Source organism: Halorubrum sp. Hd13 (assembly GCF_002252755.1).
Lineage (GTDB): Archaea > Halobacteriota > Halobacteria > Halobacteriales > Haloferacaceae > Halorubrum.
This window is the reverse complement of the sequence record NZ_NHOY01000013.1, coordinates 1-56,725: the sequence shown is the minus strand read 5'-3', so window position 1 is coordinate 56,725 and position 56,725 is coordinate 1. Positions and strand designations below refer to the sequence as shown.

General features: G+C 69.6%; 51 protein-coding genes (1 of these 51 cut by a window edge). 16 read left to right on the top strand and 35 right to left on the bottom strand.

Translation table 11 applies throughout. The annotated features are described in order from the left end of the window. Window positions 1-765, bottom strand: partial view of a DegT/DnrJ/EryC1/StrS aminotransferase family protein gene (locus tag DJ81_RS01895; RefSeq protein WP_094557773.1) — the 5' portion only. It extends 345 nt beyond the left edge of the window; 765 of the gene's 1,110 nt are visible here — the first part of the coding sequence; the start codon lies at window positions 763-765; its stop codon lies off the left edge, out of view. Between the two features lie 725 nt (window positions 766-1,490). Here DJ81_RS01895 and DJ81_RS01890 point away from each other — a divergent pair. Then, window positions 1,491-2,153 (top strand): hypothetical protein, encoded by a 663-nt coding sequence (locus tag DJ81_RS01890; protein ID WP_094588170.1) that lies wholly within the window; start codon window positions 1,491-1,493, stop codon window positions 2,151-2,153. Window positions 2,154-2,318: 165 nt separating this feature from the next. On the opposite strand, the gene DJ81_RS01885 is transcribed toward DJ81_RS01890, so the two are convergent. Then, window positions 2,319-2,624, bottom strand: coding sequence for a GYD domain-containing protein (locus tag DJ81_RS01885; protein ID WP_094527395.1), 306 nt, complete (start codon window positions 2,622-2,624; stop codon window positions 2,319-2,321). 765 nt (window positions 2,625-3,389) lie between these two features. Between DJ81_RS01885 and DJ81_RS01880 the strand changes: the two genes are divergently transcribed. Together DJ81_RS01880 and DJ81_RS01875 are read left to right on the top strand one after the other, a co-directional pair. After that, window positions 3,390-4,556 (top strand): helix-turn-helix domain-containing protein, encoded by a 1,167-nt coding sequence (locus tag DJ81_RS01880; RefSeq protein WP_094588168.1) that lies wholly within the window; start codon window positions 3,390-3,392, stop codon window positions 4,554-4,556. Window positions 4,557-4,678: 122 nt separating this feature from the next. Continuing rightward, window positions 4,679-4,993 (top strand): helix-turn-helix transcriptional regulator, encoded by a 315-nt coding sequence (locus DJ81_RS01875; RefSeq protein ID WP_094525772.1) that lies wholly within the window; start codon window positions 4,679-4,681, stop codon window positions 4,991-4,993. 120 nt (window positions 4,994-5,113) lie between these two features. On the opposite strand, the gene DJ81_RS01870 is transcribed toward DJ81_RS01875, so the two are convergent. From DJ81_RS01870 to DJ81_RS01855, 4 genes are all read right to left on the bottom strand, one after another. Continuing rightward, window positions 5,114-6,673 carry an alkaline phosphatase family protein gene (locus tag DJ81_RS01870; RefSeq protein WP_094588166.1) on the bottom strand — a complete coding sequence of 520 codons (1,560 nt, stop codon included), beginning with the start codon at window positions 6,671-6,673 and terminating at the stop codon, window positions 5,114-5,116. Between the two features lie 190 nt (window positions 6,674-6,863). Then, window positions 6,864-7,052 (bottom strand): hypothetical protein, encoded by a 189-nt coding sequence (locus tag DJ81_RS01865; protein ID WP_094525774.1) that lies wholly within the window; start codon window positions 7,050-7,052, stop codon window positions 6,864-6,866. Window positions 7,053-7,192: 140 nt separating this feature from the next. Next, window positions 7,193-7,966: a hypothetical protein gene (locus DJ81_RS01860; protein ID WP_094588164.1), complete on the bottom strand. Its 774-nt coding sequence runs from the start codon at window positions 7,964-7,966 to the stop codon at window positions 7,193-7,195. Then, entirely contained in the window at window positions 7,963-8,796 is an 834-nt protein-coding gene (locus tag DJ81_RS01855) for an LpxD N-terminal domain-containing protein (RefSeq protein ID WP_094525776.1), read from the bottom strand. The genes DJ81_RS01860 and DJ81_RS01855 overlap by 4 nt, the downstream gene beginning before the upstream one ends. Window positions 8,797-9,136: 340 nt before the next feature. Between DJ81_RS01855 and DJ81_RS01850 the strand changes: the two genes are divergently transcribed. Both DJ81_RS01850 and DJ81_RS01845 read left to right on the top strand, forming a co-directional pair. Then, window positions 9,137-10,216 (top strand): glycosyltransferase family 2 protein, encoded by a 1,080-nt coding sequence (locus DJ81_RS01850; RefSeq protein WP_094527399.1) that lies wholly within the window; start codon window positions 9,137-9,139, stop codon window positions 10,214-10,216. 222 nt (window positions 10,217-10,438) lie between these two features. Then, window positions 10,439-11,317: a hypothetical protein gene (locus DJ81_RS01845; RefSeq protein ID WP_094525778.1), complete on the top strand. Its 879-nt coding sequence runs from the start codon at window positions 10,439-10,441 to the stop codon at window positions 11,315-11,317. A 453-nt stretch (window positions 11,318-11,770) separates the two neighbouring features. Here DJ81_RS01845 and DJ81_RS01840 read toward each other — a convergent pair whose 3' ends face one another. After that, window positions 11,771-11,956, bottom strand: coding sequence for a DUF1328 family protein (locus DJ81_RS01840; RefSeq protein WP_094588162.1), 186 nt, complete (start codon window positions 11,954-11,956; stop codon window positions 11,771-11,773). 396 nt (window positions 11,957-12,352) lie between these two features. Here DJ81_RS01840 and DJ81_RS01835 point away from each other — a divergent pair, with 396 nt between their 5' ends. Together DJ81_RS01835 and DJ81_RS01830 are read left to right on the top strand one after the other, a co-directional pair. Then, the gene (locus tag DJ81_RS01835; RefSeq protein ID WP_170938217.1) at window positions 12,353-14,221 is read left to right on the top strand and encodes a PAS domain-containing protein; all 1,869 of its coding nucleotides are present in this window, start codon (window positions 12,353-12,355) and stop codon (window positions 14,219-14,221) included. 59 nt (window positions 14,222-14,280) lie between these two features. Further along, window positions 14,281-15,237, top strand: a complete 957-nt coding sequence (locus DJ81_RS01830; RefSeq protein ID WP_094525781.1) for a phosphoadenosine phosphosulfate reductase family protein — start codon at window positions 14,281-14,283, stop codon at window positions 15,235-15,237. 139 nt (window positions 15,238-15,376) lie between these two features. On the opposite strand, the gene DJ81_RS01825 is transcribed toward DJ81_RS01830, so the two are convergent. From DJ81_RS01825 to DJ81_RS01800, 6 genes are all read right to left on the bottom strand, one after another. Continuing rightward, the gene (locus DJ81_RS01825; RefSeq protein WP_094588157.1) at window positions 15,377-16,648 is read right to left on the bottom strand and encodes a glycosyltransferase family 4 protein; all 1,272 of its coding nucleotides are present in this window, start codon (window positions 16,646-16,648) and stop codon (window positions 15,377-15,379) included. A gap of 171 nt (window positions 16,649-16,819) precedes the next feature. Next, window positions 16,820-17,995 carry an alpha-D-ribose 1-methylphosphonate 5-triphosphate diphosphatase gene (locus DJ81_RS01820; RefSeq protein ID WP_094588180.1) on the bottom strand — a complete coding sequence of 392 codons (1,176 nt, stop codon included), beginning with the start codon at window positions 17,993-17,995 and terminating at the stop codon, window positions 16,820-16,822. A 1,232-nt stretch (window positions 17,996-19,227) separates the two neighbouring features. Continuing rightward, complete coding sequence (locus DJ81_RS01815) at window positions 19,228-19,785, bottom strand: diadenylate cyclase (RefSeq protein WP_094527402.1); 558 nt, start codon at window positions 19,783-19,785, stop codon at window positions 19,228-19,230. A gap of 97 nt (window positions 19,786-19,882) precedes the next feature. Continuing rightward, the gene (cruF, locus tag DJ81_RS01810; RefSeq protein WP_094588155.1) at window positions 19,883-20,785 is read right to left on the bottom strand and encodes a bisanhydrobacterioruberin hydratase; all 903 of its coding nucleotides are present in this window, start codon (window positions 20,783-20,785) and stop codon (window positions 19,883-19,885) included. Further along, the gene (locus tag DJ81_RS01805) at window positions 20,782-21,669 is read right to left on the bottom strand and encodes a prenyltransferase (RefSeq protein ID WP_394338285.1); all 888 of its coding nucleotides are present in this window, start codon (window positions 21,667-21,669) and stop codon (window positions 20,782-20,784) included. Before DJ81_RS01805 ends, cruF begins: the two co-directional genes overlap by 4 nt. An 8-nt stretch (window positions 21,670-21,677) precedes the next feature. Beyond that, window positions 21,678-23,177 carry an NAD(P)/FAD-dependent oxidoreductase gene (locus DJ81_RS01800; protein WP_094588151.1) on the bottom strand — a complete coding sequence of 500 codons (1,500 nt, stop codon included), beginning with the start codon at window positions 23,175-23,177 and terminating at the stop codon, window positions 21,678-21,680. Between the two features lie 150 nt (window positions 23,178-23,327). On the opposite strand from DJ81_RS01800, the gene DJ81_RS01795 reads away from it, so the two are divergent. Together DJ81_RS01795 and DJ81_RS01790 are read left to right on the top strand one after the other, a co-directional pair. Beyond that, window positions 23,328-24,032 (top strand): SDR family oxidoreductase, encoded by a 705-nt coding sequence (locus DJ81_RS01795; RefSeq protein ID WP_094524687.1) that lies wholly within the window; start codon window positions 23,328-23,330, stop codon window positions 24,030-24,032. A gap of 501 nt (window positions 24,033-24,533) precedes the next feature. Continuing rightward, window positions 24,534-25,385, top strand: a complete 852-nt coding sequence (locus DJ81_RS01790) for an SDR family oxidoreductase (protein WP_094527405.1) — start codon at window positions 24,534-24,536, stop codon at window positions 25,383-25,385. A 69-nt stretch (window positions 25,386-25,454) separates the two neighbouring features. Here DJ81_RS01790 and thiE read toward each other — a convergent pair whose 3' ends face one another. Further along, window positions 25,455-26,087, bottom strand: a complete 633-nt coding sequence (thiE, locus tag DJ81_RS01785; RefSeq protein WP_094524689.1) for a thiamine phosphate synthase — start codon at window positions 26,085-26,087, stop codon at window positions 25,455-25,457. A gap of 127 nt (window positions 26,088-26,214) precedes the next feature. Here thiE and DJ81_RS01780 point away from each other — a divergent pair, with 127 nt between their 5' ends. After that, on the top strand, window positions 26,215-27,687 hold the full coding sequence (locus tag DJ81_RS01780; protein WP_094557474.1) for an MATE family efflux transporter: 1,473 nt from the start codon (window positions 26,215-26,217) through the stop codon (window positions 27,685-27,687). A gap of 27 nt (window positions 27,688-27,714) precedes the next feature. Here the strand turns inward: DJ81_RS01780 and DJ81_RS01775 are convergent, their stop codons facing one another. The 7 genes from DJ81_RS01775 to DJ81_RS01745 form a co-directional block, all read right to left on the bottom strand. Then, window positions 27,715-28,575 (bottom strand): mechanosensitive ion channel family protein, encoded by an 861-nt coding sequence (locus DJ81_RS01775; protein ID WP_094557475.1) that lies wholly within the window; start codon window positions 28,573-28,575, stop codon window positions 27,715-27,717. 109 nt (window positions 28,576-28,684) lie between these two features. After that, window positions 28,685-29,848: a 7,8-didemethyl-8-hydroxy-5-deazariboflavin synthase subunit CofG gene (gene cofG, locus DJ81_RS01770; protein WP_094588149.1), complete on the bottom strand. Its 1,164-nt coding sequence runs from the start codon at window positions 29,846-29,848 to the stop codon at window positions 28,685-28,687. 107 nt (window positions 29,849-29,955) lie between these two features. After that, window positions 29,956-30,651, bottom strand: coding sequence for a 2-phospho-L-lactate guanylyltransferase (cofC, locus tag DJ81_RS01765; protein ID WP_094588147.1), 696 nt, complete (start codon window positions 30,649-30,651; stop codon window positions 29,956-29,958). 13 nt (window positions 30,652-30,664) lie between these two features. After that, window positions 30,665-31,843, bottom strand: coding sequence for a tubulin/FtsZ family protein (locus DJ81_RS01760; RefSeq protein ID WP_170938216.1), 1,179 nt, complete (start codon window positions 31,841-31,843; stop codon window positions 30,665-30,667). 157 nt (window positions 31,844-32,000) lie between these two features. Continuing rightward, window positions 32,001-32,897 carry a complex I NDUFA9 subunit family protein gene (locus tag DJ81_RS01755; protein ID WP_094524695.1) on the bottom strand — a complete coding sequence of 299 codons (897 nt, stop codon included), beginning with the start codon at window positions 32,895-32,897 and terminating at the stop codon, window positions 32,001-32,003. A 147-nt stretch (window positions 32,898-33,044) separates the two neighbouring features. Then, window positions 33,045-33,911 (bottom strand): universal stress protein, encoded by an 867-nt coding sequence (locus DJ81_RS01750; protein ID WP_094557478.1) that lies wholly within the window; start codon window positions 33,909-33,911, stop codon window positions 33,045-33,047. 51 nt (window positions 33,912-33,962) lie between these two features. After that, window positions 33,963-35,327, bottom strand: coding sequence for a hemolysin family protein (locus tag DJ81_RS01745; RefSeq protein WP_094524697.1), 1,365 nt, complete (start codon window positions 35,325-35,327; stop codon window positions 33,963-33,965). Window positions 35,328-35,489: 162 nt separating this feature from the next. Here DJ81_RS01745 and tmk point away from each other — a divergent pair, with 162 nt between their 5' ends. Then, window positions 35,490-36,089, top strand: a complete 600-nt coding sequence (gene tmk, locus DJ81_RS01740) for a dTMP kinase (RefSeq protein ID WP_094524698.1) — start codon at window positions 35,490-35,492, stop codon at window positions 36,087-36,089. A gap of 35 nt (window positions 36,090-36,124) precedes the next feature. Here the strand turns inward: tmk and DJ81_RS01735 are convergent, their stop codons facing one another. Beyond that, window positions 36,125-36,448, bottom strand: a complete 324-nt coding sequence (locus DJ81_RS01735; protein WP_094524699.1) for a hypothetical protein — start codon at window positions 36,446-36,448, stop codon at window positions 36,125-36,127. 149 nt (window positions 36,449-36,597) lie between these two features. After that, window positions 36,598-37,104 (bottom strand): DUF5813 family protein, encoded by a 507-nt coding sequence (locus tag DJ81_RS01730; protein ID WP_094524700.1) that lies wholly within the window; start codon window positions 37,102-37,104, stop codon window positions 36,598-36,600. Window positions 37,105-37,208: 104 nt separating this feature from the next. Here DJ81_RS01730 and DJ81_RS01725 point away from each other — a divergent pair, with 104 nt between their 5' ends. Together DJ81_RS01725 and DJ81_RS01720 are read left to right on the top strand one after the other, a co-directional pair. Then, entirely contained in the window at window positions 37,209-38,537 is a 1,329-nt protein-coding gene (locus DJ81_RS01725) for a carboxylate--amine ligase (protein ID WP_094588145.1), read from the top strand. Between the two features lie 252 nt (window positions 38,538-38,789). Next, on the top strand, window positions 38,790-39,497 hold the full coding sequence (locus DJ81_RS01720) for a hypothetical protein (RefSeq protein WP_094588143.1): 708 nt from the start codon (window positions 38,790-38,792) through the stop codon (window positions 39,495-39,497). Window positions 39,498-39,553: 56 nt separating this feature from the next. Here DJ81_RS01720 and DJ81_RS01715 read toward each other — a convergent pair whose 3' ends face one another. The 4 genes from DJ81_RS01715 to DJ81_RS01700 all read right to left on the bottom strand — a co-directional run bounded on the left by DJ81_RS01715 (window position 39,554) and on the right by DJ81_RS01700 (window position 42,193). Beyond that, entirely contained in the window at window positions 39,554-40,462 is a 909-nt protein-coding gene (locus DJ81_RS01715; protein WP_094588141.1) for a DUF106 domain-containing protein, read from the bottom strand. Window positions 40,463-40,537: 75 nt separating this feature from the next. Beyond that, window positions 40,538-41,161 carry an adenylate kinase gene (locus tag DJ81_RS01710; protein WP_094527412.1) on the bottom strand — a complete coding sequence of 208 codons (624 nt, stop codon included), beginning with the start codon at window positions 41,159-41,161 and terminating at the stop codon, window positions 40,538-40,540. Window positions 41,162-41,255: 94 nt separating this feature from the next. Beyond that, window positions 41,256-41,828, bottom strand: coding sequence for a GNAT family N-acetyltransferase (locus tag DJ81_RS01705; RefSeq protein ID WP_094588139.1), 573 nt, complete (start codon window positions 41,826-41,828; stop codon window positions 41,256-41,258). After that, window positions 41,825-42,193, bottom strand: coding sequence for a universal stress protein (locus DJ81_RS01700; protein ID WP_094524176.1), 369 nt, complete (start codon window positions 42,191-42,193; stop codon window positions 41,825-41,827). Before DJ81_RS01700 ends, DJ81_RS01705 begins: the two co-directional genes overlap by 4 nt. A gap of 121 nt (window positions 42,194-42,314) precedes the next feature. Here DJ81_RS01700 and DJ81_RS01695 point away from each other — a divergent pair, with 121 nt between their 5' ends. Together DJ81_RS01695 and DJ81_RS01690 are read left to right on the top strand one after the other, a co-directional pair. After that, window positions 42,315-43,091 carry a DUF5806 family protein gene (locus tag DJ81_RS01695; RefSeq protein ID WP_094524175.1) on the top strand — a complete coding sequence of 259 codons (777 nt, stop codon included), beginning with the start codon at window positions 42,315-42,317 and terminating at the stop codon, window positions 43,089-43,091. Between the two features lie 11 nt (window positions 43,092-43,102). Then, entirely contained in the window at window positions 43,103-44,683 is a 1,581-nt protein-coding gene (locus DJ81_RS01690; protein ID WP_094588178.1) for an ATP-binding protein, read from the top strand. 17 nt (window positions 44,684-44,700) lie between these two features. Here DJ81_RS01690 and DJ81_RS01685 read toward each other — a convergent pair whose 3' ends face one another. Then, window positions 44,701-45,510, bottom strand: coding sequence for a hypothetical protein (locus DJ81_RS01685; protein WP_094527416.1), 810 nt, complete (start codon window positions 45,508-45,510; stop codon window positions 44,701-44,703). A gap of 111 nt (window positions 45,511-45,621) precedes the next feature. Next, window positions 45,622-46,203, bottom strand: a complete 582-nt coding sequence (locus DJ81_RS01680) for a YfcE family phosphodiesterase (RefSeq protein WP_094588137.1) — start codon at window positions 46,201-46,203, stop codon at window positions 45,622-45,624. Between the two features lie 153 nt (window positions 46,204-46,356). On the opposite strand from DJ81_RS01680, the gene DJ81_RS01675 reads away from it, so the two are divergent. Beyond that, the gene (locus tag DJ81_RS01675) at window positions 46,357-47,553 is read left to right on the top strand and encodes a multicopper oxidase domain-containing protein (protein WP_094588135.1); all 1,197 of its coding nucleotides are present in this window, start codon (window positions 46,357-46,359) and stop codon (window positions 47,551-47,553) included. Between the two features lie 59 nt (window positions 47,554-47,612). On the opposite strand, the gene DJ81_RS01670 is transcribed toward DJ81_RS01675, so the two are convergent. From DJ81_RS01670 to DJ81_RS01645, 6 genes are all read right to left on the bottom strand, one after another. After that, the gene (locus tag DJ81_RS01670) at window positions 47,613-50,465 is read right to left on the bottom strand and encodes a TRAP transporter permease (RefSeq protein WP_094588133.1); all 2,853 of its coding nucleotides are present in this window, start codon (window positions 50,463-50,465) and stop codon (window positions 47,613-47,615) included. Continuing rightward, on the bottom strand, window positions 50,462-50,959 hold the full coding sequence (locus DJ81_RS01665) for a DUF1850 domain-containing protein (protein ID WP_094527421.1): 498 nt from the start codon (window positions 50,957-50,959) through the stop codon (window positions 50,462-50,464). Before DJ81_RS01665 ends, DJ81_RS01670 begins: the two co-directional genes overlap by 4 nt. Before the next feature lie 187 nt (window positions 50,960-51,146). Next, window positions 51,147-52,211 carry a TAXI family TRAP transporter solute-binding subunit gene (locus DJ81_RS01660; RefSeq protein ID WP_094588131.1) on the bottom strand — a complete coding sequence of 355 codons (1,065 nt, stop codon included), beginning with the start codon at window positions 52,209-52,211 and terminating at the stop codon, window positions 51,147-51,149. Between the two features lie 180 nt (window positions 52,212-52,391). After that, window positions 52,392-53,159 (bottom strand): SIMPL domain-containing protein, encoded by a 768-nt coding sequence (locus DJ81_RS01655; protein WP_094527423.1) that lies wholly within the window; start codon window positions 53,157-53,159, stop codon window positions 52,392-52,394. Window positions 53,160-53,250: 91 nt separating this feature from the next. Next, window positions 53,251-55,398: a formate/nitrite transporter family protein gene (locus tag DJ81_RS01650; RefSeq protein WP_170938218.1), complete on the bottom strand. Its 2,148-nt coding sequence runs from the start codon at window positions 55,396-55,398 to the stop codon at window positions 53,251-53,253. Between the two features lie 194 nt (window positions 55,399-55,592). Continuing rightward, a partial coding sequence (locus DJ81_RS01645) for a TIGR00341 family protein (RefSeq protein ID WP_141212504.1) occupies window positions 55,593-56,725 on the bottom strand: 1,133 nt, incomplete at its 5' end.

The window sequence follows — 56,725 nt, the reverse complement described above, 5'->3', positions numbered from 1 at the left end:
GGCGTTCGCCCTGCGCCGTTCGACGAACTCGGGGAGCTTCTCGAGTTGCGCCCGGCCGATCGCCGCGGCGAGGTTCGTCATCCGGAAGTTGTGCCCCAGCGTCGCGTGTTCGTACGACCCGTCTCCCCTGCCGTGGTCGATGAAGCGGCGGACCCGGTCGGCGACGTCGGCGCTGTCCGTCGTCACCATGCCGCCCTCCCCGGTCGTCATGTTCTTCGTGGGGTAAAACGAGAAACACCCCGCGTCGCCGATCGCGCCGACGGGCCGCCCGTCGTACGTCGCCCCGTGCGCCTGCGCGGCGTCCTCCACCAACGCGGCGTCGTGGGCGTCGGCGATCTCGCGGAGCCGTCCGAGGTCGGCGGGCAACCCGTACAGGTGGACGGCGAGGATCGCGTCGACGTCGCCGCCTTCCGACCGGATCGCCGCCTCGACCGCGTCGGGGTCGAGGTTGTACGTCTCCGGGTCGACGTCCGCGAACACCGGCGTCGCTCCCGTGAACCGGATCGCGTTCGCCGTCGCCACGAAGGAGAGCGGCGTCGTCACGACGGCCGACCCGTCGCCGACGCCGACGGCTCTGAGGGCGGCGTGAAGCGCGGCCGTCCCGTTCGCGGTGGCCACCGCCCGGTCGACGTCACAGTGCTCCGCGAACGCCGATTCGAACGCGCGGACCTCGTTGCCGTCCGCCAGTTGGCCCGAGGCGAGCACCGATTCGAGGCGTTCGCGCTCGGCCGTTCCGACGGACGGATCGGCGATCGGCACCGTCATCTGACCGGTCCCGGCGAGCCGCGGTCCAGTCGATCCATCGGCACGGTAGTCGCAGCGGTCGTCGCAAACATCGGTAGGATGATCTCTCGGAGCCACACCGCATTATTATCGGTCAGGTAACCGCTTCCCCCCGTCTGCGGGCAGTTTCGCGGTCGACGGGTCGGGATCGCGCCTCGATCCCCCGGCCACCGGCCGGCGTCACCGACCGACGTCGCCGGCGGCCGTTTCCGTTCTGAGCGACGCGCACTCCGGTGACGAGCGTCGGGAGCGCTCCGGTCGGCCCGCACGCGCCCCTGTCGCCCGCACGCGCTCCGGTCGGCCCGCATGTCCCCCCTCGCCCGCACGCGCCCCGGCACGGGCGGACACCGGCATTACGCCGGTCCCGGTCCGGGGCCGGCGCCCGACCTATCGCCGACCCGAGAGGCGGGCCGCCGGTCCGTGGCTTAGGCCGATCCCAACCGCCAGATACCGCGTGGGATTACACCGCTACTACTGTAATGATAGACGGTCGATACTGTTCGGAACAAAATCGCGGGACGTGACGACTCCGTCCGGTCTCGACAATATATCTCCGCGTACGTGTTCGTGAGACGAATCGGCTGCGCAACCTTATCGAGTTGACTGAAACTCGGTGAAAAGGTGAGTAAGATGGCGTAATCCTCCACAAATGTATCTCCCTTTTTTCTATCTGTAGATAATTGTATCCAGTTGAGGTCGAGACAGAGATGAAAGCAGCATCTAAATCAGACGGCGAACCGACACCCTCGGAACCGGACCAAGAGACCGACGACGACGTGTCCGTCGACTCGCTTCCGGGTATCGAGGACGCCGGTTCCGACACGGAACCGCTCGAATTAGACGACGTGTTTCACGTCCTACAGAACGAGCGTCGGCGGAACGTCCTCCGCTACTTGGACGACGTCGACGACGTCATCGAGATGCGGGACATGGCCGTTCAGATCGCGGCGTGGGAGAACGACACGACGGTACAGCGGCTGCACTCGGACCAACGCCAGCGCGTGTACATCGCGCTGTACCAGTCTCACCTCCCGAAGCTGGACGACTTGGGGCTCATCGACTACAACAAACCGCGCGGCTACGTCGAGCCTCGGCCGCGGCTCGACCGGGTACAGCGGTACCTGAATCCGGAGCCGCCGACCGAGAGCGCACCGACCGAGACGACCGCGACCTCGGCGGAAAACGAGCGGCGCGAGACGTTCCTCAAGACCGCGGGCGGCGCCGGGCTCTTGGTGGCCGCCGGCTGGGCCGGGCTACTGACACCGCTGCTCTCGGGACTCTCCGTCGCGACCGTCGTGCTCGCGATATTCGTCGGCACGGTCGCGTACGCGTACCGCTCCGAACTCGTTCCGTCATCCGCCGAGAACTGAAGGGCGACCGAGAACCGCGCAGAGACCGAGACCCGCCGAGAACTGAACGACGACCGACGCCAGCCGAGCGACGACGACTCTTTGTTCCGCGGGAGCGACCGGACGCGGCGAGCGGACCGAACGGCGGTGTCCGATGCGACGCTCCGTGCCAGTCGCCGCTCCGACTCAGAGGTCCTCGACGAGTTCACCGAACGCCTCTGTCGGGACCACCTCCATCGACTGGACGTCGAGGCCGTGCCGCTCCATGATCAGCGAGGCCTTGAAACAGACGTCCCGGCTCGGTGCGTCCAGCAAGACGAGGAAGTCGTGTTCGCCGAGGACCGCGTACGAGTGAGTGACCTCGGCACCGACGTCCGTACACTCCCGTCGTATCGGTCCCCAGATCGCGGCGAGCTCTTGGGGATTCTGAACGTCAGTCGTCCGGATGTCCGCGAGGAGCGCGTACTCCGTGAATTCGTTCTGCTGTGGCATCGACTCATCTCGACGGTCCCGAGGCTAAGTTATGAGGCCGTTAACTCCCTCACCGCCCGCCTCGGTCCCGAGCGACCGCTTCTGACGCGAGAGCGTCGCAGCCGCGGCCCGGTGCGACGAGCGCCCACTCGGCTTCCGAGGTTCACTGACCGTCAGAGGGCCCGTCCGTGGGAGCCCGAGCCTTACGTCATACGTAACGGGCTTCGGGCCGCGTCCCGAGCCGCGGCCGGTCGCCTGAGGAGCGTCATAATAATACAGACGGGCGACGATTCTCGCCCGAATGGGACTTTCTGAAACGAACGAAGTCTGCGACACTCTCAGAGGCGACGTCACCTCCGTTCCCGCCTCTCTCCGCGCTTCCGCGCTCCCGGCACTCCGCGTCGCTCACGACGCGTTCGGTCACGGCCCGCGGACGGCGGGCGGTCGCGTCGCGTTCGACGACGGTCGGTTCCGCGCTCGTCCGAGTCGTCCCGCGACGGTGCGCGACGGTATCTCCGAGGGAAACATTAATTTAGGCACAACGAACTACCTCAAATCAACGAGAAAGTGTGTTCTGGAGACCTCTCAAAATCACCCCGATGGCCACACGTGAATACGCATCGTCCCCGCTCCGTCTCATGCCCGAGTCGCCGCCGAACGCCCGGCGGCTCCGACCGAGCGCTCGGCGGCTACGACCGATCGCCTCGCGACTGAGAGCCCCGTTCACAGGTCGTGCGAGCAGGGGACGGCGCCGATCGTCCGCCGCGGGCCGCGGGGCCTGAGATCATGAGCGAGACTGGCGAGATCGGCCGAACCGCCGTCGTTTGCCTCGTTTTCGTCGCGCTGGTGTGCTCGGGCGCGATGGCCGGGGTCGGTCAGGCGTCGCTGGCTGAGGACGCGACCTCGGGACCTGCCCAGACCGACTCTGGCGGTGCCGCGATCCAGAACGTGACCCTCGAGGGCGACGGTTACATCGAGTCGCAGTACGAGACGATCGACGACCACCCGGGCCCCCCGTTCGTCTGGCAGGAGGAGGGGCTCCGATTGAACGTCACCGTCGCGTCCGGCAACGACAGCGGGTCGTTCGATCTCTGTGGACGGGGGTTCAGGGAGGGCGGTGACTCGTCGGTCTCGTTCGACTGCGTGGAGGTCGAACTCTCCACCGACTCCACCCGAACCGTCCGCCTCTCCACTGACTCCTGGCCGAGTAACGCGACCGGGAATCACACCGTCCTCATGGAGCTGTCCGACCCGGGCCTCGACGAGAACGACGTCGTCGACGAAGCGACCCTTCAGGTGAGGGTGATCGAGAAGGAGGGCGACCTCACCGGCGACGGACTGACGAACGCGGAGGAGTTCAAACACGGGACGGACATCACGACCCCCGACACGTCGGACAACGGACTGACCGACTGGGAGGAGGTGAAGAAGTACGGAACGAACCCGCTGGTCCGCGACACGACGGGCGACGGCGTCAACGACGCGACGCTCGTTCGGTTGGGACTCGATCCGACCGAGCCGTACCTGCTCCACCGGATTCTGGCCGCGGTGCTCCTCGGTCTGATAGCGATCGGCTGGGTGGGCGTGATGGCGGTCCGTAGATACGGAGGCGGAGGAGCGGGCGCGAGCGGCCAGTCCGACGGCTCGGGCACCGACGGCCCCGGGCCGGATCGGGACTCGGCCGACGAGACGACCGGCGGGGATCCGTCGCCGATCGACCAGTCGATCCTGACGAACGAGGAGGTCGTCTGTCGGCTGCTCAAGCGTAACGACGGGCGAATGCGACAGAGCGAGATCATCGAGTCGACGGAGTGGTCGAAGGCGAAAGTGAGCCGCGTGCTGTCGGACTTAGAGGAGGAGGAGGTCGTCAAACGCGTCAGGATCGGTCGCGAGAACGTCGTGGATCTCCAGTCCGACGTCGACGGCCTCGAGCTCTCGGACCAACAGGAGTAGCGATCCGACCGGAACGGCCGAAGCGGCTCGCGGCGCTTCGGCGTCGCGGTCGCTTACGTGGGTTCTAAGTTCCGTAACGATGTCGACGAAGTAAATGCCTGACCCGCGTACGACGAGTACGGATGATGGACTTGACCGCGTTTCAACGCGATCTCCTGTTCACGACCTTCGGGTTGGAGGAGCCGAAGGGGGTCGAAGTGAAAGAGGCCGTCGAGCGGTACTACGGGTCGGACGTCCTGCACGGCCGGCTCTACCCGAACCTCGATGCACTCGTCGAGAAGGGCCTCGTGGAGAAGGGTAGTCACGACCACAGAACGAACAAGTACATGCTCACGGAGCGGGGGAAACAGCAGCTCAAATCGCGGATCGAGTGGGAGCTTTCGAACGTCCCAGACGGAATAAAAACCGGGATCAGGTCGCTCCCCGAACGGCAGTGACGGCGGTTCCGGCGATCGACCCTCAACCCGCGGCGACGGCGAGCGGCCACGACCCGGACGGCGAGCGGCCACAGCTTGCGGCGACGGCGAGCGGCCACGGCCTGCGGCGACGGCGAGCGGCTACGGTAGCGTCGTCCCGTCCACAGCGGGATACGGAGCGGTTCCGGTGTCCGACACCATCGGGAGCACCGTCCCGTCCATCCGGTCGCTGTACGGGACGCCCATCGCCGCCATGACCGTGGGAGCGACGTCGAAAATGTGTGCGTTGTTGACCGCCGCGTCGGGCGCAACGCCGTCGCCCGCGGCGATCAGGACCCCCTCGAGCTTGTGGTTCCAGGGCTCGGTCGGTGGGCCGAACTGGTCTCCGAGGAGCTGCGCCGACAGGAACTCGGAGAAGTCCCGCGGGACAGTGACGATGTCGACCGCGTCCTCAGCGAACGGCCCGCTGAAGTACCGCTCTCTGGGGGCCACCTCCTCGAAGACGGGCTTCCCGTCGGGCGTCTGCACGTCGTTGAGCTGGTCCATCAGCTCCGTTCTGACCGCCTCGTACTCCTCCCGAGCGACGACGCCGTCCGGCTCCCGCCCCTCCAGGTTGATCCGGACGCCGAGTTCGGTTCGCGCGCGCATGTACGCCGTCGACGCCTCGAAGTCGACCTGCTTGCTCGTCGCCCGAACGACGCCGTCGGGGACGTGCCGGCGGACGGCGTCGGCCATACCCACGTGCTCGAGCCGGTCGAGGAGGGCTCGGGGGTCGACACCGACGCGGCTGGCGCCGCGGGCGAGCCGCCCCGCGAGACCGGGGTCCCACGACCGGTCGGCGTCGCCGTCCCTGAGCTGGTTCCGGATCGGGTTCCACGACGGCATCCCCTTCCCCCCTTCGGAGACGTTGAGGAACTCGCGGTCGCGGAGGAACTCGTTCACTCTGAACTCGAAGTTCTCGTACTGTCCGATCCCGTGATCGCTCACCAGGAACACGCAGTCCGGGTCGCAGGCGTCGAGGATCGCGCCGATCTGTTCGTCGGTCTCCTCGTAGATGCGGCGGACGTGCTCCGGATCCCCTTCGAACTCGTGAAACACCGTGTCCGTCTTCTGGAACTGGACGAACCCCAGATCCGGGTCGAACCGGTCGGCGAGGTATCTGAACGCGTCGCCCCGCATCCGCGCGAGCCGGCGGTACTCGTCGATCTTCTCCTCGTCCGAGCGCCGTTCGTCGTCGCGGGAGTAGCGCGGGTACACCCGGTACTCTCCGATCTCGTCGACGAGTTCCTCGAAGAGCCCTTCCGGGTGGCACCGCGGCTCTTCCGGCGCCATGAACCCCGGGACGATCGCCCCGTCGATGTCGGCCGGCGGATAGGTCACCGGCGCGTTGACGACGACGCTCGATCGACCGTGGTCGTCGAGCAGTTCCCAGAGCGTCCGCGCTCGGACGTGGTCGGCCGTCGAGACCTCCCAGTCGTAGCCGTCGAACGTGACGAATCCGTACACGCCGTGCTTTCCGGGGTTCGATCCGGTGTATATCGACGGCCACGCGCTCGGCGTCCACGGCGGGATCTGCGATTCCAACTCGGTGGAGAGCCCCTCCGCGGCGAGCGCGCTGATATTGGGGATGCTGTTCGTCTCACGGAGGTCGTCGAAGACGGGGCGACAGCCGGCGTCGACGCCGATGATCAACGCCTTCATCGTGTCACCGGTGCGCTCGTCGCCGTCTCGTCGCTCGGAGTCGACCGCGACACGACGTTTCGCGAGAGGTCGAGGCCGACGCGGCGTCTGTTCTCCTCATATGTCGATCACCACCGGTGGCGTCCACTTGCTTATGCGGCAGGTAAGCGGCCGCACCGAGGGCCCGTTGAACCCCGCGTTCCGTACCCGCTCACCGCACCTCGTCGAGCGAGACGAACGAGTCGCCCCGAGCCGAGACCCACACCGTTTCTCCCGACACGTCCGTCTCGGGGAAGTGACGGAAGATGATGCACTCGTCCGGCGCGTCGTCGTTCGCCAGGATCTCGGCGACGGTATCGATCGCCCCGTACTCCGTCGTCGGGCTCGGTCGTCGGATCATCGCATTGAGACGGATCGGCACGGGCGCCTTTAATTATCCACAGAGTATCCACGCCGAAACGGTCGACGAACGGCAACACGACGACGTGGAACCGCCTCGTGGCCCGTCACGCCGGCTGGACCGTCGTCGAACGGATGGGATCAGCGATCGGCCGCCGGCTCCCTCTCGGGAAGCTCGACCGGCGGGTCGAACTTCTCGCGGAGGTGCTGGTCGGTGAGCAACCGCTCGGCGTAGCCGACGTTTTCGTCGATGCTGGACGTCACCCGCTCGGTGTACGGCAGGTCCGTCTCGCCCCACAGCCCGGGGTGCGTGAGGAGCTGTACCCGCTCCGACAGCCGCGTGTCGAACGGGTGGCTCTCGCGCCAGCGCTGTCCGGAGTCGGCCACGTACGTCGCCTCGGAGAAGAACCGCGGCTCGTACGTGGTCGCCAGTCGGTCGAACGTCCGGTCGATCACCCACTCGGGCGGACAGTGGAACGACACCGGATCGCACACGTTCTCGGCAGCGAGCGACAGCGCCGACCGCTCCGCGGTCACCCGCTCTCGGAGCTCCTCTGGCGACGGTCGGCGCGACCAGTGCTGATGGGTGCTGAAGTGAACGCCGACGTCGTGGCCCAGCGCGTCGATCTCGTCGATCACCGCGCGACAGACGGCGTCGAAGACGTTGTACAGCGGATTCGACACGAGAAAGAAGTACGTCGATCGGAACCCGAGGTCGGCCTCTATCCGACCGATCTCCAGCGCCTTCCTCGGCGAGAGGTCGACGTCGTGACGAAGCAGGAGGTCACCGTCTCCGACGTCGCCCTCGAAGGACGACGATTCGTACCCGTGGTCCGACAGCCACACCAGCGCGCGCTCGTACCAGTCGTAGGTGAACTCGACGCCGTCGAGCGCGGGCGTTTGGGAACCGCTCATTCGGCGCTCACCTTCGAGCGGTTCCGGGCGGGAGACCCGACGACCGTCTCCCCGGCCGGAACGTCGTCGAGGACCGTCGAGTTGATGCCGACCTCGGCCCCGGAGCCGATGTCCACTCCCGTCGCCACGGCCACGTGCGGCTGGATCACCGCCCCGTCCCCGACCGTCACCCGACCGGAGAAGCCGGTTCCGTACGCCACCGTGACGTTCTGGCCGATCCGGACCTGATGGGCGACGTGCACGTTTGCGCTCAGTTTGGCGTTCCGACCGATGACGGTCTCGTCGAACACCGCGCGGTCGACTGTCGCGTTCGCCCCGATTTCGGCGCCGTCCTCGATCCGGACGCGACCGCGGTGGGGTAACCTTCGAGGCACCCCCTCGTCGTCGCGCCCGAACCCGAAGCCGGGGCACCCGACGCTCGCTCCCGCCCGAATCGAGCAGTCGTCGCCGACGCGGACGTTGGCGCCGATCGCGGCGTGAGGGCCGATCCGCACCCGGTCGCCGATCTCCGCGTCGTCGTGGACCGACGCCGTCGGATGGACGCCGTCTCGGTCGAGCGGTTCCTCGGCGAGAAACTCGTTCGCCGCGACCGCGAACGCCGTCCGTGGCTCGTCGGTGACCAGTTGCGTCGTCCCCGCGACCGCACCGACGGTCTGGGGGCAGAGAACGGCGCCAGCGTCCGTTTCACGGACGTATCTGGCGTCGTCGTACACGCAGAAGGCGAGGTCGCCCTCGTTCGCGGTCGCGAGCGAGTCGACCCCCGTGACGGAGACGGGCGGTCCGACGTGCTTGGCGTCGACGTGACGGGCTATCCGCTGTGAATCGGTCATCCCGGACGGCCCTCGAACGCGGAGCGCTGATCGGCCGATCGGCACCCGACGATCGGCGACGGGCCCCTCAGCGTGCGGACGCGTCCGCACGCGGGCACCGACCCCGGCGCGGGCGACGGTAACCCGAGTGCCTGCGAGACGGACGGATCGGCACCCACTGTCTCCTGATGGTCGCTCATGATCTCGGCTTGGCCATCGAGTCGCTCCCATTTCCTTATCGCGCGGTTAATGTCGCGAGAGCGGATCGAACGGCCGATAAACCGGAGTGCTCGCGGACGTGAGAGCGGCATATCGGTCTCATAATAAAGCCGCGAACCGCCGCAGACCGACGTACCAGAGAATGTACGAGGGACACACCGTCGCCGCCGTCATCCCCGTCTACAACGAGGAACCGTTCATCGGCGAGGTCATCGAAACGCTTCCGACGTACGTCGATCGCGCGTACGTCGTCGACGACGCTTCGACCGACGACACGTGGAGCGCGATTCAGGCCCGCGCCGACGGCGGGGTCCCGGTCGATCCCTCCGCCCGAAACGGCGACGTCGACGGCTCCGACGTCGCGGCCGAAGAGTCCGGCGCTCGCGACGAGGCCGGCGGCCGCGCCGCCGCCGCCGACGGCGAGGACGGGGGATCCCCGACGGTCGTCCCGTTGCAGCACGAACGGAACAGAGGCGTCGGCGGAGCGATCAAGACGGGATACAAGCGATCGGTCGCCGACGGGACGGACATCACGGTCGTGATCGCCGGCGACGGGCAAACGGCCCCGGACGTCGTCGAGCGCATCGTCGAGCCCGTCGCGGCGGGTCGGGTCGACTACGCCAAGGGGAACAGAATGCTGACGCGCGAGGAGATGCCAGCGTTCCGGCAGATCGGAAACGCGACGCTCGCGCTGTTGACCCGGATCGCGAGCGGCTACTGGAAGGTGAACGACCCGCAGAACGGGTCGACGGCGATCTCTCTGTCGGCGCTCGAAACGCTCGAAATCGACGAACTGTACGAGGATTACGGCTTCGTCAACGACCTGCTCATCCGTCTCAACGTCCACGAGATGCGGGTCGCCGACGTCCCCCGACGGGCCGTCTACGAGGACGAAACCAGCCACATCTCGTACACCTCTTTCATCCCGAAACTGTCGATCCTGCTGTTGCGAGGGTTCCTCTGGCGACTGCGAGTGAAATACCTCCAGCGCGACTTCCACCCCCTCGCGTTGTGTTATTACCTCGGGGCCGGGACGTCCGCGCTGGGGGCCGCGTCGGTCGGAGCCGACGCGCTGAGGGACGGACCGTCCAGGGGAGACGGGAGGGTCCTGTTCGCGCTCGGGTGGCTGTTCATGCTGCTCGCCATGGTGTTCGACCTGGACGAGAACCGGGACCTCCAAGAGATCGGAGCGACGGCGGAGAACGGCCGAAACGACGAGTGAGCGCCGTCATATCGCGGGAACTCGCCCGGCGTCGAACGCGCTGATCGGTGTCGAACGCGCTGATCGGCGTCGCCCTCGCGCCGCCGACCGTCCCGAAGCCGTCGGTCTGAGAACTCCTTCGCGCCGCGCTTCCGACCGGTTAAGCGGTGGTAAGTATCTCGGTTACTGTCAGGTCAGTGATTTTTTATATAGGAGTGAGGCGTCCGTCGATGCGAGAACACGATGGCGGACCAACCGCGGCCCGAAGGCGAGAACGAGAGCCGGTCGCGGCGGTCGGTGCTCCGCTCGCTCGGCGGAACCGGCGCGACCCTGCTCGGCGGCGTCGGGGCCGCGGCCGCCGGCGGCGTCGGAGCGTACCGGCGCGACCGGGCGTCCGAACACAGCGGCGGCGACGGGATCCCGGACGAACTGAAGCGGTCGGAGGCGTTCCACGAGCGTCTCGTCGACCGCTTCGGCGCCGACTCGTTCGAGGGGCTGGAGGTCGGCCGGACGGACTTCCTCGTCGACGCGAGATACGTCGGAACCGCGGCGGTAGACGACTCCGTCAAGCGTCGTCTGGAGGCGCTGTTCCGCGACAACGGCATCCACATGCAGTGGCTCGACCACCCGGACCGGATCGACGAACGGCGGTTCCTCGAGTCGTACGGGAACGACGTGCACAGCATCCTCTGGGCGACCCAGAGCTTCTACGCCCGCGAGGTCGAGGCGGACCTGAAAAACGTCGCCTTCCAGCTCGTCGTCGTTCCGGGGCGGCGCGAACCCCCGCACGTGGGGCGCGTCTACTGCCACCTCTCCGACGGGTTGCGCGATCGGTGGAACGACGGGTGGGTCAACGGCATGAACGCCGGGAACAGGGCCGTCGTCGGCCACCGCGACTCGCCCCGCGAACAGGCGCGCTTAGCGCTCCACGAGATCGCCCACCTCGTCCTCTGTCACGACGACGATCCGGCGAACACCGGGGAGATGGGGACCCAGCAGCGACTCGACCTCACGGACGACGAGTGGACGGAGCTGCGAAACGGTCTCGACGCGGTCCGGGACACCACGGGGTACGATGTCGCCTTCCGGCGGTGCTCCTGGACGGAGTACGTGCCGGCGTGAGCCGCGACGCGCCGCCCGCCCGTTCGCACCCGGGCGCCGACGGCCCGGCTCTCGCTTCGGACCGGCGACGGGATTACGGACAAAAAGCAGGAGGGTGGCGGTGCGGCAGTTGCGCGCGGATCCTGTGACGCTTCCCCCTTTCGGAGTGGCAGGGAACTCAACTCCGATCGGCTGTGCCGGAAGTGTCGTCCACTTCGGCATCGAACGATACGGCCGGCACCAGTATTATTATCAGGATGGTAAACGCCGGGATCGCGGGCTCCGCTCCGGGAGTCGGCGGCCGTCGTCCGCTCGCGGAACCGACTGTGACTCCGCGACGGAGGAGTGACCTCGCGGAAGGCGGCGTTTCGGCCCTCCGAGATGAAAGGTGAGAGAACGGGAGGGAATGAGACGAAAGGTGAGAGAAAGAGAGAGAACGAAAGTGAAGGCGTCAGCGCGGCCGCGAGAGGGAGATCAGAGGAACAGTGAAGCGACGAACAACACGAGGAACACGAACACGAAGATCTTCGCGATGCGCATGGACACCCCTGCCACGCCTCGCAGTCCGGCCACCGCGGCGAGGACGGCGAGAACGAAGAACAGCAGCGCTATCTCGATGAACCCGCCGCTCTGTAACGTCACGAAGTCGGCGTACTGCATCAACGAACCGACCTCCGGATTCGATCGACACCCAGACGTCTCGGTCCGCTCGCCGTCAGTAGTTGACGCATGGATCCGAATTGTGCCATCGGGCCCTTGATTATCTGTCTGATAATTCGCACCGATCGGCGGCGGTCGAGTCCGTGGCCGCGCGGCGGCGTCAAGCCCTCCGCCCATCGAGAGTCGCCCGAGTCCGCCGACCGCACTCCAACCGGCTCCCGCTCTGCGATATAAATGACTATTTTATGTCACTCCTTCCACCGCTAAGCCTGAGCGCCGCGGAAGGGGTATGCTTTTCCGACGACGGTGCCGATGTCCCGTGTCGAAGTCAAGTTCGCGTGTAAGGGGCCGTCACGGCCGCGTAATGATCGACAGCTGATACGATACCACGGATACATGAACGAAACGGTGTTGTACGTCGGTACGGAAGCCGAGGGACTGCGACGGGTTATCAACGACCGGGAGCCGGCGGATCGCCCAAACGCCTTCACGACGACGAGCGTGAGCGACGCGGTCGATCGGCTGATCGGCGGCCGGTTCGATCGGGTACTGCTCGGTTCCGGCACCGAAACGCGCGACGTTCGAGTACTGCTTCGACTGGCGGACACCGACCCGTCGCTGACGACGCTCTCTCGACGAGAGGCGCACGAATCGCTCGACGACGACCTGGCCGCGCTGGTCGACGGGACGTTCGACCCGGACGACCCCGAGTCGGACGGCCCGCTCGCCGCCGTCGGTGAGCCCGTCGGCGACGCCGCGTCTGGGGCGGTCTCCGCGACACGGCCGACCGCCTCGGCCGACGACGCCGTCGACGACCCCCTCTCGGAGTCCGCGACCGGGATCGCGTGCGTCGATCGGGACGGGACGTACCTCTGGGTGAACGACCGCATGGCGGACAGTATCGACGGGCCGGACGGGGACGTCGTCGGGCGTTCGCTGCGGGACGCTCCGCCCGAGGATCTCACCGCCGATCTGCCGGAGCTCTGGGCGCACGCGGTTCGAACCGGAGCCAAACAGCGGACGGTCGTCTCCGACGGCCCATCGTCGCGATCAGTCACGATCCGTCCGATCGACGGGGACCGGTATCTGCTGCTCGAAGAGCCCCACGAACCGGAGTTCGCGTTCACCGGGAAGTACCTCGATCGGCTCGCCGATCTGTTCTTCATCGTCGATTTCGACGGCAGGCTCGTGTACTGGAACGAGGCCGTCTCCGAGGTCACCGGCTACAGCGACGTCGAACTCGGTGAACTGGACGCGTTCCGGCTGTTCGACAGCGGCGATCGCGATCGCGCCGTCGAGGCCGTCGAGAGGGTCCGGTCGGACGGCGAACACTCGATCGAACTTCGATTGGCCACGAGCGACGGTGAGACGATCCCGTACCAGTTCTCCGCCTCGGTCGTCGAGGACGACGCCGGACGCCCGCTGTACGTCTGCGGCATCGGGCGCGATATCACCACGAAAATAGAGATGCAGGCGGAGATCGAGTCGGTCGTCGACGATCTCCGGGAGTCGAACGCCGAGCTGGAACGCTTCGCGTACGTCGCGTCCCACGACCTCAAGGAGCCGCTCCGGACGATCCAGAGCTTTCTCAGGCTCCTCGAAAACCGCTACGGAGACGAGCTCGGCGACGACGGGTCGGAGTACGTCGAGTTCGCGATCGACGGCGCGGCCAGGATGTCGTCGATGATCGACGACCTACTCGAATACTCCCGCGGCGGCGGCGAGGTGTCCTTCGAGGCCGTCGACACCGAGGCGGTGTTCGAGGAGGTGATCGAGAACCTCCGGTCGACAGTCGCCGAATCCGGAGCGAGGATCACCGCCGGCTCCCTTCCGACCGTCGCGGCCGACAGGACCCTCGTCGTCCAGCTGTTCCAGAACCTCGTGGAGAACGCGATAACACACGCCGACGGTCGGCCGCAGGTACACGTCACCGCGGAGCCCGCTGGCGAGATGGTCCGGTTCGCGGTGGCGGACGAAAACGGGGGGATGACCGAGGCGGAAACGGAGGGGATATTCGAGATCTTCTCCAGCGGCCACGACGAGACGGGGTCCGGAATCGGGCTGGCGACGTGCGAGAAGATCGTCGAGAGCCACGGCGGATCCATCGGCGTCGAGTCGGAGGCGGGGGTCGGCTCCGTGTTCCACTTCACGCTCCCGAAAACCCCTCCTTCCGGCGGCGAGCAGGGTGACGCCGCCGCGGTCCCCGCGGACGCCGTCGGATCGGTCGACCCGTCGACCCACGGCGACGGCGGCGCGCAGCGCTGAGGGGTCCCGACATTAGGGACCGCTTCATAATGTGGGTCGGTCGCGTGAGACCGAACGGTATGACACGGACCCCGGAGCACGCGGACGTCGATTACGGCGACGGTGCGGACGAACTTCCCACCGACTACCCGACGTTCAGCGACAAGGCGGCCAAGGCGTTCGACGTGGCTCACCGAGCGCTCGAGGCGTACGACGACCCGGCGGTCGTCTGGACCGGCGGAGCGGACTCGACGCTGACGCTCCACGTCGTCCGCGCGGTCGCCGACCGACGCGGATACGACCGACCGCCGGCGGTGTTCCTCGACCACTTTCAGCACTTCCCGGACGTCGTTGAGTTCGTGGAGCGATGGGCGGACGAGTGGGGGATCGACCTCCACGTGGCTCGCAACGAGGACGTGGCGGCCAACGCGACCGACCCCGGTGACGAGGTTCGCGTCGCGGACCTGAACGAAGCGAACCGCCGACACGTCCGGGACGTTCTCAAATACGACGGCGAGACGTTCCCGTTCCTCCTCGACGGCTACGTGGGCAACCACCTCCTCAAAACGGTGCCGCTGAACGACGCGATCGAGACCCACGACGTCGACGGCGTCGTCTCCGCCGTCAGGTGGGACGAACGGGGGGCCCGGACCGACGAGACGTTCTTCTCGGCCAGTCGATCGGCCGACGCGCACCCGACGCACGACCGCGTCCATCCGATCCTCCCGTTCACGGAGGCCGACGTGTGGGAGGCGATGTGGACTGAGGTCGTCCCCGCCACGGTCCCCGAATTCCCGGAGGAGGGACGCCTCCCCGAAAGCGCGGCCGATCTCCCGGACGGGGTCGACGTCGAAGACGTGCCGGTCTCCGGCCGCTACTTCGAGGGGTACCGGTCTCTCGGGAGCGCCGTCTCGGCCGAGAAGGAGGACGACTCCCCGGCCTGGGTACAGGAGCGTGCGGGGACGACCGGGCGGACCGGCGGCACGCGGGACGACGAGGACCTCATGGAGCGGCTCAGCGACCTCGGGTACATGTAGGTCGGACGGAATCGGAACGGGGCCGAATCGACGAGCGAGGGCCGGGTCGACGAGCGAGGGCCGGGTCGACGAGCGACGGCACGCGCGGTTTGCCCTGACCGCACGTCGGAACGCGGTCCGCGACCGTGAACGGTCCGGCTCAACGACCGGATCTATCGGCCGTCTCGACCGTCTCGCGGTAGAGGTCGCAGAACTCTTCGAGCACCGTTTCGGGGGCGAACGTCGCGAGCTGGTCCCCGATCGCGTCGCACCGCGCGGGATACTCGGCGATCAGCCGCTCGACCGCCGCAGCGAGCCGTTCCTCGTCCCCCGGTTCGAACAGGACCCCGGCGTCGCCGACGATCGCCGCCATGCTCCCGGTGTCGGAGCTGACGATCGGCGTCCGGCTGGCGAGCGCCTCCAGCATCACGCGGCCGAACGGTTCGTCGATGACGCCGGGGTACACGAACGCGTCCGCCTTCCGGTACTGAGACGCGAGCTCCTCCCGTTCGAGGAACCCGTGCCAGACGATCCGGTCGCCCGTGCCGAGGGTGTCGGCGATCTCTCGAAGTCGATCCTCGAGGGGGCCGGTGCCGGCCACGTGCAGCTCCGCCTCGACCCCGCGGTCCGAGAGGGCCGGTAACGCCCGAAAGAGGACGTCGACGCCCTTGATCTGTCGTAGCGACCCGGCGTAGAGGAGTCGGACCGGATCCTCCGCGGTCGCTCGGGGCCGAGCGGGCTCCGTCTCCGGCGGCTCGGCGCAGAACCGCTCGTCGTAGAAGTGCGGGATGACGCGGATCCGGTCCCGATCGAACCCGACGCCGACGTAGTCGTCGCGGAGGTGAGGAGAGAGCGCCTGATAGGCCGTGACCTCGTCGCACCGCTCGATCGACTCTTTCACCAGCGGCGCCCGACCGGCCGCGAGGTAGGCGGACTTCGCCTCCGACTCCGCCCCGTTCCGTCGGTTGATCGCGGTCGCCGGCACGCAGCCGGCGCACTTCAGCGGTCCCGGACCCGAACAGCTCTCCCGGCCGTGGTATCGGAAGCTGGCGGTCGGACACACGGCGAGATAGGAGTTGAGAGTCGCGAGCGTCGGGCAGTCGAGCGTCGCGAGCGTGGGAATGAACGCCGACGAGTAGGAGTGCACGAGGTCGTGAGCCTCGAGTTCGGTTCGTTTCGAGCGCAGCGCATCCTGTTTCGTCGCGATCGGGTGCGGCAGCATCGAGAGATCGTCTTGGACGACGTACTCGACGCGGTCCCGCGCCGGGAGGTCCGCCCGCCGCGCCTCCTGCTGTGTGACCACGTAGACGGTCAGGTCGTGCCGGTGCGACAGCGTCTCGATCAACAGGGAGGACGTGTTCGCGGCCCCGGTCTTCCCCTGTCCCGGGCACTCGACGGGGACGAACCCGACGTCGAGATTCGGTTCGGTCATGTGCCTACTGGCGTTCTGTTGGGGATATTTATCTGGAGAGTAATCGGGGTCCGCCCTCTCCGTTCAGCTCGGGCGCCGGCGCCGCCTCTCGACGGGTCGGACCGTCAGTCGCGACGAACCGCGGCCGCGACGACTCACGGCCGTACCGAACGACGGCGGCGATGGCGCGCCTCAGGCGGTCGGGACGCGTTCGCGGGCGTCGTCTGGGCGGGTCGTCCGTACCGCCTCCCGCCCGCCGACGTAGACGCGTTCGACGGTCGGGGTCGGGTCGGGATCGACGACGAGCACGTCGGCACGGGCGCCCCTCCGAAGTCGGCCGCGGTCGTAGAGCCCGACGGCTTCCGCGGGGTTGACCGTGACTCGGGCGACTCGGGTCGCCAGCGGTTCGCCGGTGTCGACGAACGGGGCCTTCAGCAGCGACCGCGGGTGGTAGTCCGTGCAGAGGGCGTCGACGACGCCGGCGTCGACGGCCTCCCGCGCGTTCAGGTTCCCCCAGAGGCTCCCGCCGCGAACGAGGTTTGGAGCGCCCATCGTCGTCGCGACGCCGTGTTCCGACGTCGCTCGCGCCGCCGCCTCCAGCGTCACCGGGAACTCGCTGATCGACGCGCCCATCGCGGCCATTCTGTCGACCGCCTCGGGCGAGTCGTCGTCGTGGGACGCGAGCGGTACTCCCCGGTCGCGGGCGAGGGCGGCCACCCGGCCGATGAACTCGACGCGCTGCCGGGTCGAGGTGTTTCGGCGTCGGACCGCGAGCGTCGCGGCCGACTCCCGCGTGCAGTCCCGCTGCTCGACGTAGTGGTCGCTGAACTCCTCGTCGTCGAACTGTCCGCCGTCCGGGGAGTGATGCATCACCGACACGAGATCGACGGGGACCGCCTCGAGGAGCGATTCGACGGCTCCGACGCTCTCCTCCGAGAGCTCGCACCGCGCGTGGATCCGGTTGTCGCATAGCGTCTCCTCCGCGCCGGCGATCGCCCGACTCAGGTCGGTCGCGTCGGCGATCGAGCGGTCCTCCGACGGCGTCTCCTCGAACGCGATCGCGTGGAACTTCGTCGTGATCCCGGCAGCGGCGTTCCTGCGGTCGGCGGCGATCACGGCCTCTCGCGCGTCGACGCGCGCGCCGGATCGCGGATACAACTCGTCCTCGACGTCGTCCCCGTGGAGGTCGACGAGCCCGGGCATCACCACGTTCCCATCGGCGTCGACCGTCGTCGCCTCGGGGATCGGTTCCGTCCCGGCGTCGCCCACTTCGGCGACGCGACGGTCCGCGAGGACGACGCGTCCGCCCTCGATGACCCCGTGCGGCGTCACGATCGAACCGTTCCGGATCTCGACGGGATCGGTCATCTCCGCCACCCGTCGGCCGGCGCGAGCGACCGTTCTGTCCGTCGGCACATGAGCCGAACTCTGGGCCGGCGCTATCTTTATTAATCACTCGTTCAGAGCCGCGGAAGTCGGCGGAACTCGGCTATCGGAGGGCTAAAACGCGACGCAGACGGGTCTTCACGGGTGTTCTCCGAGGCAACTCCCGACTCGTCTCCGACGGCGCCTCCGCCCCGTTGCGAACGGTCTGCACGAGTCGAGACCACCGACCCCGAGGAATCCGAGAATCTGCATCGCCCACACGCGACCCCCCTTCGGAAGCCGATGACCCGTTCGGAAGCCGGTGCCCGGCGGGCGACTCGACCGATCGGGCTTGCGATGCGACCGCACGGATCGGCCGGGCGACGCCCTTTCGACCTCGCCGCCGTCGACGGCGGCGCTGTCCGGGTCGACCGGACTGCGACGAGGGTCGCGTATCGCGACGCCGTTTCGACGACCGTCGGATCGGCGTTACAATAGTATAAAAACTGGTATATTCTATATACTACCACTTTTATTATATTTATTTCCGTTTCGGTCCGGCCGCATCTCGCCTCGGAATCGGAGTCCGGTTCGGTGACGCGCAACGTGGGCCCACGGGACTCCACCGCGAGGCGAGTCGCAGTGGCCACCCGCGGTTCCCCGCGGACCGCTGCAAGCGCGATCCCAACTCTGCGGGCGCGATCCCAACTCTGCAGGCGCGATCGCAACTCTGTAAGCGCCATCGCAACTCTGTGAGCGCCATCGCCGTCGAGAATCCGTACCCTCGGCGGACGCGGCCGAACGAGAGCGATTTCATCGGTCGCGAACCGACGGTTGCGTCAGACCGGTCGCGCGGGTCGTCGATCCGACTGGGGGTTCCGTCGACTGCGACGTGGTACGGACCCGTTCGATCCGCGGGCCGTCGACCGGCTCTCCGAGTCGGGCCGCAAGCGGTCGAATGACCGCACGAACCCAGATTTATAAGAAGTCGATGATATATGCATGAGCGAAAGTAGTGCGGTACAGCGGCGGGGACACCGAACTTCGACAGTCCGCGCCGCGTCTCCGATCGCACCGCGACGTCCGGCTCGATGGGTCTCCGTTTCCGTCGGAGGAAAACTCCCGGACGCGGGCACTCGGAGGTCCCGCCGCCTCGCCGTCGGCTCCCGACCTGAACGACGTCCGGGCTCGGGGGTAGAAACGCGGTCGACGACACCGAAATCTCCGTCCGGCGCCTACTCGGCGCGCCACTCGCCGCCGATCTCGTTGCGCCGCATCGACGTCGCATCGCCGTCGCGGAAGACGCTCACGCGCCCCGTCTCCTCGCTCAGCGTCACCGTCGCCACGACCTCCGGCCGGACCGAGGTCTCGATCGCGCTCATGTGCCGCGACCCCATCCACGGCTCGTAGCTCACGTCGTCGACGAGCCGGGACTCGCCGCTCCGGGTGCCGAGGTCGCGGAAGCGAACCATCTGCTCCTCGACCTCGCCGTCGACGGCGACGACGATCCCCCCGTCCCGTTCGACGCTCACCGTCCCGGCGGCGTCGACGAACGCGTCCTCGTCGAAGACCGACGCGCAGTCCTCCCGGGGCCAGCGGTTGTCCCCCATCGCGTCGGCGTACGCGCCGTAGCCGCGGTCGGCGACGACCGCGAAGTACAGTCCCGGTCCCTTGACGTGCGGCTCCTCCCACCCGTCGAACGCGACGCTGATGTGCTCGGCGCAGTACGTCAGCCGGTCGACGACCTCGCTGACGCGCTCGTGAGCGCCGTACTCGATCGTTAGCCGACTCATTCCCCCTCCTCGCCGGGCCGCGCGCGACTCTCCTGAACGCTCATATCACCGGAAAGGAGGGGGACGTATATAAGCGATACCGAGTCGGGTCGGGGAGTCACTCCCACGGGGTGAACAGCCGCGCGTCGAACCGGTCCGCTCGGAGGAGTCCGACGCAGAACGCGGCGGCGACGGCGGCCGGGAGGGGGTTCCCGTACCAGAGGTTGATCCCGCCCCAGAGGATCACGAAGCTCACCATGTCGTCGAGCATGAACTCGCAGTCGCGCAGGCGGTCGCGGAGCGTCGTCCCCGCGAACGCGCGGTCGAGCGTGACGACCGCGACCGTCGCGGACACCACCCAGCCGGCGTAGTTCGAGAGCGGGACGCCGTAGAAGCTCCCGCCGCCGAAGCTCCAGAAGCCGAGCGCGACCGCGCCGGGGTCGAGCACCACGTCCATCGCGACGACCGCGGCGATCACGGTCAGCAGGCGAAGCCAGCCGTTCGAGGCCCGCGGGCCCAAAAGGAGGAGACAGAGCAGGTACGCGTTGACCACGAGCGGGATGAAAAAGACCGGGAGCGCGACCGGCACGCCGCCGAGCATCGGCCCGAGGTCCACGACGTACTCGAAGTTTCCGTACGGCCACCCCGTGGCGACGCCGACCAGTTCGATCGCGTAGGTGTACGCGGTCAGGACGCCGATCCACCCGAGCGCGCGGCGGTCGAGCGCGGGCAACACCCCGACGACGAGCGGCGAGCGCATCACCAACACCCCGAACAGCACGAACCACGGGTGAAAGGCGAACGGCTCCGGCACCCATCCCTCCGCGCTGCCGACCAGGGCGAGCGCGCCGACGAGCGGGAACAGCACGGCGATGGTGAACCGGTTCTCGCGGACGGTCCGGTCGAGCAGGCGCTCCGCCTCGCGGCGCGTGTCGGGAAGCCGCGCTCGGAGCGTGTCGACGCCGGACGCGGCCGACTCGGCCGACCTCGCGGACCCCGCCGATCCGTCCGGGTCGCTCACGCGAGCACCTCCGTGATCGGGTAGACGCGCCACAGCCCGCCCATCGCCAGCAGGGTGCCGACGGCGGTGTTCAGCGCCGGGAACCACCAGTACGCGCGGTCGACCGACACCGACGAGGCGGCGACCCACGCGACGAAGACCGGATACACGCCGAGCAGCGCCCCGAGCCGGAGGTCGACCGCGGCGAACGCGGCCGCGGCGACGGCCCAGCACGCGAAGCAGTAGGCGTACGTCCGTCCCTCGCCGAGCAGCGTCGCCGTCGTCCGGATCCCGGCGGCCCGGTCCGGTTCGATGTCGGGGATCGCGGAGAACGTGTGCATCCCCATCGTCCAGAGCCACGCGCCCGCGAGCGCCGCGAGCGGGGGGTGGACCCCGGCGACGGTCGCGTACGCGGCCGCGCCGGGGAGGATGTACAGGCCGTTCGAGACGGAGTCGAGGAACGGCGTCGTCTTGAACCGCACCGGCGGGGCGCTGTACCCCACCGACAGCAGGAGGAACCCGGCGAGGTACGGCCACGCGACCCGCGGCGCGAGCGCGAAGGTGGCGAGCCCCGCGAGCGCCGACGCGAGCACCGCGACCGCGACGAGCCGGCTCCCACGCCAGCGCGCCTCGCGGTCCTCCTTCTTCGGGTTCAGCTCGTCGATGTCGGCGTCGAACGCGTCGTTGACGCCGTAGAGGAAGACGTTCGCGGGGACGAGGAAGTACGCCGCCAGCGCGACGGTCGTCGGCGTGAACAGCTCGCTCACGTCGCCGATACCGTACGTGACGCCGACCGCGACGGGGCCCGCGAGGTACAGCCAGAAGCGCGGCCGCGACAACACCAGCAGGTACCGGAGGTCCTCGGCGAACGCCCGCCGGCCGGAGTCGGTCGCTGTGTCGGTCACGGCTTTCCTCACGCCGTCTTCGAGACCGTCTCCGCCGTTATCTGTCCGCTGATGAGACACATCGGGACGCCGATGCCGGGCGTCGTCGTCGACCCCGTGAAGTAGAGCCCGTCGACCGCGTCGGACTCGTGGGACGGCCGGAGCAGCGAGGTCTGTCGCAGGGTGTGCGCCAGGCCGAGCGCGCTCCCCTGATAGCTGTTGTACCGGTCGGCGAAGTCGTCGACGCTGAACGTCTCCTCGACGACGATCCGGTCGCGGAGTTCCGTTCCGGTGTTCTCGGCGATATCGTCCAACACGAGGTCGCGGTACTCCTCGCGCAGTTCGGGCGTGTCCTCGAGCCCGGGCGCGACGGGGACCAAGGCGAAGAGGTTGCTGTGCCCCTCGGGCGCCACCGTGTCGTCGGTCTCAGAGGGCACGCAGAGGTAGTAGGCGGGGTCGTCGGGCCACGCCGGGTCGTCGAAGATCTGCTCGAAGTGACCGTCCCACGCCGTCGGCAGCACCAGCGTGTGGTGTTCGAGGTTCGGCACGTCGCCCTCGACGCCGAGGTACAACAGGAACGCGGAGGGGGCGTACGTCCGCGACTCCCAGTACGCCTCGGTGTACTGCCGCTTGCGCGGCGGGAGCAGTTCCTGTTCGGTGTGCGCGTAGTCGGCGTCGGAGACGACCAGGTCCGAGAGGTAGCGCTCGCCGTCGGCGGTGTCGACCGCGAACGCGCCGCGGCGCCCCTCGATCCCCGTCACCTCGGCGTCGGTGACGTACTCCACGCCGAGGTCGTCGCCGAGCTTGACGATCCCGTCGACGACGGCGCCGATCCCGCCCTCGGGGTAGTAGACGCCCATGTTGTAGTCCACGTGGCTCATCAGGTTGTACAGCGCCGGGGTGTTGTACGGCGAGCCGCCGAGGAAGACGAGGGTGTACTGCATCAGCTGCTGGAGCTTCGGGTGGTCGAAGTAGTCCTCCACGTGTCCCTGCATCTTGCCCAAAAGCGAGAGCCCCCACGAGTACCGGAGCACGTCCTTGTCGACGTAGTCGCGGAGGCGCGGCCGGTCCTCGTAGACGAAGTGCTCCATCCCGATGTTGTACGTCCGCTCCGACTCCTCCAGATAGGCCTCGAACGCCTCGCCTGCGCCGGGTTCGTACTCCTCGAACAGCTCCCGGTTCGCCTCGCGGTCCGGGAGCACGTCGACCTTGTCGCCGTCCTTCCAGAACACGCGGTAGTGGGGGTCGAGCCGCTCTAACTCGTAGAACTCGTCGGGCGAGCGGCCGAAGTGGCCGAAGAAGCGCTCGAACACGTCCGGCATCAGGTACCACGAGGGGCCCATGTCGAAGCGGAACCCGTCGGTCTCCAGTCGGCTCGCGCGCCCGCCGAGCTGTTCGTTCTTCTCCAAGAGGGTCACGTCCGCGCCGGCGTCCGCGAGGTAACAGGCTGTCGAGAGACCGCCGAATCCACCGCCGATCACGACGACGGATTCGCCGGCCACGGCGTCGATGTCCGGGGCCACGTCCATGTTAGATCGTAGGGGCGGCGGCGGTATAAATACCGGCCAGACGCGGCGGCGGTCCCCCGCTCCGCCCGTCTCGGCTCCGCCGCCGACGGCCGCCGATCCGACGCGGCGAGTGGGTACGCCTAAGTCGCCGACGCCCCTACCGATTCGCATATGGATCCGACGGTCGCGATCACCGGCGCAACGAGCGGGATCGGGCGGGCGGTTGCCGAGGCGTTCGTCGAGGCGGGGGCGTTCGTCGCCGTCTCCGGCCGCGACGGCGACGCGGTCGATCGGACCGTCGCGGAGCTGAACGGCGACGGGGAGGGCGCCGCCGGCGAGGCGTGGGGCGAGCGCGTCGACGTCCGCGACGAGTTCGACCTCGAGCGCTTCTTCCAGCGGGCCGCCCGCGAGGGGGGACCGATCGACGTCGTGCTCGCGAACGCCGCCGTCTTTCACGGCGGCCCCGGCGAGAGCCCGACGGACGAGGTCTCGTACGCCGACTACGACGACACCATGCGCACCAACGCCCGCGGCGCCTTCGCGACGATCGGCGAGGCGGTCCCGCACCTCGCCGACGACGCGCGGGTGATCGTCCCCTCGGGGTCGGTCGCCCACGAGTCGAAGGCCGGGATGGGCGCGTACGCGGTCTCGAAGGCGGCGGCCGAGGCGGTCGCGCGCGGGTTCGCGGCCGACCTCGACGCGACGGTCGGCGTCGTCGACCCGGGACTCGTCGCCACCGACCTCACCGGCATGGAGCGCGCTCGCGACCCCGAGAGCGTCGCGCCGCTGTTCGTCTGGGCGGCCACCGAGGCGCCCGCCGAGGAGCTGAACGGCGAGCGACTGGGGCTGCGCGAGTGGAAGTCGGCGACGCGATAGGACTCGATCGAGTTCGGATCGGCGGAGAACACCTCCGAAGCCCCAGCCGCTCGCTTATAAATAGTCGCTGACGGATCGGCGAAGAACACCTCCGAAGCGGCAGTCGCTCGCTTATAAATAGTCGCTGACGGATCGGCGGAGAACACCTCCGAAGCGGCAGCCGCGCTCGACTCCCACAGCTTGCTGCGGTCCTCGGTCGCTACGCTCCCTGTGGTCCTTGCGTCGCTGGGGTTCGTCGAGCGCGGCTGCCCCTTTGAGTCCCGCCCCACACAGCGACCGCACCTCACGCCTCCCCAGCCTCGCCGGTCGCCCATCGCTTCGCTCGGGCGACCGCCTCCCTCGCGCGTGCTCCTCGCGCCCGAAGGGCGCTCGGAGGCACGCGCCACCGCGGTTGTTGTTTACAACTGATCGTCGTCTTCGCTTATTGATATTTAAATATCGTCTCGCCGATTCCGCGGCCCGGACACCGAGAATTATCCCTCGGTCGGTCGAAGGGGGGATATGGCACTCGCGGACCCCGACCTCTCGGGCTCGACGGCGTTCATCACCGGAACGACCCGCGGCATCGGCAAGCAACTCGCGCTCGCGCTCGCCGACCGCGGCTGTAACGTCGTCTCGACGGGCAAGACGACCGACGACGACGACTCCGAGCTGGCGGGGTCGATCGAGCGGACGGCCCGCGAGGTGCGCGACCGCGGGGCCGAGGCGCTCGCGCTCGAACTCGACCTCCGGGACGAGGACCGCGTCGAGGCGGCGGTCGGGGCGGCGATCGACCGCTTCGGCGAGGTCGACGTCGTGATCAACAACGCGAGCGCGATCCAGCTCGCGAACGTCGCCGACCTGCCGGCCGATCGGTTCGACCTCCTGACCGACGTGAACGTCCGCGGTACCCACCTCGTCGCGCACGCGTTCGCGGACCACCTCGCGGGGCTCGACGAGGCGTGGTTCCTGTCGAACTCGCCGCCGGTCGTGACCGACCGCTCGCCGGGGAAGGCGCCGTACGCGTGGTCGAAGCTCGGGATGTCGTTCATCACGCTCTCGCTGGCCGAGGAGCTGGCGAGCGACGGCGTCGGCTGTAACACGTTCTGGCCGGTGACGACGATCGACACCCGCGCGACCCGCTACTTCGGGCTCGGGACCGAGGACGACTGGCGCACCCCGGAGATCGTCTCCGACGCGGTGCTCGAGATCCTCGCGCGCGACCCCTCGGAGTGCACCGGCGAGAGCTTCTACGACGAGGCGCTGCTCCGGGAGGCGGGCGTCACCGACTTCTCCGACTACAACCTCACCGAGGGCGACCCGGCGCCGATGTCGGCGCGGCTGTTCGACCCGTCGTTCGAGCGCGAGGCGTGACCTCGCCCCCGGTGCGGCGACGACGCGTCGCCGGCGCCGAAACCGCATGGAGGCCGTCGCGACCCGTCGTCACTCCGTGACCGCCTCCCGGAGCGCGGCGGTCGCCGCTTCCGGGTCCTCGGCGGCGGTGATCGCGGAGACGACCGCGACCCCCGCCGCGCCGGCCGCGGCCACCGCGCCCGCGTTGTCGGCGTCGATCCCGCCGATCCCGATAACCGGGAGGTCGACCGCCCTCGCGATCTCCCGGACCCGCTCGGTCCCGATCCCGTCTCTCGCGTCCGGCACGTCCTTCGTGCGCGTCCCGTACACCGCCCCGACGCCGAGGTAGTCGGCGCCCGCCGCCGCGGCCGCCTCCGCCTGCTCGACCGTCGAGGTCGAGCGCCCGACGATCGCGTCGTCGCCGAGCTGTTCGCGCGCGACCTCGATCGGGAGGTCCGACTGCCCGAGGTGGACGCCGTCGGCGTCGATAGCGGCCGCGATGTCGACCCGATCGTTGACGATCAGCGGGACGCCGGCGTCGGCCGTGAGTTCGCGCAGCCGCGTCCCGACCTCGTACCGCTCCGCGTCGGGCGCGTCCTTCTCGCGGAGCTGCACGGCGTCGACGCCGCCCGCGAGCGCCGCCTCGACGACCGCCTCGGTGTCGCGGCCCGCCGACCGGCTCGACTGCGTCACGAGGTACGTCCGCCACTCAGTGGTATTCATTAGTTGTACCTTCGGGCGGTCGCCGTGAAAAGCTACCGTTCGAGCGACGGTCCCGCGCGGATCGGGACGCCCCCCGCGACCCGCCGCGGTGAACAGACCCAAGCCGCGCCGCCCCGTACCGACGGTGATGCGATCACGACTCCGGGCGGCGGCCGCCCGACTCCGTTCCGCGCTCTCGCGGCTCGGCTCGGCGACGGCGGACGGGCTCGACCGCGCCGGCGTCATCGACCGCGACCGGCTCGGGGAGACCCTCGACCTCGCGTGGCCCCGGGTCGTCACCGGGTTCGCGATCATGTCGAAGAACACGGTCGACCTGGCGGTCGTCGGGATCGCGCTCGGGGCGCCCTCCGTCGCCGGGCTGGCGTTCGCGTTCGCCTACTGGCAGCTCGCGAAGTTCGTCTCGATCGGGCTCGCCGGCGGGACGGTGTCGCTCGTCTCGCAGAACTACGGCGGCGGCGAGGGCGACCGCGCCGCGCTCGTCGTCAAGGCCTCTCTCCTCGTCGCGCTGGCGCTCGCCGCGCCCATCGTCGTCGGCTTCGTCGCGTTCGCGGAGCCCCTGATCGCCCTCGTCGGCGGCGAGGGGACCGCCCTCCGGGCCGGGACGGTGTACCTCGCCGTCACCGCGCCGGCGCTCGCCTTCGAGTTCTTCAACATGATCGCGAGCCGCACGTACGCCGGCGTCGGCGACACGTTCACGCCGATGGTGGTCCGGGCCGGGGGCGCGCTCCTCAACGTCGCGCTCACCGCCTGGCTCGTGCTCGGCGCCGGCCTCGGCGTGTTCGGCGCGGGGCTCGGCACCGCCGTCTCCGTCGCCGCCGTCGGGGTCGCGCTCTCGTGGGGGATGACCGGCCGGTCGTACTTCGGGCGCGGCGCCTCGCCGATCCCGATCGGGCGAGACGGCCCGTGGATCGACGCCGGCCTGGTCCGACAGCTCCTCCGGGTCTCCGCGCCCCTGATCGCTCGCCGCGTGGCCGAGGGCGTCGCCGTGTTCCCCCTGCTGTGGATCGCCTCCTCGTTCGGCGACGCCACCGTCGCGGCCCTCGAGGTCGGGCGGCGCGTCCGGGCGCTCCTCGGGAGCTTCAGCTGGGGCTTCTCCATCGCCGCGAGCACGCTCGTCGGCCAGCGGCTCGGCGCGGGCGAGGAGTCGCTCGCGACCGAGTACGGCCGCGACGTGATCCGGCTGTCGGCGGTCGTCTACGCCCTCGCGTCGGCGGTCGTCCTGCTGGCCGCCGACCCGATCGCCGGCGTGTTCGTCGACGACCCGGCGGCCGTGACCGCGACCGCCGCCTTCGTCGTCGTCGCCGCGATATCGGCGGTCCCGCTCGGCGTCGACGGCTCGGTGACCGGGTCGCTCAGAGGGGCGGGCGACACCCGCTGGCCGTTCCTCGCGTCGATGGTCGGGCTGTACGTCGTCGCGCTCCCGGCCGCGCTGCTCGGGCTGGTGACGCCGCTCGGCGTCGGCGGGCTGTACGCGGCGGTGATCGCCGAGAAGCTGGTGCCGGCCGGGTTGAACCTCGCGCGGTTCCGCTCGGACCGGTGGCAGGCGGTCAGCCGGCAGTACCGGCCGGACGCGGCGGAGGGCGACGCGTCGACAGACTAACCGAAACGGCTCTCGCGGGCCGACCCGTCACTCGTCGTCGGCGACCGACTCGAGGACCTCGACGCTGCCGGTGAGCTGCCGGTGGACGTACGGCATGTCGATGCCGGCCTCGTCGAACGCCTCCTTCACCGCGGTGACGTACTCCGAGCGCACCCGGACGAAGTCGCCGCGGTCCGGGTCCGAGATCCACCAGCGCGACTGGAGTCCCACGGCCGAGTCGCCGAGCTCAACGAGCCGGACCGAGACGCCCGGGTCGTCGAGGATCTCCTCGTGCGCCCGCGCCTTCTCCACGATGATGTCGGTCGCCTGCGCGATGTCGTCGTCGTAGCCGATCCCGAAGACGAACTTCTGGCGCAGTGTCTCGTAGGCGACCGGGTTGGTGACGGCGCCGTTCGCGAGGTCGCCGTTCGGTACCGTGATCCGCTCGTTGTCGAACGTCCGGACCCGCGAGACGCGCAGGTCGATGTCCTCGACGCGGCCGGCGTTCCCGTCCCACTCGATCCAGTCGCCGACCTCGAACGGCTTGTCCTTCAGGATGAATATCCCGGCGACGAAGTTGCCGAGGAGGTCCTGCGCGGCGAAGCCGACCGCGAGCGCGATGGCGCCGCCGAAGACGGCGAACGCCGAGAGGAACGCGCCGTAGCCCGCCATCGTGAATCCGATGGCGATCGCCGCCACCCAGACGACGGCGTTCGCCACGCTCGACCCGAGGCTGAGAACGGCCTCGTCGAACCCTCGCGACCTCAACACCCGTTTGACCGCCGGCACGAGCACGACCTTGCCCAGCAGCAACACGCCCACGAACCCGACGAGGAACAGGGCCACCGAGAAGAGGATCCCCGTCAGGGCCGCGCTCAATCCGAACCCGCCGAACTGTAGTGGTAGCATCACGCACCCATTCGGAGAGGTATTTAAAGAAGCTACTGGCAGCGCAGTTGTTTATCCCGGGTCTGTCGCCCGGTTCGGAGCCGCACGCGACCCGCGAACCGGGGTCCGCTCAGTCGCCGCGGACCGCGAGCGGTCCGTCGCCGCGGGCGACCCCGCGAAGCCGCCGCCCGTGGACGTCGTCCGCGCGGATCCGGTCGATCACCGCGGAGGGGAGCCACCCGTCGCGGCCCGCCGGCGAGCGGGCGGGGTCGACGCCCGCCGGTCGGAGGTCGTCCGGGAGGTACCGCTCGTAGGTCGGGAGCCGCTCGCGGAGGGGCATCCCGCCCGCGTCGGCGACCGCCCGGAGGCCGTCGAGGTCGGGCCACTCGTAGGCCGGGTTGATGTAGTCGTCCGTCACCGGCGAGACGCCGCCGAGGTCGTCTATCCCGCAGTCGACGAGGTCGGCCGCGGGCGAGAGGTTCGGCGGGACCTGTACCGACACCTCCGGGGGGAGCGCCGCCCGGGCCATCGCGACGACGCGGCGCATCGTCCGGAGATCGGGCTTCGCGAAGTCCGACCGCTCGTTCGGGACGACGTTCTGCACGATCACCTCCTGGACGTGGCCGTGGCGCTCGTGGAGCCGGCGTATCGCGAGGAGGCTCTCCGCGCGGTCCCGCCAATCCTCGCCGATGCCGACGAGGATCCCCGTGGTGAACGGGACGCCTCGGCGGCCCGCGGCCCGGATCGTGTTGAGCCGCTGGCCGGGGGTCTTCCGCCGACCGCCGCCGTGCGCGTCGACGTCGGCGGTCGTCTCCAGCATGACGCCCATCGAGGCGTTCACTTCCCGCAGGGCCGCGAACTGCGACTCCGTGAGGTCGCCGGGGTTCGAGTGCGGGAGCAGCCCCTCCTCCAAGGCGATCTCGCAGGCGCGATACAGGTAGTCGTGGACCGAGTCGAACCCCCACTCGTCGAGCGTCTCGTGGATTTCGGTGTACCGGTCGTCCGGCTCGTCGCCGAACGTGAACAGCGCCTCCGTGCAGCCGGCGTCGGCGCCGACGCGGCAGCGCTCGCGGACCTCCGCCGGCGAGAGCAGGGAGGCCTCGCCCGGCACGTCGTAGTAGGTGCAGTAGGTACAGGTGTACCGGCAGGCGGTCGTCAGCGGCACGAAGACGTTCCGGGCGAAGGTGAGCCGCTCCGCGGGGTCGACGTCGGCGGGCGTCACCGAGAGCAGCCGCTCGACGCGGTCCGCGTCGATCGAGAGGTCGATCCCGTACTCGCCGGCCGCCGTGAACACGTCCGCTTCTCACGCTCGCGGTTCAAAAAGGATCGCGGTCCCGGATCCCTCGCGCCCGTCGGCTTCGCGCTCGACGCCCCGGTCGCTCGGATGCGGTCCGTCCCGGCTCACTCCCGTTCGACGCCGACCCGCCCCTCCGTCGCGTCGAGCGCGAAGCCGGCGTCGCGGAGCCACCGCGCCGCCCTGCCGCCGTCGGCGTCGTCGTCCGTGCCGTCGTCGCCGCCTTCCACGCCGTCCGCCTCGGCGTGGATCAGCAGTTCCGCGAGGTCCGCCGGCTCGTCCACGTCGGTCGCGAGCCGGTGGGAGTCGACCACCGCGACGCTCGCGCCGACCTCCGCGGCGATCCGCCGGTGGTCGAGGTAGGAAGCGCCGTGGTAATCCACCCGAAACGCCGGGTGGCTCGCGGCGAAGGCGTTCGTCCCGCCGCCGCGACCGGGCGCGATCGCGACGTCGGCCTCGCGACCGGCCGCGAACAGCTCCCGGAGCGCCTCGGGCGTCGCGAGCGCGAGGTCGGCCATGACGACCGCGACGGGCGTCGCGTCCTCCGGAGAGTCGTCGACCCGCGCGTCGAGCGCCGCGTTGACCGCGTCGGTCAGCGGCCGCTCGTCGACGTCGACGGGGCACGCGAGGTCGGCCTCGACCGGGCCGGTGGCGAGCACCCGCGGGTCGCCGTCGGCGGCCCGGACCGCGTCGAGCACGTCGCGGAGCATCGCCCGCGCGAACGCCTTCCGCTCGTCCGGGTCGAGGACGGCGGAGAGCCGCGACTTGGGGCGGTCGGTCGAGAACGGGACGAGGACCTCCATCGGGAGGGTCGCCCTAGAACAGGGATTCCAGCTCGTCGCTGTCGTCGCTGACGAGCTCGTCGAGGTTCTCGTCGCTCTCCTCGCGGATCTCGTCCAAGTTGTCCTGCGCCTCGATGGCGACCTGTTGGAGCTCCTTGATCCGCGGGACGTTCGTGACGCCCGCCAGCAGGATCACCGTCGCGACGAAGCCGGCGCCGCGGTACGGGTAGTCCCCGCCGCGGACCTCCATCGAGCCGGTCTGCTCTTCGAGCCACTTCCGCCCGCGCTCGATGCCCTTCCGGTTGAGGTACTCCGGCGGTCCCGCGAGCACGAGCAGCGCGCGCTCCGCGCCCTCGATCTCGCAGGGGAGCGTGAGCCGGCCCAGCGCCGCCTTGCGGACGAGGCTGGTGATGCGGTTCGTGGTGTGCGCGCTGTCGAGCTCGTCTCCCCCGTCGTCGTTGCGGAGCCGCGAGAGCAGTCCCCCCGAGCTGCGCTCCTCGACCTCCTCCTCCGCGTAGCCGACGGTGGAGACGCCGCCCCCGGAGAGCGTGTTGATGATCTCCGAGGAGTCGACGACGCTCTCGGCGACCTCCTGCCCCTGCTGGATCTCGCCGGCGCCGAAGAGGATGCCGAACCGCCGGACGATCTCCTCGTTGATCTCCTCGTAGCCGCCCTGAACGGACTCGCCCGTCTTCCGCCAGGCATCGTTGTCGAACACCATCAGGTTGTCCACCTCGCGGACGAACGTCTGGAACGAGCGGGCCGCGTTGAGGGTGTAGATCCCGCCCTCGTCGCTACCCGGCAGGACCCCGAGCCCGTAGACGGGCTCGGTGTAGATCCGCTTGAGGTGTTTCGCGAGCACCGGCGCGCCGCCGGAGCCGGTACCGCCGCCGAGCCCGGCGACGACGAGGAACGCGTCGACCTCGTGGACCGGGATCGAGTCGATGGCACCCTGCACCTCGTCGATGTCCTCCTCGGCGATCTCCGCGCCGAGCTCGTTGTCCGCGCCGACCCCGTGGCCCTTCACCCGGGACTGCCCGATGAGTACGCGCTGGTCCTCGGCGACGTGCTCGAGGCCCATCAGATCGGCCTTGGCCGTGTTGACGGCCGCGGCCGCGCGGACGATCTCCGATCCCGTCCGCTTGTCGTACTCCAGGAATTTGTCGACGACTTTCCCCCCCGCCTGTCCGAATCCGATCATTGCAAGTTTCATCGTGTGCTCCCTCGGCCTTTGAAAGAAACAGAACGTGAAGGCATATTTAAGCCTTCGGTTGCCGTTACCATCGCTGATAGCCACCTGAGTGACACGAACGGCGCCGCGACTTCGGTGTCATCGCCCGGATCGCCGTCACGTCCCCCGATCGACCCCGTCATCGCACGCCGAGGTGCGCGCCGAGCGTGGTCAGTTCGCCGGGGTCGACGCCGAACGCGGCGACGTCGTTGTCCGCGGTCGTGTTGTCGAACTGTAACGACCGGTACTGGTCGGGCCCCATCGGAAAGCCGGGCACGGCGCCCAGCACCGACAGGCCGATTTTGGCGAGCGGCATCGGCAGCGGGACGATGGTGACGCCCTTGCGTTCGGCCTCGTACACGAGGTCGGTCACCTGCCGGAGCGTCAGCGTCTCCGGGCCGCCGATCTCATAGGTCTCGCCGACGTGTTCCTCCTCCTCCAGCGCGTCCACCAACATCGGAACGAGGTCCTCGACGTGGATCGGCTGGAACCGGGTCTTCCCGCCGCCGGGAAGCGGGTACAGCGGAAGCCCCGGGGCGAACATCCCCTTCAGCCGCTTGGTGAACGAGACGAACTCCCCGCCCTCGCCGAAGACGACCGACGGCCGGAAGATCGTCCAGTCGAGGCCGCTCCGGCGAACGATCTCCTCGGCCTCCCCCTTCGCGCGGATGTACGCCGTGTCGCCGTCGGGGTCGGCCCCGAGCGCGCTGAGCTGGAGGAACCGGTCGACCCCGCCCGCCTCGGCGGCGTTCACGAGGTTCTCCGTGCCGCCGCGGTGGATCCGGTCGTGCATCACGTTGCCGCCCTTCGGCTCGAACAGCGGCGAGAGCGCGACCAGATTCACCACGGCGTCCTGCCCCTCCACCGCCCCGGCGATCGAGTCGTAGTCCGTGACGTCGCCCCTGACGACGTCGACGCCCTCCGGCGTCTCGCTCCCCGAGCGGGAGAGGGCGGTCACGTCGTGGCCCCCCTCGGCGAGCGCGCGACAGAGGTACGACCCGATGAACCCGGTCCCGCCTGCTACCAACACCTTCATGCGCGGAGTAATGCGAGGAGCCCCCGTAAACCTACCGCGATGTCGGGCGGCGCGCGGAGCGGTGTCGCGGTTTCGACCTCGGCGGCCGGCCTCACTCCAATCTCGTTCAGGACCGGGATCAGACCTCGTTCCGTGCTCGCGTCCGCCTCACTCCGAGTCGCTCTCCGGCACGGTCAACACCGGCACCGGGGAGGTCCGGACGGTGCGCTCGGCGACGCTCCCGAGCAGGTAGCGCTCGACGCCGGTCAACCCCCGGGTGCCCATGACCACGAGGTCGACGTCGTGGTCCGCGATATACGACCGGATCCCGCGGGCCGCCGACGAGCCGACCTCGACGCGTTCGACCGTCTCCACGCCCGCCGCCTCGGCGACGGCGACGGCGTCCGCGACCGTCTCCTCGGACGCCGACACGAGCGCGTCGGTGCCCGAGTACGCCTCGGCCCCGATGGTCCCGACGTCGACGACGGAGAGCACGTGGAGCGTCGCCCCGCTTCGCGCCGCCAGCGCCACGGCGCGGTCGAGCGCCTCGGCGGCCCGATCGCTCCCGTCGGTCGGCAGGAGCACGTTCCGGTACGGGTACCGCGGCGCCCCGCCGTCGGGCCGGAGGCTGAGCACCGGGACCGGCGACCGGCGGACGACGCGCTCGGTCGTGCTCCCGAGGAGCAGTTGGTCGAGGCCCTCCCGCCCGCGCGTCGGCATCGCGACGAGGTCGACCTCGTGTTCCGCCGCGTACGCGACGATCGTCTCGCCCACGCCGCCCTGGAGCACCGCCGTGACGGTCTCGACGCCGCGGTCAGCGGCCCGCTCCGCGGCCGCGTCGACGACGTCCTCGCCCTCGCGTTCGAGCACGTCGACCACGTCTCGACCGACTCGCGTGACGCTGTCGTGGGTCGTGTCGGCGACGTTGAGCACGTGGACCGTCGCGTCGTGGTCCGCGGCCAGGTCGAGGACGTGGTCGAACGTCGCGTCCGCCCCGTCGCCGCCGTCGGTCGGGAACAGGATCCGGTCGAACATGCGCGGAGAGTCGCGGCCGACAGATAAAAAACGCCCGCGCCCGTCGACCGGTCACGCGCCGCCGTCGCCGCCGGCTCCCGGTCTCCCGCCGCCCGCTCCGTCGCCGCCGTCGATCGACGCTATCCGCACCGTCGAGATCCGGGCACCGTCGACGGCGGTGACCTCGAAGCGGTGGCCGCCGGCCTCGGCGACGTCGCCCGATTCCGGCGTGCGGCCGAGCCGGTCCAACACGAGCCCGCCGAGCGTGTCGTACCCGTTGCCCTCGAGGTCGGTCCCGAGCGCGTCGTTGACGACGGAGAGGGAGACGGAGCCGTCGGCCTCGTACGCGCCGCCCTCCCGCGTGCGGATCGTGTGCTCGCCGCGCTCGGTGTCGAACTCGTCGCGGAGGTCGCCGACGAGCGCCTCCGCGATGTCCTCGACGGTGACGATCCCCTCGAAGGCGCCCCACTCGTCGACGACGGCGGCCATCTGCCGGCGCTCCTCCCGGAACTGGACGAGGAGGTCGCCGATCGCCGTCGTCTCGGGCACGACGACGATCTCCCGCGCGAGGCCGGCGGCCGTCGCCGACTCGTCGCCGTCCTCGCCGGCGCGCAACACGTCCTTCACGTCGACGAAACCCACCACGCGGTCGGCGTCCTCGTCGGTCACGACCGGGTACCGAGTGTGTCCCGCCTCCAGCACCGTCTCGCGGATCTCGGGGAGGGTCAGCTCGGCGGCGAGGGTCACCACGTCCGGCCGCGGCACCATCACCTCCCGGACGACGGTGTCGTCGAGCTGGAAGACGCCCTCGATCATGTCGACCTCGCTGGGGTCGACGCGGCCGGCCTCGCCCGAGCGCGCGAGGACGCGCCGGATCTCGCGTTCGCCCATCGTCTCGTCGGTCTCCGACGCGGGCGGGATCCCGATGGCGCGGGTGAAGGCGTTCGCGGCCCCATTAAAGACGACGATGCCGGGCGAGAACAGGTAGTAGGAGAGCTTCATCGGCGGGGCGAGCATGAGCGCCATGCGCTCGGCCTGCGCGATGGCGATCGTCTTCGGCGCCAGCTCGCCGAACACCACGTGGAGGAAGGTGATGACGCTGAACCCGATCGCGAACGCGACGAGGTGGACTGCGCTCTCCGGGAGCACGGACCCGAGCACGGGCTCGATGAGCGCGGCCACCGCGGGCTCGCCGATCCACCCGAGCCCGAGCGACGCGAGCGTGATCCCGAGCTGCGTCGCCGCGAGGTAGTCGTCGAGACTCCCCATCACGTCCTGGAGCGCGCCCGACCCGGGCCGACCCTCGGCGGCGAGCTGTTCGACCGAAGTGGACCGGACCCGGACGAACGCGAACTCCGACGCGACGAAGAAGCCGTTCAGCACCACCAACACCAGCGCGCCGAACACGCGACTGACGGAGACCGCGACGGCTACCATCGATGCCTCCCTGTCGGTCGCGGCGCGGGAGCGTGGCTGGTCATGACGGTAGTTCGTCAGCGGGTCACTAAAAAGGGGCACGTCCACGCCCCCGGAATCCGGAGGGCACGTCGCGCTCGCGGAACCCGGACCGTTTATTCCCCGGCGCGTCCGAGCGCGACCATGCTGATCACGCTGGAGGGGCTCGACGGGAGCGGGAAGACGACCGTCTGGGAGGCGCTCCGCGAGCGCTACCCCGACGCGACGTTCACCCGGGAGCCCACCGACAGCTGGTACGGCGAGGCGGTCGACCGGTCGATCGCGGCCGACGACGCCGATCCGCTCGCGGAGCTGTTCCTGCTGACCGCGGACCACGCGAACCACCTCTCCGGGACGATTCGGCCCGCCCTCGCCGACGGCGACCTCGTCGTCTCCGACCGCTACTCCGACTCCCGCTTCGCTTATCAGGCCGCGACGCTCGACGCGAGCGACGTCGCGCTCGGCGGTGTCGACCCCCTCGAATACATCCGACGCGTCCACGAGCCCTTCTCGCGGCCGCCCGACGCGACGGTCTACCTCGACCTGGACGCCCGCGCCGCCGCCGAGCGCGCGGGCCGCACGAACAAGTTCGAGCAGGACGGCTACCTCGCCGCGGTCCGCGACAACTACGAGCGGCTGATCGAGGCGGAGCCGGACCGGTTCGTCCGCGTCGACGCGGCGCGGTCGCCCGAGGACGTCACGGCCCGCGTCGCGGAGGTCGTCGCGGACCTGGTCGAGGAGTAGGTCGCCGCCCGCGTGATTTCGTCCGGGTCGTCCCCCTACTGCGTGTCCGGCAGCTCGTACTCCTCCGGCGAGGGCACGTAGAGGTAGTCGATGGCCGCGCCGAGCACGACCGGGAGGAAGACAAGCAGTCCGAACAGGACGGTCGTGCTGCCGAGGTTGACCCCGGCGCCGACGTTGAGCGCGCCCGTGAACACGAGCGTCGAGATCAGTAGGAGCATCGGTGTCAACACGATCGTGTACACCACCGACCCCCACGACGTCGACAGCCGAAGCCGGAAGAAGCGGGTCGTCACCCCGGCGACCAGCGTGTGGAACGCCACGAGGGCGAGGAGGCTGACGAACCCGATCAGCGCAAGCATACCTCCCGTACGGGCTCCCGGCATTTGCCCCTATCGCCCCGGCGCTGCCGGCGGCCGATCCGCGAGCGTCCGCGGCCGATCCGCGAGCGTCCGCGGCCGGTCCGCAGGCGTCCGTGGCCAGTCCGCGGCCGGTCCGCCCTGACTCCCACTTAAACCGCGCCGTCGTTCCCCTGCTGACGCGCCGCCGACAGGAGTCCCGCGACGGGGTCGACGTACTCGTAGCCGGGGATCACGCCCTGCACGTAGGTCCCCTCGACGAAGTCGATGAGCGCCCCCGCGTCGTCGACGCCGCGTCGCTCGTTGATATCGGTCAGCTCGAACTCGACGGCGATCTCGTCGTCGCCGACCGCGACGGTCGGGTCGAACTCGCGGTCGCCGCGCGTCACGCCGCCGACGTCGACGACTCGGAGCTCGAACGTCTCGGTCCACCCCTCCTCGACCACCTCGGCGACCTCGCTCGCGGTCGCCGCCGAGAAGGTCGGCACCCGGACGGTCACCGCGAACCGCACTCGGCCGTCCTCGGCGGGCTCGGCGCGCACCGTCCCGTCGAACGCGGTCGTTTCGGAGGTCCACACGCCCGCGTCGTCCGCGGGCTCGAAGGAGCCGTGGTCCGCGAACGCGCGTCGGACCCGCCCGGGAAGCTCTGTCTCGCTCATACAGAGAGGGAGGCGCGGCGCGAACAAAAGCGCGTTGCGTCACCGGTAGTGGCACGCGGAGCCGATACTGGTGCGCCTTTGTATTCGGACGGTCAACGCCGCGTATGGCAGCGCAGTTCCTCTCGACCGAGGCGCTCCTCGAAGCGCTCGCGGACGCCTCGTTCGACCGTCCGCCGGCCCTCGTCAGCAACGCCCACGTGACCGGACTCGGCGTCGCTCGCGCGCTCGACGCCCACGACGTGCCCGTGATCGCGCTCGACCGCGCCGGCGACGCCGAGGGGGGCGGCGCGGCCGGTACCGACTCCGGCGAGGCCGGCGCGGTCCGCCACGACGGGCTCGCTCCGCCCTCGGACGCGGTCGACTTCGCGGGCGCGGTCAGCTACCCCCTCGACGACCTCGACGGCTTCCGCGACGACGTGGAGGCGGTCGTCGACGCCGCGGGGACCGAGGCGGTCGCGTTCGGCTGCATGGACGAGTGGGCGCTGGCGTACGCCGAGGCCGACCCCGACGGCGTCCGGCTCCCCTTCGCCGGGATCGACACGCTCGACGACGTGTTGAACAAGTCGTCGCTGTACGCGGCCTGCGAGGCGCTCGGCGTGCCGTACCCCGAGACGTACCGGCTGGCGGAGACCGCGTCGGCGGCGACGCGCGAGCCGGACGCCGGGGTCGACGAGGCCGCCGCCGCGCTCGGCTTCCCGCTGGTGGTGAAACCCGAGCTCAAGCGCGACTTCGAGGAGGCGTTCGGCACCAACGTGATCGAGGTCGCCGACCGGGGGGAGTTCGAGGACGTCGTGGCGGCCGCGAGCGACGAGGGGATCGCCGTGATGGCCCAGAAGCGCGTCGATATCGCGACGGGTCGGGACCACTCGCTCGCCTCCTACGTGCCGCCGTCGGGGACCGGCGACGCGCTCGCGGTCGTCGGCAACGCGGCGGTGCGGTACCCCCAGCAGTTCGGCACGTCCTGTCTGGTCGAGACGGCCGACGAGCCCGCGATCGCGGAGCGCGCGCTCGCGGTGCTCGACGACGCCGGCTACCACGGGATCAGCGAGGCGGAGTTCGTCTTCGACGCCGACCGCGAGGAGTACCTCCTGCTCGACGTCAACACCCGCCCGTGGAAGTGGATCTCGATGCCCGTCGCCGCGGGGGCGAACCTCCCGATGGCCGCCTACGCCGCGGTCACCGACGCGGCGTACGAGTCCGGCGGAACCGAGCCGACCCGGTGGGTGTCCCTCCGAGACTACCTCTCGCTTCTCGCGGGCGACGACGCCTTCTGGGACCAGCTCTCGACCGCCGACTGGCGGCGGCTCGTCTCCGGCGCCTTCGAGCGCGAGGGCGACCTGACGACCGGCGTCTACCGGCCCTCCGACCCCGCCCCGGCCGCGAAGCTGTTCGAGACGGCGTTCGTCGACCGCGACTACTACTGCTCCTGTTGAGGCGACGGGCGCGGCGGTCGTCCCGCCGCGGCGAGCGGTGAACTCCCGCTCGGCGGCTCCGCCGAGTACGCGTCCGAGGGGCCCGCTCGTTCGGTACGCGTCCGAGGGGCCCGCTCGTTCGATTCGATCGAAGCGGCCCTTACCGCTCGCCCCGACGCGGGACTCGGCCTCCCCGACGGAACGAGCGCGCGGGCGACTGCGAAAAGCCTACCAGCACGCCGACCGCTACGTTACACCCCCTCCCTCCGTCTCATGACGAACGCCCTGCAAACCGCCTTCTTCGTCTTCTCGACGGGGATCGTCGCGACGGTCCTCATCGGGCTGCGGTCCCGGAACCTCCAGGCGGTCGTGAACGGGGTCGCATCCGCCGTCGCGGCCGCCCTTCCGACGTTCACCGAGTTCGTATTCGCGCTCACGAGCGGGGCGGACGTCGCGTTCGGCCCCGCGCTCTCCGCGTGGATCGCCGTCGCGGGGTTCCTCCACATGCTGGGGATGCTGGGGTGGTACGACACCGTGTGGTGGTGGGACCACCTCACACACAGCGTCTCCGCCGCGCTCGTCGCGGCAGTCGTCTACGCGAGCCTCCGGGCCCCGTCCGCGCTCGGATCGCAAGTCTCGGGCCCCTACGCGGCCATTTTCACAGTCCTGTTCACGCTCGGCGCCGGCGTCTTCTGGGAGTTCATGGAACTGGCCGCCCGCGACCTCGGCGAGTACATCGACAGACCGCCGGTGCTCGAGTACTACGGGCTCCGCGATACGGTGCTCGACATGACGTTCAACGGGGTCGGCGCCGTCGTCGTGGTCGCGTTCGACGTCCGCGTGTTCGTCTCGGACGTCGAGCAGGTCCCGCGGGCCGCCGAAACGGCCGTCGTCGGAGGGAGCGTCCTCCTGTTCGTCGGCGCGCTCGCTCTCGGATTCGCCCTCGAACGGATCCGAAACGGCGCGACGAACTCCGACTGAGAACGTGGTGCCGCTGAAATCAGCGACACCGACACGAACTTCGCGTCGAAAACGGGTTACGACGTCGACGGCGACATCTGGATGTTGAGGCTCTTCTGGACGAGCTGGGTGAACGCCATCGAGCACAGGAAGTACCAGAGGATCCACATCTGGATCGGGCCGACGATGCCCGTGTCCCACGTGACGGTCCCGGCGAGCGGCACCACGAGCTCCTGCGCGGCGACCTCGGGGTACGCGGAGTCGGAGCCGCGGTAGCCGATCACCCAGAACATCCACAGGAACGCCGGGATGGTGAGGAACATGATCCACACCATCGGGCGGAACTGCTCTTTGAACATCCCGAGCTGGTCGCCCATCGCGTCCATCTGCTCCTCTTGGATGGCGTCGAGCGCCTCGTCGTCGTCGCGCTCTTTCGCCTCCTTACGGCGGTCTTGGATGTCCTTCATCCGCTCTTGGTACTGGCTCATCTTCTCCATGTCCATGAGCCCCGCCCGAAGCAGCGTGGAGTACAGCCCGGTCCCGAGCGCGATCACCATGATGACGACGTAGAAGGGGACGAGGTTCAGCAGGGGACCGAGGACGATGTCGATCGCCCCCGCGATCGCGTCCCGGACGGGACCGACGGCGTAGCCGACGAAGGCGCCGATCGTCGCGACGGCGGCGAGCTTGTCCCACTTCGTCCACGACGTCGTCTCCGGGGTCTCGACGTCCCCCCCGTCGTCTCCGTCGTTCTCGTTCATCCCCGCCTCGATCTCGTCGGGGTCTGCGAGCGCGAAGCCGCGTTCGCCGTCGACGAGGATCTCCTTCTCGATGAGGCGGCCCCACTGGCCGCTGGTGATCTCGTCGCGGACGTCGACCCACTGGACCTCGCCGTCGGTGGCGCGGTCGAGGACGATCTCTAAGGCGTCCCGCATCTCGCCGTCCTCGTTGACGAGCGAGCGGACTCTCCGTTCGACCTTACTCATTATCGGTCGGTTAGCGGCCGACGGTTAAGAACCTTGTAGGATCGAGGCGCGGGTCGCCCCGCCGAACGCGCGCTCTTACGCCTCGACGACGTCGCGGATCCGGTCGAAGACCTCGTCCGGCGCCGCCTCCCCGTCGACCTCGACGAGGACGCCCTCGTCGCGGAAGTGGTCGACCACGGGCTCGGTGTTGTCGTAGAACACCTGGAGCCGCTCGCGGGCCGTCTCCTCCGTGTCGTCCTCGCGCTGGACCAGCTCGCCGCCGCACTCGTCGCAGACGCCCGCCTCCTCGGGCGGCTGGAAGTCGACGTGGTAGTTCGCGCCGCAGTCGTCGCACACCCGGCGGCCGGTGAGCCGGTCGACGAGCACCTCCTCGTCGACGGCGAGGTAGATCACGGCGTCGAGGTCGGTGATCTCCGAGAGGTACTCGGCTTGGTCGAGGTTTCGCGGGTAGCCGTCGAGGACGAACCCGTCGGCCTCGTCGAGCGCGGCCCGGACGATCTCGTTGACGACCGGATCGGGAACGAGTTCGCCCGCCTCCATGAACGAGCGCGGCGTCCCGTACTCCGTCTCCATGTCCTTGTTCGCGCGGAGCGCGTCGCCGGTCGTGACGTGCTCGACGCCGTACTCCTCGGCGAGCTTCGCGCTCTGCGTCCCCTTTCCGGCGCCGGGTGCCCCCAACAGAAGGATCCGATGGCTCATACCCGAGCGCTCGCTCGCCGCACGTAAAGGCTTGAAGATCCCGGCGAGCGATGGGACCGGGACGGCGAGACGCTCGGCGGACGCGCCGGCGGGGCTACGCCCCGTCCCCGTCGCCCTCGTCCTCGTCGCCCTCGTCCTCGTTCAGCCGGAGCCCCATCTCCAGCTCGAAGCTCTCGGCGTTGGAGGTCTCGAACCCGATCTTCTTGTACAGCGAGACGGCGGCGCGGTTCCACCGCTCGACGGTGAGCCACACCTTCCGGACCCCCTCGGCCTGCCCGTAGCCGAGCAGTCCGCGGATGAGGTGGGTGCCGATCCCGGCGCGCTGGTACTCCTGATGGACGAAGATCGCCAGCTCGTAGGCGTCGCCGTCGGGCACCAGCGTCGCGTGGCCGGCGACCTCGTCGCCGCACCACGCGAGCACGTTGTAGCAGTCGTCGCCGAGGATCGCGTCCAGCCACTCTCGGATGCGCTTCTCCCCGCCGGGGGGGATTCCCTGTGCGCGGTCGGACGGGTCGAAGGCGTCGTACATCGCGACGAGCGACTCGTAGGCGTCCTCGGTGTCTTCGTACGGTCGGATCTCGACGGTCCGGTCCTCCCGGTCGGTGAACTCCGTGGGAGGGGCGGGGAAGCCGTCGGCCACCGTCTCCGGGTAGCGTCGATCGCTCATCTGACCAGCGTGACCGATGTCTTGGCGTTCAACAGTACGAACTCGGCTATCGGTCCGAGCGTGATCTTCCCCATCGGGCTCGTGTGCCCGCCGCCGAGGACGATCGCCTCGAACTCCTCCCGCTCGGCGATCTCGACCAGTCGGCTCCCGGGATCGCCCTCGACCCGTCTCACGTCGGCGTCGATCCCGGCGTCGTCGATCGCCTCCCGAGCGCGCTCCATCACCTCCGCCTGGGCGACCGCCGAGTCATCGTTGTCGACCACCGCCACCGTGAGGTCGTCGTTCGCGACCGCCGCGCGCTCGACGGTCCGGTCGAGCGCGCGGAACGAGTCGTCGCTGCCGCCGATCCCGCAGAGCACCTTCATACGACCCACGTCCACACGACGGTACAAAAATGGATCTCCGTGGGGGCGGTCCGGCGTCGCGGGAGCGCGGCCGCCGCTTCCAGCGACAACCCTTTTGTCCGGGGGTCAGGTTGATACGGACATGAACGACCAGCCCGGTCCCGCGTCGGACGACGCCGACGCCGGGTCGGACCCCGCCCGCGAGCCGTCGACCGACGACGAGGGGGCTCCGGGGCCCCTCGACGAGGCCGCCGCTCCGAGCGACGCCGCCGGCCCCTCGACCGACGGGACGGGCGACGTGACGCCCAGTGAAGGCGACGCTTCCGACGGCGACGCCTTCGATGACGGCGCCTCCGACGGCGATACCGCGGACGACGAGACGCCCGACGTCCCGCCGGAGGTCCGCAAGTACGAGCGGTTCAAGAAGATGGACGGCGCCCGCTACGAGCGGGTCAACGACTTCCTCCGCGACCGGACGTACGTCACGGCCCGGGAGTGGGCGATCGCCCGGCTCTGCGCCGACTTCCGAACCGAGACGGGCGTCGAGATGACGAAGATCGGCGAGAACCTCCCGGAGCTCGTCCCGTTCATGACCGACACGTACACGCCGCAGGCGGTCAACCAGGCGCGCTACTCCTTCGAGGAGAAGGTGACGAAGGCGGGCGCGACGTTCCTCTACGGCGCGATGTCCGGCTTCTTCACCGCCGAGGACTTAGACGAGATGATGTACGAGGTGACGGAGGTCGCGAAGTTCCTCCTGGAGGTCGAGGGGGTCGACCTCGCCGTCGCCGACGAGCTGGAGGCCGAGGACAAGATCAGCGAGGTGATGCGCGAGGTGCGCGCCTCCTCGGCCGGCCTCCGCGGCGAGGAGGTCCGATGTCCCGAGTGCGGGCACGTCCACGAGCCGGCCGAAGAGTAGAAGTGAAACGGATGGAGCGATTCCCGGAGGCGCTCGGCGGCCTTCCCGACCCGGTGCTGATCGTCGACACCGACGGCGTCGTCCGCGCCGGCACCCCCCGCGTCGAGCCCGTGCTCGGCTACGGGCCGGCGGAGCTGGAGGGCACCGACGTCGAGCGGTTGCTCTACGACGCCGGCGGCGGCTCGGCCGGCGCCGAGCTGTACGGCCACGTCGCCGACCCGGAGCCGCGGTCCATGGCCGCGAGTCTCGACCTGACGGCGCGGCGGCGGGACGGCACCGAGATCCCCGTCACGATCAGCCTCGGTCCGTTCGAGAGGGCGGGCGAGGCGTACCTGGTCGTCACGGTCGTCGACGTGCGCGAGGAGCGGGCGCGACAGGCGGAGCTCCGGCGCCGAACGCGGACGCTGGAGTCGCTCCACGAGGCGACGCAGGACCTCCTGAAGACGACCGACCGGGAGGTCGCCGCGGAGGCGGCCGTCGAGTACGTCGAGGAGGTGCTCGGCCACCCGATCGCGGGGATCTGGCTGTACGACGAGAGCCGGGACTCGCTGGAGCCGCACGTGTGGACCGACGCGGCCGACGAGGTCGTCGGCGAGCACCCCGTCTTCTCGGCCGACGGGCGGAGCATCTCCTGGCAGGTGTTCGACTCCGGGAAGCCGGAGTACGTCGCCGACATCCGGACGGACCCGGACCGGTACAACCCCGACTCGCCCATCCGGAGCGAACTCGTGCTCCCGCTCGGGCGCTACGGGATCATCAACGTCGGCGCCACCGAGTCCGACGCGTTCGACGATTCCGACCTCGCGATCGCGCGGATCTGGGCCGCGACGGTGACGATGGTGTTCGTCCGGATCGAGCGGGAGCGACAGCTCCGGGCCCGCGAGGCGGAGGTCGCCCGCGAGCGCGATCGGCTCGAGGAGTTCGCCAGCCTCGTCTCACACGACCTCCGCAACCCCCTCAACGTCGCGGCCGGCAACCTCGAACTGATCCGTACTCGACTGGAGGGTGAGCGGGCGGTCCCGCCGGAGCTCGAGACGGTCGCCCGATCGCTCGACCGGATGGGCGCGCTCGTCGATGACATGCTGACGCTCGCCAAACAGGGCACCGCGATCGACGAGACCGAGGCGGTGTCGCTGTCGGCGCTGGCCGAGGAGTCTTGGGCGAACGTCGACACGGCCGACGCCGAGTTGGTCCTCGCCGACGACCTCCCGCTCCGGGCCGACCGGAGCCGGCTCCGGCAGGCCGTCGAGAACCTGTTCGCCAACGCGGTCGCTCACGGCGGCGCGGGGGTCCGCGTCGAGGTGGGCGCGCTCGACGCCGCCGGCGAGCCCGGCTTCTACGTCGCCGACGATGGGCCCGGTATCCCCGAGGCGGTGCGCGACGAGGCGTTCGACGCGGGCGTGTCGACCGACGAGGACGGGACCGGATTCGGGCTGAAGATCGTCGCGGAGGTCGCCGACGCGCACGGCTGGTCGGTCGACTTCGTCGACGCGACGGGCGGGGGCGCGCGCTTCGAGTTCCGGGGGGTCGAGGCGGCGGACGCCGCCGACCTCCCGGCGGACGGCGGCGCCGACGGCGACGCCGGCGACTGACCGCGACGACTGACCGCTCAGATCCCCTCGAACGACGGGAGGTGCCACGCGGAGACGCCGCTCTCGCCGACGATGACGTCGACGTTGGGGCCGCGGTCGGCGCTCGGCAGCCCGACCTCGATCCGGCCCTGTCCGGTGACGCCGTCGTCCTCCATACTGGCGGTGACGCGGTAGCCGCCGCGGACGTCGGTGACCTCCAGGAGCTCGACCGCGCTCTCCGGATCGAGCTCGACCGTCGTCGAGAGGACCGGGCCGTCGCTCTCGTCGGTGATATCGCCGCCGACGCCGCCTCCACCGTCCGCAGCGCTCCGCCGGACGACCGTCACGACGAACTCGCGCGGGTCGTCGGTGACGTTGCAGAGCCGGACGCCGAGCGGCGGGGACGCGGTCTCGTCCGGCGGACGACCGGACGCGCCGGTTCCGACCCGCCGCCGCTCGACCGGCATCCGGAGCGTCCTGTCCGGGGCGACGAGGTACGGCACCGGTCGACCGTACAGCTCCCCCACGGACCGGGCGCCGTCGTCCTCGTAGTAGGCCGTACCGGCGTGCTGAGCGGTCGCGAAGTGCTCGTCGCCGGCGGCGTGGTCGAACGTCGCCACGGCGTCGACGGTCACCTCGCTCGCCCCGTCCCTCGCGTGGCGGTTGTGTGCGTGAACCTCTTCGTACTCGGCGACGTACGCCGCGACCGACTCGGGCGTCGGGTCCGCGGGCCGCTCCGGGAGGTCGCGCTCGGCGACCCGCCCGTCGCCGAGCGTGACGAGGTCGGTGCACCCGGCGAGCGCGCTCGCCGCCCCGCCCGCTCCGACGAGGAACGCGCGTCTGTCCATACACCTTCTTCCTCTGACACCTCAAAAGGCTCCCGATGACACAAACGCGCGTTTGTGCGTCGCTCGGGGCGTCGCGTTCGGGTCGCGTCCCGTCGTGCCGCGGTGCGCTATTTATAAATCGAGCGCGTGGTGCGTCACCGCGTCGACGCCGGTCGCCCCGTCGGCGTCCGCCCCGACGTCGAGGGTCGCGACGCGGAACTCGTCGTCCGCGCCGTCGACCGGGATGGGCAGGCCGCCGGGGTTCACCCGGACCGTCCCGCCGCGCTCCTCGACGCCGTGCGCGTGGGTGTGGCCGTGGAACACGTAGTCGTAGTCGCCGCAGTCGACGAGGGCGTCGACGACGACGCCGCTCGTCCCGTGAGTGACCGCGACCTCGACGGCGCCCTCGTCGCCCGCGCTTTCGGCGCCCCCGTCACCGAACGAGAGCGTTCCGGCCTCGCCGTGGTAGGTGCCGAACGCCTCGACGGTCGTCTGCACCGCCCACTCCCCGTCGTTGTTGCCGCGGACGGCGTGGAAGTCGAAGCCCGCGTCTGGGTCGTCGCCACCGCCGACGTCGAAGGGAGTCACGGAGAAGGGCGCGACGAAGTCGCCGCAGTGGACGACGGCGTCGACCCCCTCGCGGTCGAACAGCGCTACGGCCGCCTCGACGGCGGCGAGGTCGTCGTGGGTGTCGGAGACGATGCCGATCCGCATGGGTCGCGTCAACGGTCGTGACCCGCGATAATAAATGTCGGCCGACGACGCGTAAACGCTCTGCGATATATAAATGAACCGACCGGCGACCGCGTTCTCACGATCCGTGGATCCCGTCTTCTTTTTAAGACCGTTCACCATTCATGTTCGGTCATGGCGAGAAACGGGGACGACAGCGGTCGACGCACTGCTTCCAGACGCGGGTTCCTCTCGGCGGCCGCGGCGCTCGGAACGGTCGGGCTCGCGGGCTGCGGCGCCCCGCGGGCCGAGAGCGCGGCGGCGGAGAACGCGGCCGGCGGCGGCGAGGCGGCGGCCGAACAGGTCGCGGAGTGGTCCGGGAGCGACGCCACCGCCGTGGAGACGGACCACCCGTACACGACGCCGCGGACGACCATCGACCTCGACGAGCGGGACGGCGCGATCACGGTGTCCACGACGCCGTGTCGTCACCGGTTGCTCGGCGACGAGACGAAGGGCGGCCCGTGGGAACTGCCCGAGGTCTGGGCGTGGCAGACGCCGGACACGGACCCCAGCGTTCCCGGCCCGCTGCTCCGGGTGACCGAGGGGACCGAGATGGAGATCACCTACGACAACACCGAGCACAACCGGCCGCACACGTTCCACGTCCACGGGCTCTCGAAGAACTGGATGGACGACGGGGTCCCGACGACGACCGGCCAGCAGGTCGCCCCGGGCGAGGAGCACACCTACGAGATCACCGCGAACCAACCCGGAACGCACCTGTACCACTGTCACTACCAGACGCAGAACCACCTCGACATGGGGATGTACGGCATCCTCCGCGTCGACCCCGAGGGGTACGAGGCGCCCGACAAGGAGGCGTTCATGACGATCAAAGACTGGGACACGCGCCTCTCCGCCTCGATGGCCGGCGGCGACGTCTCGTTCAGTCATCGCGACCGCAACCCCGACGCGTTCACCGTGAACGGTCGCTCCGCGCCGTACACGTTCCACCCCGAGCAGGGGTCGCCGCTGATCGTCGAGGAGGGGGACCGGGTGCGGATCCACTACGTCAACGCCGGCTACGAGTCGCACGCGATGCACACCCACAACCACGGGTTCACCGTCGTCGAGAAGGACGGCGGCGTCATCCCCGAGGCCGCCCGGCACCGCGAGGACGTGATCCCCATCGCGCCCGCGGAGCGGAAGACGATCGAGTTCACCGCCGGCGCCGACCCCGGCGTGTACGCGCTCCACTGCCACAAGGTGAACCACGCGATGAACGGCGACACCTACCCCGGCGGCATGATCGGCGGGATAGTGTACGAGAGCGTCACGGACACCGAGCAGTTCGCGTCCGTGATGGAGATGGCCGGCTACGAGGCCTGACGGCGTCCAGCTACGAGGCCTGACGACGGCCCCCGTGGAATTCTCTGGCGGCCGCCCGGTCAGGCCGAGTCGACGCCGGAGGCGATCTCGGGCGACTCCGACTCGGCACCGGCTTCGTCTCCCCCGCTGCCTTCGCTCTCAGCCTCCCGACGGTTACGGACGGTCAGCGCCGCGAACAGGGCGAACCCGATGGCACGGAGCGTCAAGTCGAGCAGGAGCGCGTCGACGGAGACGCTCACGCCGACGAGCCCGAGCGCGTCGAAGACGGTCTCGGAAAGCAGTCTCGGCGCCATCAGCAGCAGCGAACTGAGTGCGAACGCGGCCCGACCGGTGCGGCCGACGCGCGTGTACAGCGTTCCGATGACGGTCGCGCCGAGCGCGATCACCCCGAGGAAGACCCCGACGACGGGAACGACGATCTCGGGGATCGAGTAGGAGAGCTCGGCGAGGTCCTGGAACCCGATCACGCGGTACCGTTCGCGGAGCGGCAGGTCGGCGGCGTTCGCCTTCTCGCGCAACAGGACGATCCCCGGTGCGAGGACGAACGCGAAGGGGACGATCGCCTTGTTCAGCGAGAGCGAGAACGCCTTCACGCCGGTCTCGAACGGGTCGGACTTGGCGACCCCGCTGGCGGCGTACGCCGCCACGGCCACCGGCGGCGTGATGTCGGCGATCACGCCGAAGTAGAGGATGAACAGGTGGGCGGCCAGGAGCGGGATGCCGAACTCCACGAGCGGCGTCGCGAGCATCGAGATGAGGATGATGTAGGTGACCGTCGTGGGCATTCCCATCCCGAGGATGATGCTCGAGACGGCCGTCACGAGCAGCATGATCACGATCGATCCGCCCGAGAGCGCCAGCAGCAGCGAGGTCAGGTTCGGACCGAGCCCGGAGACGCTGATGACGCCGGGGATGATCCCCGCGGCCGCGACCGCGACCACGACCGGGACCGCGGTGCGCGCGCCCTGCTCCATCGACGTGACCACGAAGGTGCCGAGCTTGAACGGCTGGCTGTCCTCCAGGTCCCGGCCGGTCCGGTCGCCGACCGTCTCGGCGGCGTCCCGGACCGAGGGGTTCAGATCGAGCAGCGACGCGTCGAGGTCGGGCTTGGACAGCAGCGTGAGCACCCCCGCGAGCATCGCGTACCACTCGATCCCCCTGAACAAGGCGCTGACCGCCTCGGCGGGCGGGAGCCCAGCACCGCCGGATCCGGTGACGAGGCCGACGACGTTCACGCCGGCCACCGCGTAGCTCGCCAGTTCGAGGCCGACGATCGCCGCGAAGACGGTGAGGAGGCGGAGCCGCGTCTCCTCGCTGTACGCCGAGACGAGCGCGATCAGCCCGACGAGCGCCACGAGCGTGAACCACGCCGACCGGGAGACCGAGAGCCGCTCGATGATGAGGTAGTAGAGGAGGAGCGCGATCGGGACTAGGTAGAACCAACCGCGTTTGAGGTGGCTCCAGAGGTCCACGGTGTCCTCGCCGGCCACGCCGCCGATCCCCGCCTGGACCGCCTTGAGGTGAACCATCACCCAGACGCCGAAGAAGAAGACGATCGCCGGGATCGTCGCGATGATGATGATGTCGGCGAACGGCGTCGCCGTGTACTGGACCATCAGGAAGGCGGCCGCACCCATCACGGGCGGGAGGATCTGCCCGCCGGAGGACGCGGACGCCTCGACGGCGCCGGAGAACTCGGGCGAGTAGCCCGACCGCTTCATCAGCGGGATCGTGAACGCGCCGGTCGTGACCGTGTTGGCGATCGACGACCCCGAGATCGTTCCCATGAACCCGCTGGCGAGGATGCTCGCCTTGGCCGGGCCGCCTTTGCGGCCCCCGGTGAGCGCGTACGCCAGGTCGATGAACCACTGGCCCGCCCCGCTCATCTCGAGGAACGACCCGAACAGGATGAAGATGTAGATGAAGCTCACCGACACCGTCACCGGGATGCCGAACACACCGTTCTCGGTGTTGTACCAGAGGTTCTGAACGATGTCCGGCCAGGTGAGTTCCGGGATCGCGAGCAGCCCGAGGAAGGGCGTGCCCGTGCTGATGAGGTACCCCCAGCGGGCGTAGACGATGAACGTGGCGACGATGATCATCAGCGGGAGGCCGAGCGTCCGGCGGGTGGCCTCCAACACCAGCAGGACGCCGGTCACGCCCAGGATCATCGCGTAAGAGTATTCGCTCACGAAGGGGACGCCGCCGAGCAGCGGTTGGAGGAACGCGTACACCTCGGTGATCGGTCGTCCCGAGTCGACCCCGAAGACGCGCATGTTCTGGATCTCGGCGAACTCCGTCAGGAAGTAGAACGCCGACAGGAACGCCGCGACGATGAACACCAGGTCGACCGGAGCCACCCGGTCGCGGTCGGGGTCGAGGAACGCCCAGCGCACCCCCGCCCGACCCCGTTCGAGCAGCCGCGTGACGGGATTCTCCTCACCGAGGCGCCGGGACGCCGCCGGCGCGATCCGACCGAACGCCTGCGCGACGAACCCGTCACCGGTGCTCACCGGGAACAGCAGGAAGGTGAGCACGAGCGCGAAGGCGACGTGGATCGCGTTCGCCTGCAGGAGCTGGAGCGAGACCTGCCAGGGGGCGAGCGAGATCCCCGCGAACTCGACGGTCGGAAGCCAGACCGTGAAGGTGAAGCTCCGCGCGGCGAGGAACAGCTGAAATACCGAAAACGCGATCCCGATCGCCGCGACCGCCACCGCGGCGGCCCCTCGCAGCGATCGGCGGCGCTCGATCTCCTGGATCAGCTCGTCCGCCTCCTCGCGGGAGATCTCCTCGTCCGTCCCGTCGTCAGGCGGGGCGCCAGTGCCCGGGTCGTCGCCCCCTGGCCCGTTGCCCTCGGGGCCGCCGTCGTTCGGGTCGTCGATACCGCCGTCCGTTCGATGGGTCGTGGTCATTGGATCATCTCGAGAAGCGACCGTCGTTCGATGTGTAATCTCACGTCGTTGCCGTCCGTCACCGCGACGAGGTCGTATCGCCGGTCATCGACGATCAGCGTGTGGTCGGCGATCCGCCCCGGCGAGACGGAGAGCTCGTCGAGCACCGTGATCGGCTCGTCGGGCTCGTAGACGAGCGTCCCGTTCACGTTCGTGACGTTGACGCGCGCTGGCAGCCCCCACCCGTAGGACTCGAACTCCATCCGGGTGTTCACGAGCGTCTCCCCGTCGACGCGGTACTCGTCGTACACCCGGGACTTCTCGACGCTGTGGGTGTACTCGAGGGCGACCGTGCTCCCGTCGCTCACCTCCGCCGTGACGTACCGCTCGCCCGTCTCGATGTCCTCGACGACGAGGACGGCCCCGACCGGAGCGGTCGCCGCGGCGACGGCGATCGCGAGCACGCCGATCGCGAGGATCGCGGCACCGACGTTCGGCTGAGAAAGGCGGCCCATGTCTTCGAGTGATTTCGGTGGTGTCGAGTTCGGACAGCTCGTGAAGCAGTTTCAAACAGGGCACGACCGGCCGTCGGCGGCGCGGTCCCCCGCGATCGACCGGGGCGCGTCCCGCAGTGGAACCGATACGACTCGCCCGCGGCTCCCTCCGAGCGGACGGCCCGCGTCGGGGCCGTCGTCGGAGCGCCTACGCGTCGAAGTAGGCCGCGGCTCCCTCGTGCAGCTCGATGGACATCCCGTCCTGCGCGCTGTCGACGGTGATGAAGTCGGTCTTGATCGTGAGCTCGCCGAGGTTGTCGAAGATGGCCGCGGTGACCGTCTCGACCGTGTCGGCCGGCACTCCGGCGTTCGTGGCGATCATCGCCTGCACGGCGACGGTCTCGACGTCCTCCTCGACGCCGGTGTAGGTGCCGCCGGGGATGGTGTCGTTCGCGAACCAGGAGGCGTCCTCCTTGACGGCCTCGCGGTTGTCGCCGCTGATCGGGACGATCTCGATGTCGTTCGTGTTCGCGAGGTCCTCGATCGCGCCGACCGGCCAGCCGCCGACGACGAAGGCGGCGTCGATGTCGCCGTTGGCGAGCTGTTCGGACGCCTGCGAGAAGCCGGCGTTCTGCTCGTTGTAGTCGGTGATACCGACGGATTCGAGGATCTGTAGCGCGTTGACCTGCGTCCCCGACCCGAGGTCGCCGGTGTTGATCGTCGCGCCGCTGAGGTCCCCCACGGAGGAGATGTCGTTCTCCGCCAGCGTGACGAGCGTGATCGTCTCCGGGTACAGCGTCGCGACGCCCCGGAGGTTCTCGATCGCGTTGTCCTGGAAGGCGTCGATGCCCGTCCCGTTCTTCGCGAAGGAGGCGATGTCGTTCTGGATCAGCGCGAAGTCGGCCGACCCGTCGGCGAGGCTACCGACGTTCTCGACGCTCGCGCCCGTCGACTGGACGTTCAGCGAGAAGTCGGTGTTCGCTTCGACGATGGTCTTGATCTCGTTCGAGAGCGGGAAGTAGGTCCCGCCGGTCCCGCCCGCGTGCCAGCTCAGGCGGCTTCCGCCGTCGCCGCCGTCGCCGCCGTCGGACCCGTCAGAGCCGTCAGAGCCGTCAGAGCCGTCGCTCCCGTCGGACCCGTCAGAGCCGTCGCCACCGTCGGACCCGTCGCCGCCGTCTCCCGAACAGCCCGCGATGCCGACGAGACCGGCGGCAGCGGCTCCTTTAAGAATTTTACGTCGATCGATGCTCTCTGTGTTGTAATCGTCCGGCATAGTTTTACGATCCGATCACTTCCGTATGTATCTGTCGGACGACTCTCAGTAGAGTATCCGCGGTTTAAATACGGCGATACAAGCACGTACCGGACGTTTCTGCCGCTAAAAGCCGGTTCCCGTTTCGACGCCCGGCGGATCCGGGGCGCGCCGTGAGAACCGGTGCGCCGGCTCGGTCGTCTAGGCCTGCTCCGCGCCGTAGACGACGTTGACGCTGACGCGGACGCTCACGTCGCCGGTCTCGACCCCGGTCGCGGCGTCGCCGCCGTCGCCGCCCCCGGCCATCGCGGACTCGGCGACCCGGTACGGCGTCACTCCGGCGTCCGCGGTCGAGACGCGGTACGCGCCGGTGACCTCGAGCCCGCTGGAGTTCGCGAGCACGGCCGCGTCGCCGTCGGCGTTCGCCATCGCGTTCTCGATCGCCTGCGCGCGCACCTCGCGCTCGCGCTCCTCGCTCAGCCCGAACTCGATGCGCTCCACCTCGTCGGCGCCCCCGTCGATCGCGACGTCGATGACTTCCCCGACCGCGTCCACGTCGTCGATCGTCAGCGCGTAGCTGTGGACGCCCTGATACGTCGTCCGGTCCGGATTGTCCCGCGTCTCGTAGGACTCGCGCACGTCGTAGCGCTCGGTCCGGATGTCGTCCTCGGTGAGCCCCCAGTCGGTCAGCGCCGCCCGGAGCGACTCGTCCGCGGCGGAGAGCTCGTCGCGGACCGCCGCCGAGTCGTCGCCCGTCGCGGTCACCGCCACGCGGATCGTGGCGCGGTCCGGCTCGGCCGTGGCCTCGCCGTCCGCCGTCACTTCGATGCTCCTGTCGAGCGCCGGTTCCTCCCCCGGGGCCGCGTTCGCGGCGGTCCCCGCGTCTCCCGTCGAGCCGGGGAGTCCCGCGCAGCCCGCCAGCGCGACGAGCAGCACGAGCCCGGCCGCGGTCATCAGTCTTCGGTCCATGTGCGAGCCGTCGCCGGGAACCAACAATAAGTCGCCGGTGAGACAAAGAGCCGTTTGCGCTATCGGGCGCGTCGCCCCGCGCCGCGATCGATCACGCCGCGTCGTCCGTCGCGTCTCTGCGGCCGTCCGCTTTCTCCCCGTCCGCCTCCTCGTCGTCCGAGTCGTCGTGGTCGGTGACGACCGAGGGCTCCGGCGGGGCCCCGTCGCTCCCGTCGCCGCCCGCCTCCTCGTCGTCCGGACCGACGTGGTCGGTGATCACCGTCGACTCGCTCGGCTCGTCGTCGGGGCGCTGCTCTGTGGCCCCCTCGTCGGCGGCGTCTCCACCGTCGTCAGAGCCGACGGCCGCGAGCGGTGCGGGGCCGGAATCGTCCGGGCCGGAGAGCTCGGCGCCCCGCGACGCGCCGTCGTCGCGCTCGACGCCGCCGTCGGGCGGCCCGGTGACCCGCCGTCCCGATCCGAACAGCCGATCGCGGATCGAGCGGCTGCTGGGGCGCTCGGCGAGCAGCACCGAGCAGTCGACGTCGTGGATCACGTCCAGGTGCAGCGAGTCCGAGACGAGCCTGGAGAGGAGCCCCTTCTCGGTCGCGCCGATGATGACGAGGGTGGTGTTCTCTGCCTCGCGCGCGATGGCGCCCTCGACGTCGCCGCCGTCGTCGACGATCTTGTTCGCGCCCGCGAGGTCGTTTTCCGCCGCCCAGTTGGTGAGGAACCCCTCGCCAGCGGCGCGGTCCTCCGGGCCGTCGACGACGTGTAGCAGCGACACCTCGGCGCCGGCGGTCCGCGAGAGCACGCTCGCGACCTCCGCGCCGAGCCCGGAGTCCGGCCCCCCGGAGGTGGGGAGGAGGACCCGCGAGGTGTCGAGGTCGCTCTCGCTCAGGATGAGGAAGTCGCAGGGGAGCTGGTTGGTGAGCTCGTCGATCGGGCGCTCCGCGCGGGCGGCGCTCCACAGCTGGTCCTCGCCCCAGCCCATCAGCACGGCCTCCGGGCGGGTCCGGCGGGCCATGTTGAACACCTCCTCGAACGACCGGTGCGAGACGACGGTCGACGTCGAGACGTCGACGTCGTACCCCTCGGCGGTGTCGCGGAGCCCGGCCATTCCCTCCTCCGAGACGTCGGCGATCCGGCCCGCGCCGGCCGACAGCGACATCCGCTCCGGCGCCTGGACGACGTGGACGATGTGGACGAGCCCGTCCTCGTGGTCGCTGGCGAGCCGGCTCGCCAGTTCGATCATGGGGCCGTCGGTCCGCGGGTTCGTGATCGGCACCATGATCCGGTACCCCTCGTTGGCGAACAGCGTGGCCTCCGTGGCGTCCAGGATGGGGACGTACGAGCGCCCCGCGGCCCGACCGAGCACCCACTCGGGCACCGTCAGCCGGCGGGTCATCCCCTCGAAGCGCGCCTCCTCTAACCGCTCCTCGCTGGTCTGGAAGTAGTTCACGAGTGTGACGAGCACCACCCCGCCGATCGTGTTCCCGAGCAGCACCGGGAGGACGAAGCCGCCGAGCCCGCCGACAAGAGTGATGCCGCCGGTGTACAGCCCGAGCTGCTGTGCGAACAGCAGGTACAGCACCTCGGTGAACGAGACGACGACGTGGTAGAGGTTCCCGAGCGGGATCGCGAGGAACGCGAGGTAGACGACGAGCAGTCGGGTGACGGAGTTGGTGGAGGCGAAGCCGACCCAGACGACGCCGGCGACGATGAGGCCGGCCATCGCGGCCTTGAAGAAGAGCGGCCAGAAGCCGACGTCGAGCCCGCCGGTAGAGATGTAGATCGCGGACTCGACGGCGCCCTCCTCGGAGAAGACGCCGCCGTACGAGAGCACGACCGCGCCGAACGCGCCCCCGGTGAAGTTCCCGGCGAGGACGATCCCCCAGTGACGCAGCAGCGTCGGCAGGCTGGCGAGCCGTTCCAGCGTCAGCGCCACCGGCGGCAGCGTGTTCTCGGTGTACAGCTGGTAGCCGCCGATGATGATGTAGACGAAGCCGAGCGGATAGAGGAGGACGCTCAGTATCGGGTGGCCGTCGGTGGCGGCGGTCAGCGAGACGTACAGCATGAACGTGATCGTGATCGCCAGCCCCGCGGCGACGCCGCTGAAGAACAGCTCGCGCCCGCCCGAGGTCACCTCCTCGTCCGCGGCGGCGACGATCCGCTGGAACACCTCGTCCGACGAGAAGCGGTCCCGGACCGCCTCGCCGACCGCCGGCGCCCCGCTCCGGGAGCGCTCGACGACCTCGCGCATCGAATCGTCGTCGGGCCGTTTCGAATCGGTCACTGTCCCTACCGTCTGCGGCGCTGTTAAAAAGTACTTCCTCTTCCGCCAGTGGCCGTCAGAACCGTCGAACGTCACGTTTCGCCACTGATATCCCCGCATTTCTGCACGAACGCGCGACGGGCACGCCCGAACGTCCGGAACGCGCGCCGCGCGCCGCGGCGTCAGGCGCGCTCGATCGTCACGAGCCGCACCTCCACCCGGACGTCCTCGCCGATCGTCGCCTCGATCCGGCGGTCGAGCGCCTCGGCGATACCCCCGACGCCGACGCCCGGCGGCGCCCCGACCGTGACCACCACGCGCTCGGTGTCGAGCGGCGGGACGCTCCCGCCCCGCTCGACCTCGAGTTCGATCAGCTCCATCCCGGCGTCCATCGCGGCCAACTCGTCGCTCGCGGCGGTTCGGATGTCCGACTCGGTCGTGGAGGCGACGTACGAATCGTAGGTGACGCCGCCGAGGAACACCGACAGCACCGCGATAGCGGCGACGAGGATCGCGGCGCGCTTCACGAAGGCGGCGCGCGCGTCGTCCTCGCGGAACCACCGCTGCGGCCGATACCCCTCGTACCACAGCATCACCAGCGCGGAGAGGTTGATCGAGAGGACGTTCACCGCGACGATCACGCCCGCGCCGACCACGAGCCGGGGGATCCGAAACGCGATCCCGATGCCGACGGCGGCCGCCGGCGGGATGAGCGCTACCGCGATCATCACGCCGACCAGCGTCGCGGAGACGCCCGTCATCAGCGAGACGATCCCGGCGATCCCGGCGCCGATCGCCACGACGAGCACCAGGACGTTCGGGGCGAGCCGCTCCGACACCTCGGCGAGTTCGAGCGGGTTGAGCCCGGGCGGCACTAAGGCGAAGGTCCGCAGGACGAACGCGAACAGCGTCGCGGCCGCGACCGCGACGACGACCCCGAGCACCTGCATCCGCACGCCGCGCCTGAACATGTCCTCGTCGTCGACGACGGTGCCGATCGCGGCCGACATCGCGGGACCGATCAGGGGAGCGATAACCATCGACCCCACGACCGTCGCCGGCGAGTCGAGCAGGAGGCCGGCTGTCGCGATCACCGCCGAGATGACGGTCATCAACACGTACGTGCCGACACCGGACGCGAGGTCGTCCGCCTTCGCCTGTAGCTCCTCCCGGGAGATCCGGTCGCCCCCGCGCTCGGATTCCCGCCCGTACTCCTCCTCGAGCGCCTCGAACCGCCGGGAGATGACCGTCTCGGCTGCGACGATGACCGTGTAGGTGCTCTCGTCTATCCCCGCCTCGCGGAGGCGTTCGAGGA

Coding starts and splice junctions, on each gene's coding strand:
- DJ81_RS01890 (WP_094588170.1), top strand. CDS start 1,491: ATGAAAGCAGCATCTAAATCAGACGGCGAACCGACACCCTCGGAACCG.
- DJ81_RS01885 (WP_094527395.1), bottom strand. CDS start 2,624: ATGCCACAGCAGAACGAATTCACGGAGTACGCGCTCCTCGCGGACATC.
- DJ81_RS01880 (WP_094588168.1), top strand. CDS start 3,390: ATGAGCGAGACTGGCGAGATCGGCCGAACCGCCGTCGTTTGCCTCGTT.
- DJ81_RS01875 (WP_094525772.1), top strand. CDS start 4,679: ATGATGGACTTGACCGCGTTTCAACGCGATCTCCTGTTCACGACCTTC.
- DJ81_RS01870 (WP_094588166.1), bottom strand. CDS start 6,673: ATGAAGGCGTTGATCATCGGCGTCGACGCCGGCTGTCGCCCCGTCTTC.
- DJ81_RS01865 (WP_094525774.1), bottom strand. CDS start 7,052: ATGATCCGACGACCGAGCCCGACGACGGAGTACGGGGCGATCGATACC.
- DJ81_RS01860 (WP_094588164.1), bottom strand. CDS start 7,966: ATGAGCGGTTCCCAAACGCCCGCGCTCGACGGCGTCGAGTTCACCTAC.
- DJ81_RS01855 (WP_094525776.1), bottom strand. CDS start 8,796: ATGACCGATTCACAGCGGATAGCCCGTCACGTCGACGCCAAGCACGTC.
- DJ81_RS01850 (WP_094527399.1), top strand. CDS start 9,137: ATGTACGAGGGACACACCGTCGCCGCCGTCATCCCCGTCTACAACGAG.
- DJ81_RS01845 (WP_094525778.1), top strand. CDS start 10,439: ATGGCGGACCAACCGCGGCCCGAAGGCGAGAACGAGAGCCGGTCGCGG.
- DJ81_RS01840 (WP_094588162.1), bottom strand. CDS start 11,956: ATGCAGTACGCCGACTTCGTGACGTTACAGAGCGGCGGGTTCATCGAG.
- DJ81_RS01835 (WP_170938217.1), top strand. CDS start 12,353: ATGAACGAAACGGTGTTGTACGTCGGTACGGAAGCCGAGGGACTGCGA.
- DJ81_RS01830 (WP_094525781.1), top strand. CDS start 14,281: ATGACACGGACCCCGGAGCACGCGGACGTCGATTACGGCGACGGTGCG.
- DJ81_RS01825 (WP_094588157.1), bottom strand. CDS start 16,648: ATGACCGAACCGAATCTCGACGTCGGGTTCGTCCCCGTCGAGTGCCCG.
- DJ81_RS01820 (WP_094588180.1), bottom strand. CDS start 17,995: ATGACCGATCCCGTCGAGATCCGGAACGGTTCGATCGTGACGCCGCAC.
- DJ81_RS01815 (WP_094527402.1), bottom strand. CDS start 19,785: ATGAGTCGGCTAACGATCGAGTACGGCGCTCACGAGCGCGTCAGCGAG.
- DJ81_RS01800 (WP_094588151.1), bottom strand. CDS start 23,177: ATGGACGTGGCCCCGGACATCGACGCCGTGGCCGGCGAATCCGTCGTC.
- DJ81_RS01795 (WP_094524687.1), top strand. CDS start 23,328: ATGGATCCGACGGTCGCGATCACCGGCGCAACGAGCGGGATCGGGCGG.
- DJ81_RS01790 (WP_094527405.1), top strand. CDS start 24,534: ATGGCACTCGCGGACCCCGACCTCTCGGGCTCGACGGCGTTCATCACC.
- thiE (WP_094524689.1), bottom strand. CDS start 26,087: ATGAATACCACTGAGTGGCGGACGTACCTCGTGACGCAGTCGAGCCGG.
- DJ81_RS01780 (WP_094557474.1), top strand. CDS start 26,215: ATGCGATCACGACTCCGGGCGGCGGCCGCCCGACTCCGTTCCGCGCTC.
- DJ81_RS01775 (WP_094557475.1), bottom strand. CDS start 28,575: ATGCTACCACTACAGTTCGGCGGGTTCGGATTGAGCGCGGCCCTGACG.
- cofC (WP_094588147.1), bottom strand. CDS start 30,651: ATGGAGGTCCTCGTCCCGTTCTCGACCGACCGCCCCAAGTCGCGGCTC.
- DJ81_RS01760 (WP_170938216.1), bottom strand. CDS start 31,843: ATGAAACTTGCAATGATCGGATTCGGACAGGCGGGGGGGAAAGTCGTC.
- DJ81_RS01755 (WP_094524695.1), bottom strand. CDS start 32,897: ATGAAGGTGTTGGTAGCAGGCGGGACCGGGTTCATCGGGTCGTACCTC.
- DJ81_RS01750 (WP_094557478.1), bottom strand. CDS start 33,911: ATGTTCGACCGGATCCTGTTCCCGACCGACGGCGGCGACGGGGCGGAC.
- DJ81_RS01745 (WP_094524697.1), bottom strand. CDS start 35,327: ATGGTAGCCGTCGCGGTCTCCGTCAGTCGCGTGTTCGGCGCGCTGGTG.
- tmk (WP_094524698.1), top strand. CDS start 35,490: ATGCTGATCACGCTGGAGGGGCTCGACGGGAGCGGGAAGACGACCGTC.
- DJ81_RS01735 (WP_094524699.1), bottom strand. CDS start 36,448: ATGCTTGCGCTGATCGGGTTCGTCAGCCTCCTCGCCCTCGTGGCGTTC.
- DJ81_RS01730 (WP_094524700.1), bottom strand. CDS start 37,104: ATGAGCGAGACAGAGCTTCCCGGGCGGGTCCGACGCGCGTTCGCGGAC.
- DJ81_RS01725 (WP_094588145.1), top strand. CDS start 37,209: ATGGCAGCGCAGTTCCTCTCGACCGAGGCGCTCCTCGAAGCGCTCGCG.
- DJ81_RS01720 (WP_094588143.1), top strand. CDS start 38,790: ATGACGAACGCCCTGCAAACCGCCTTCTTCGTCTTCTCGACGGGGATC.
- DJ81_RS01715 (WP_094588141.1), bottom strand. CDS start 40,462: ATGAGTAAGGTCGAACGGAGAGTCCGCTCGCTCGTCAACGAGGACGGC.
- DJ81_RS01710 (WP_094527412.1), bottom strand. CDS start 41,161: ATGAGCCATCGGATCCTTCTGTTGGGGGCACCCGGCGCCGGAAAGGGG.
- DJ81_RS01705 (WP_094588139.1), bottom strand. CDS start 41,828: ATGAGCGATCGACGCTACCCGGAGACGGTGGCCGACGGCTTCCCCGCC.
- DJ81_RS01700 (WP_094524176.1), bottom strand. CDS start 42,193: ATGAAGGTGCTCTGCGGGATCGGCGGCAGCGACGACTCGTTCCGCGCG.
- DJ81_RS01695 (WP_094524175.1), top strand. CDS start 42,315: ATGAACGACCAGCCCGGTCCCGCGTCGGACGACGCCGACGCCGGGTCG.
- DJ81_RS01690 (WP_094588178.1), top strand. CDS start 43,103: ATGGAGCGATTCCCGGAGGCGCTCGGCGGCCTTCCCGACCCGGTGCTG.
- DJ81_RS01685 (WP_094527416.1), bottom strand. CDS start 45,510: ATGGACAGACGCGCGTTCCTCGTCGGAGCGGGCGGGGCGGCGAGCGCG.
- DJ81_RS01680 (WP_094588137.1), bottom strand. CDS start 46,203: ATGCGGATCGGCATCGTCTCCGACACCCACGACGACCTCGCCGCCGTC.
- DJ81_RS01675 (WP_094588135.1), top strand. CDS start 46,357: ATGGCGAGAAACGGGGACGACAGCGGTCGACGCACTGCTTCCAGACGC.
- DJ81_RS01670 (WP_094588133.1), bottom strand. CDS start 50,465: ATGACCACGACCCATCGAACGGACGGCGGTATCGACGACCCGAACGAC.
- DJ81_RS01665 (WP_094527421.1), bottom strand. CDS start 50,959: ATGGGCCGCCTTTCTCAGCCGAACGTCGGTGCCGCGATCCTCGCGATC.
- DJ81_RS01660 (WP_094588131.1), bottom strand. CDS start 52,211: ATGCCGGACGATTACAACACAGAGAGCATCGATCGACGTAAAATTCTT.
- DJ81_RS01655 (WP_094527423.1), bottom strand. CDS start 53,159: ATGGACCGAAGACTGATGACCGCGGCCGGGCTCGTGCTGCTCGTCGCG.
- DJ81_RS01650 (WP_170938218.1), bottom strand. CDS start 55,398: ATGCGCGAGGTCGTCGAGCGCTCCCGGAGCGGGGCGCCGGCGGTCGGC.